This window comes from Variovorax paradoxus, assembly GCF_030811855.1.
Classification (GTDB): domain Bacteria; phylum Pseudomonadota; class Gammaproteobacteria; order Burkholderiales; family Burkholderiaceae_C; genus Variovorax; species Variovorax paradoxus_L.
The window spans coordinates 54,690-110,980 of the sequence record NZ_JAUSRN010000013.1 but is presented as its reverse complement, the minus strand read 5'-3'; the positions used below and the strand labels follow the sequence as shown (position 1 = coordinate 110,980).

At 65.1% G+C, this 56,291-nt stretch carries 52 protein-coding genes and 1 tRNA gene (2 of these 53 cut by a window edge); 22 read left to right on the top strand and 31 right to left on the bottom strand.

Annotated elements, in window-relative coordinates; all coding sequences use genetic code 11:
- Window positions 1–4, top strand: partial view of an MFS transporter gene (locus J2X92_RS22425; protein WP_307578864.1) — the 3' end only. It extends 1,436 nt beyond the left edge of the window; 4 of the gene's 1,440 nt are visible here — the last part of the coding sequence; its start codon lies off the left edge, out of view; its stop codon occupies window positions 2–4.
- A 16-nt stretch (window positions 5–20) separates the two neighbouring features.
- On the opposite strand, the gene J2X92_RS22420 is transcribed toward J2X92_RS22425, so the two are convergent.
- Entirely contained in the window at window positions 21–1,295 is a 1,275-nt protein-coding gene (locus J2X92_RS22420) for an SUMF1/EgtB/PvdO family nonheme iron enzyme (RefSeq protein WP_307578860.1), read from the bottom strand.
- Window positions 1,296–1,430: 135 nt separating this feature from the next.
- Here J2X92_RS22420 and J2X92_RS22415 point away from each other — a divergent pair, with 135 nt between their 5' ends.
- From J2X92_RS22415 to J2X92_RS22405, 3 genes are all read left to right on the top strand, one after another.
- Window positions 1,431–1,970 carry a TRAP transporter small permease subunit gene (locus J2X92_RS22415; RefSeq protein WP_307578858.1) on the top strand — a complete coding sequence of 180 codons (540 nt, stop codon included), beginning with the start codon at window positions 1,431–1,433 and terminating at the stop codon, window positions 1,968–1,970.
- A gap of 172 nt (window positions 1,971–2,142) precedes the next feature.
- On the top strand, window positions 2,143–3,675 hold the full coding sequence (locus tag J2X92_RS22410) for a TRAP transporter large permease (RefSeq protein WP_307578856.1): 1,533 nt from the start codon (window positions 2,143–2,145) through the stop codon (window positions 3,673–3,675).
- 5 nt (window positions 3,676–3,680) lie between these two features.
- Window positions 3,681–4,151 (top strand): hypothetical protein, encoded by a 471-nt coding sequence (locus tag J2X92_RS22405; RefSeq protein WP_307578853.1) that lies wholly within the window; start codon window positions 3,681–3,683, stop codon window positions 4,149–4,151.
- 83 nt (window positions 4,152–4,234) lie between these two features.
- On the opposite strand, the gene J2X92_RS22400 is transcribed toward J2X92_RS22405, so the two are convergent.
- The 4 genes from J2X92_RS22400 to J2X92_RS22385 all read right to left on the bottom strand — a co-directional run bounded on the left by J2X92_RS22400 (window position 4,235) and on the right by J2X92_RS22385 (window position 8,586).
- The gene (locus J2X92_RS22400; RefSeq protein ID WP_307578851.1) at window positions 4,235–5,317 is read right to left on the bottom strand and encodes a TRAP transporter substrate-binding protein; all 1,083 of its coding nucleotides are present in this window, start codon (window positions 5,315–5,317) and stop codon (window positions 4,235–4,237) included.
- A gap of 112 nt (window positions 5,318–5,429) precedes the next feature.
- On the bottom strand, window positions 5,430–7,286 hold the full coding sequence (gene dxs, locus J2X92_RS22395; RefSeq protein WP_307578849.1) for a 1-deoxy-D-xylulose-5-phosphate synthase: 1,857 nt from the start codon (window positions 7,284–7,286) through the stop codon (window positions 5,430–5,432).
- 38 nt (window positions 7,287–7,324) lie between these two features.
- Window positions 7,325–8,239 (bottom strand): polyprenyl synthetase family protein, encoded by a 915-nt coding sequence (locus J2X92_RS22390; protein WP_307578847.1) that lies wholly within the window; start codon window positions 8,237–8,239, stop codon window positions 7,325–7,327.
- Window positions 8,240–8,319: 80 nt separating this feature from the next.
- Window positions 8,320–8,586: an exodeoxyribonuclease VII small subunit gene (locus tag J2X92_RS22385; RefSeq protein ID WP_307578845.1), complete on the bottom strand. Its 267-nt coding sequence runs from the start codon at window positions 8,584–8,586 to the stop codon at window positions 8,320–8,322.
- 290 nt (window positions 8,587–8,876) lie between these two features.
- On the opposite strand from J2X92_RS22385, the gene J2X92_RS22380 reads away from it, so the two are divergent.
- The 8 genes from J2X92_RS22380 (at window position 8,877) to J2X92_RS22345 (ending at window position 17,279) form a co-directional block, all read left to right on the top strand.
- The gene (locus J2X92_RS22380) at window positions 8,877–10,016 is read left to right on the top strand and encodes an aromatic ring-hydroxylating oxygenase subunit alpha (protein ID WP_307578843.1); all 1,140 of its coding nucleotides are present in this window, start codon (window positions 8,877–8,879) and stop codon (window positions 10,014–10,016) included.
- 22 nt (window positions 10,017–10,038) lie between these two features.
- Window positions 10,039–10,956, top strand: coding sequence for a DMT family transporter (locus J2X92_RS22375; RefSeq protein ID WP_307578992.1), 918 nt, complete (start codon window positions 10,039–10,041; stop codon window positions 10,954–10,956).
- 37 nt (window positions 10,957–10,993) lie between these two features.
- Entirely contained in the window at window positions 10,994–11,902 is a 909-nt protein-coding gene (locus J2X92_RS22370) for a sulfurtransferase (RefSeq protein ID WP_307578841.1), read from the top strand.
- Window positions 11,899–12,483: a DUF2796 domain-containing protein gene (locus J2X92_RS22365; RefSeq protein WP_307578840.1), complete on the top strand. Its 585-nt coding sequence runs from the start codon at window positions 11,899–11,901 to the stop codon at window positions 12,481–12,483. Before J2X92_RS22370 ends, J2X92_RS22365 begins: the two co-directional genes overlap by 4 nt.
- A gap of 4 nt (window positions 12,484–12,487) precedes the next feature.
- Window positions 12,488–13,234: an ABC transporter ATP-binding protein gene (locus J2X92_RS22360; protein WP_307578838.1), complete on the top strand. Its 747-nt coding sequence runs from the start codon at window positions 12,488–12,490 to the stop codon at window positions 13,232–13,234.
- A 10-nt stretch (window positions 13,235–13,244) separates the two neighbouring features.
- Entirely contained in the window at window positions 13,245–14,507 is a 1,263-nt protein-coding gene (locus J2X92_RS22355; protein WP_307578836.1) for an ABC transporter permease, read from the top strand.
- 4 nt (window positions 14,508–14,511) lie between these two features.
- Complete coding sequence (locus tag J2X92_RS22350; protein ID WP_093018484.1) at window positions 14,512–15,150, top strand: DUF3299 domain-containing protein; 639 nt, start codon at window positions 14,512–14,514, stop codon at window positions 15,148–15,150.
- A gap of 143 nt (window positions 15,151–15,293) precedes the next feature.
- A complete protein-coding gene (locus J2X92_RS22345; protein ID WP_307578834.1) occupies window positions 15,294–17,279 on the top strand; it encodes a DUF3300 domain-containing protein in 1,986 nt (661 codons plus the stop codon).
- Between the two features lie 19 nt (window positions 17,280–17,298).
- Here J2X92_RS22345 and J2X92_RS22340 read toward each other — a convergent pair whose 3' ends face one another.
- A complete protein-coding gene (locus tag J2X92_RS22340) occupies window positions 17,299–18,045 on the bottom strand; it encodes a helix-turn-helix domain-containing protein (RefSeq protein ID WP_373424870.1) in 747 nt (248 codons plus the stop codon).
- A gap of 201 nt (window positions 18,046–18,246) precedes the next feature.
- Between J2X92_RS22340 and J2X92_RS22335 the strand changes: the two genes are divergently transcribed.
- Window positions 18,247–19,413: an NAD(P)/FAD-dependent oxidoreductase gene (locus J2X92_RS22335; RefSeq protein ID WP_307578832.1), complete on the top strand. Its 1,167-nt coding sequence runs from the start codon at window positions 18,247–18,249 to the stop codon at window positions 19,411–19,413.
- A 12-nt stretch (window positions 19,414–19,425) separates the two neighbouring features.
- Here J2X92_RS22335 and J2X92_RS22330 read toward each other — a convergent pair whose 3' ends face one another.
- The 5 genes from J2X92_RS22330 to J2X92_RS22310 all read right to left on the bottom strand — a co-directional run bounded on the left by J2X92_RS22330 (window position 19,426) and on the right by J2X92_RS22310 (window position 23,483).
- Window positions 19,426–19,782: a hypothetical protein gene (locus tag J2X92_RS22330; RefSeq protein WP_307578831.1), complete on the bottom strand. Its 357-nt coding sequence runs from the start codon at window positions 19,780–19,782 to the stop codon at window positions 19,426–19,428.
- Window positions 19,782–20,723 carry a ZIP family metal transporter gene (locus tag J2X92_RS22325; protein WP_307578829.1) on the bottom strand — a complete coding sequence of 314 codons (942 nt, stop codon included), beginning with the start codon at window positions 20,721–20,723 and terminating at the stop codon, window positions 19,782–19,784. Before J2X92_RS22325 ends, J2X92_RS22330 begins: the two co-directional genes overlap by 1 nt.
- A gap of 99 nt (window positions 20,724–20,822) precedes the next feature.
- Window positions 20,823–21,722, bottom strand: a complete 900-nt coding sequence (locus J2X92_RS22320; protein ID WP_307578827.1) for a dienelactone hydrolase family protein — start codon at window positions 21,720–21,722, stop codon at window positions 20,823–20,825.
- Between the two features lie 122 nt (window positions 21,723–21,844).
- The gene (locus tag J2X92_RS22315; RefSeq protein WP_307578825.1) at window positions 21,845–22,582 is read right to left on the bottom strand and encodes an aspartate/glutamate racemase family protein; all 738 of its coding nucleotides are present in this window, start codon (window positions 22,580–22,582) and stop codon (window positions 21,845–21,847) included.
- A 13-nt stretch (window positions 22,583–22,595) separates the two neighbouring features.
- The gene (locus J2X92_RS22310; RefSeq protein ID WP_307578823.1) at window positions 22,596–23,483 is read right to left on the bottom strand and encodes a transporter substrate-binding domain-containing protein; all 888 of its coding nucleotides are present in this window, start codon (window positions 23,481–23,483) and stop codon (window positions 22,596–22,598) included.
- Between the two features lie 214 nt (window positions 23,484–23,697).
- Between J2X92_RS22310 and J2X92_RS22305 the strand changes: the two genes are divergently transcribed.
- Window positions 23,698–24,918 carry a D-amino acid dehydrogenase gene (locus J2X92_RS22305; protein WP_307578821.1) on the top strand — a complete coding sequence of 407 codons (1,221 nt, stop codon included), beginning with the start codon at window positions 23,698–23,700 and terminating at the stop codon, window positions 24,916–24,918.
- Window positions 24,919–24,932: 14 nt separating this feature from the next.
- On the opposite strand, the gene J2X92_RS22300 is transcribed toward J2X92_RS22305, so the two are convergent.
- The 3 genes from J2X92_RS22300 to polA are packed head-to-tail and all read right to left on the bottom strand — an operon-like array spanning window position 24,933 to window position 29,985.
- Window positions 24,933–25,835, bottom strand: coding sequence for a LysR family transcriptional regulator (locus J2X92_RS22300; RefSeq protein WP_307578819.1), 903 nt, complete (start codon window positions 25,833–25,835; stop codon window positions 24,933–24,935).
- A gap of 7 nt (window positions 25,836–25,842) precedes the next feature.
- Complete coding sequence (locus tag J2X92_RS22295; protein WP_307578817.1) at window positions 25,843–27,129, bottom strand: M20/M25/M40 family metallo-hydrolase; 1,287 nt, start codon at window positions 27,127–27,129, stop codon at window positions 25,843–25,845.
- A 33-nt stretch (window positions 27,130–27,162) separates the two neighbouring features.
- Entirely contained in the window at window positions 27,163–29,985 is a 2,823-nt protein-coding gene (gene polA, locus J2X92_RS22290) for a DNA polymerase I (RefSeq protein WP_307578814.1), read from the bottom strand.
- A 98-nt stretch (window positions 29,986–30,083) separates the two neighbouring features.
- Here polA and J2X92_RS22285 point away from each other — a divergent pair, with 98 nt between their 5' ends.
- The 3 genes from J2X92_RS22285 to J2X92_RS22275 are packed head-to-tail and all read left to right on the top strand — an operon-like array spanning window position 30,084 to window position 32,382.
- Window positions 30,084–30,452, top strand: coding sequence for a hypothetical protein (locus tag J2X92_RS22285; protein WP_055799377.1), 369 nt, complete (start codon window positions 30,084–30,086; stop codon window positions 30,450–30,452).
- Window positions 30,453–30,495: 43 nt separating this feature from the next.
- Window positions 30,496–31,542: a homoserine kinase gene (locus tag J2X92_RS22280; protein WP_307578811.1), complete on the top strand. Its 1,047-nt coding sequence runs from the start codon at window positions 30,496–30,498 to the stop codon at window positions 31,540–31,542.
- A gap of 9 nt (window positions 31,543–31,551) precedes the next feature.
- The gene (locus J2X92_RS22275) at window positions 31,552–32,382 is read left to right on the top strand and encodes a BPSS1780 family membrane protein (RefSeq protein WP_307578809.1); all 831 of its coding nucleotides are present in this window, start codon (window positions 31,552–31,554) and stop codon (window positions 32,380–32,382) included.
- 18 nt (window positions 32,383–32,400) lie between these two features.
- On the opposite strand, the gene J2X92_RS22270 is transcribed toward J2X92_RS22275, so the two are convergent.
- The 3 genes from J2X92_RS22270 to J2X92_RS22260 all read right to left on the bottom strand — a co-directional run bounded on the left by J2X92_RS22270 (window position 32,401) and on the right by J2X92_RS22260 (window position 40,272).
- Window positions 32,401–33,933 (bottom strand): DUF3999 domain-containing protein, encoded by a 1,533-nt coding sequence (locus J2X92_RS22270; RefSeq protein WP_307578806.1) that lies wholly within the window; start codon window positions 33,931–33,933, stop codon window positions 32,401–32,403.
- Window positions 33,930–37,730 (bottom strand): DUF2339 domain-containing protein, encoded by a 3,801-nt coding sequence (locus tag J2X92_RS22265; protein ID WP_307578804.1) that lies wholly within the window; start codon window positions 37,728–37,730, stop codon window positions 33,930–33,932. The genes J2X92_RS22270 and J2X92_RS22265 overlap by 4 nt, the downstream gene beginning before the upstream one ends.
- Before the next feature lie 133 nt (window positions 37,731–37,863).
- Window positions 37,864–40,272: a UvrD-helicase domain-containing protein gene (locus tag J2X92_RS22260; protein ID WP_307578802.1), complete on the bottom strand. Its 2,409-nt coding sequence runs from the start codon at window positions 40,270–40,272 to the stop codon at window positions 37,864–37,866.
- Window positions 40,273–40,477: 205 nt separating this feature from the next.
- Between J2X92_RS22260 and J2X92_RS22255 the strand changes: the two genes are divergently transcribed.
- Complete coding sequence (locus J2X92_RS22255; protein WP_055799393.1) at window positions 40,478–41,455, top strand: GMP reductase; 978 nt, start codon at window positions 40,478–40,480, stop codon at window positions 41,453–41,455.
- Window positions 41,456–41,483: 28 nt separating this feature from the next.
- Here the strand turns inward: J2X92_RS22255 and J2X92_RS22250 are convergent, their stop codons facing one another.
- Window positions 41,484–42,350, bottom strand: a complete 867-nt coding sequence (locus J2X92_RS22250) for an alpha/beta hydrolase (protein WP_307578800.1) — start codon at window positions 42,348–42,350, stop codon at window positions 41,484–41,486.
- An 89-nt stretch (window positions 42,351–42,439) separates the two neighbouring features.
- On the opposite strand from J2X92_RS22250, the gene J2X92_RS22245 reads away from it, so the two are divergent.
- The 4 genes from J2X92_RS22245 (at window position 42,440) to J2X92_RS22230 (ending at window position 45,603) form a co-directional block, all read left to right on the top strand.
- Window positions 42,440–42,515, top strand: a tRNA-Ala gene (locus tag J2X92_RS22245).
- Between the two features lie 320 nt (window positions 42,516–42,835).
- Window positions 42,836–44,527 (top strand): sensor histidine kinase, encoded by a 1,692-nt coding sequence (locus tag J2X92_RS22240; RefSeq protein WP_307578799.1) that lies wholly within the window; start codon window positions 42,836–42,838, stop codon window positions 44,525–44,527.
- Between the two features lie 20 nt (window positions 44,528–44,547).
- Window positions 44,548–45,240 carry a response regulator gene (locus J2X92_RS22235; RefSeq protein ID WP_307578797.1) on the top strand — a complete coding sequence of 231 codons (693 nt, stop codon included), beginning with the start codon at window positions 44,548–44,550 and terminating at the stop codon, window positions 45,238–45,240.
- Window positions 45,241–45,369: 129 nt separating this feature from the next.
- On the top strand, window positions 45,370–45,603 hold the full coding sequence (locus J2X92_RS22230) for a response regulator transcription factor (RefSeq protein ID WP_307578795.1): 234 nt from the start codon (window positions 45,370–45,372) through the stop codon (window positions 45,601–45,603).
- A gap of 45 nt (window positions 45,604–45,648) precedes the next feature.
- On the opposite strand, the gene J2X92_RS22225 is transcribed toward J2X92_RS22230, so the two are convergent.
- From J2X92_RS22225 to J2X92_RS22165, 13 genes are all read right to left on the bottom strand, one after another.
- The gene (locus tag J2X92_RS22225) at window positions 45,649–46,554 is read right to left on the bottom strand and encodes a type II secretion system F family protein (RefSeq protein ID WP_307578793.1); all 906 of its coding nucleotides are present in this window, start codon (window positions 46,552–46,554) and stop codon (window positions 45,649–45,651) included.
- Window positions 46,555–46,566: 12 nt separating this feature from the next.
- The gene (locus J2X92_RS22220) at window positions 46,567–47,559 is read right to left on the bottom strand and encodes a type II secretion system F family protein (RefSeq protein WP_307578791.1); all 993 of its coding nucleotides are present in this window, start codon (window positions 47,557–47,559) and stop codon (window positions 46,567–46,569) included.
- Between the two features lie 9 nt (window positions 47,560–47,568).
- Complete coding sequence (locus tag J2X92_RS22215) at window positions 47,569–48,942, bottom strand: CpaF family protein (protein WP_307578789.1); 1,374 nt, start codon at window positions 48,940–48,942, stop codon at window positions 47,569–47,571.
- Window positions 48,943–49,010: 68 nt separating this feature from the next.
- The gene (locus J2X92_RS22210; RefSeq protein ID WP_307578787.1) at window positions 49,011–50,162 is read right to left on the bottom strand and encodes an AAA family ATPase; all 1,152 of its coding nucleotides are present in this window, start codon (window positions 50,160–50,162) and stop codon (window positions 49,011–49,013) included.
- A 22-nt stretch (window positions 50,163–50,184) separates the two neighbouring features.
- Window positions 50,185–50,613 (bottom strand): TadE/TadG family type IV pilus assembly protein, encoded by a 429-nt coding sequence (locus tag J2X92_RS22205; protein ID WP_307578786.1) that lies wholly within the window; start codon window positions 50,611–50,613, stop codon window positions 50,185–50,187.
- On the bottom strand, window positions 50,610–51,071 hold the full coding sequence (locus J2X92_RS22200) for a TadE/TadG family type IV pilus assembly protein (protein ID WP_307578784.1): 462 nt from the start codon (window positions 51,069–51,071) through the stop codon (window positions 50,610–50,612). Before J2X92_RS22200 ends, J2X92_RS22205 begins: the two co-directional genes overlap by 4 nt.
- A gap of 5 nt (window positions 51,072–51,076) precedes the next feature.
- The gene (locus J2X92_RS22195) at window positions 51,077–52,345 is read right to left on the bottom strand and encodes a pilus assembly protein TadG-related protein (RefSeq protein WP_307578782.1); all 1,269 of its coding nucleotides are present in this window, start codon (window positions 52,343–52,345) and stop codon (window positions 51,077–51,079) included.
- 46 nt (window positions 52,346–52,391) lie between these two features.
- Window positions 52,392–52,568, bottom strand: coding sequence for a Flp family type IVb pilin (locus tag J2X92_RS22190; protein WP_307578780.1), 177 nt, complete (start codon window positions 52,566–52,568; stop codon window positions 52,392–52,394).
- A 70-nt stretch (window positions 52,569–52,638) separates the two neighbouring features.
- Window positions 52,639–52,851, bottom strand: a complete 213-nt coding sequence (locus J2X92_RS22185; protein ID WP_307578778.1) for a Flp family type IVb pilin — start codon at window positions 52,849–52,851, stop codon at window positions 52,639–52,641.
- Between the two features lie 166 nt (window positions 52,852–53,017).
- Entirely contained in the window at window positions 53,018–53,296 is a 279-nt protein-coding gene (locus tag J2X92_RS22180) for a hypothetical protein (protein ID WP_307578776.1), read from the bottom strand.
- A gap of 11 nt (window positions 53,297–53,307) precedes the next feature.
- Window positions 53,308–54,819 carry a type II and III secretion system protein family protein gene (locus J2X92_RS22175; protein ID WP_307578775.1) on the bottom strand — a complete coding sequence of 504 codons (1,512 nt, stop codon included), beginning with the start codon at window positions 54,817–54,819 and terminating at the stop codon, window positions 53,308–53,310.
- 24 nt (window positions 54,820–54,843) lie between these two features.
- Entirely contained in the window at window positions 54,844–55,686 is an 843-nt protein-coding gene (gene cpaB, locus J2X92_RS22170) for a Flp pilus assembly protein CpaB (RefSeq protein ID WP_307578773.1), read from the bottom strand.
- A gap of 36 nt (window positions 55,687–55,722) precedes the next feature.
- Window positions 55,723–56,291, bottom strand: the 3' portion of a protein-coding gene (locus J2X92_RS22165; protein WP_307578771.1) for an A24 family peptidase. Its footprint extends 16 nt past the window's final position; the window shows 569 of its 585 coding nt (coding positions 17–585); its start codon lies off the right edge, out of view — the gene reads right to left on this strand; it ends in the stop codon at window positions 55,723–55,725.

Sequence of the window (56,291 nt, the reverse complement as noted above, 5' to 3'; positions counted from 1 at the left end):
CTAGCGACGCCGAGGGTGAGTCACAGGCTGCAGGTCCGGAAACCGAAGAAGCCCTCGTCGCGGCCCGGCAGCGCAAATCCGCGACGGTGCGCCGAACGCAGCCTGGCGCGGGTCGCGAAGGAGGCGCCGCGCAGCACGCGCGCCTTGCCGAACGCGGCGGCAGGATCGAACTCGCCGCCCGCGCTCCAGGGATCTGCGCGAAAGCCCGGCCAGGGGCGCAGCGTGTTGGCCGTCCATTCGTGCACGTCGGCCCAGCGAAAGCCGCGCCGTGCCGCGGTCAGCGCAGCGATCTCCCACTCGACTTCGGTCGCGATGCGCCGGCCGGCCCACCTGGCCCAGGCATCGGCCTCCCACCAGCTCAGGTGCACCGCGCTGTGGTGGCCGGCCGCTCGCACCGTGGCGCCGAAACGCTGCTGCAGCACGGAGCCGCCGGTGCCATGGCGAGCGGCGCCGATCTGCTCGACGTGGCGCGGCCCGCGCCGCCCCTCGATCTGCGAAGCCAGCCAGCGCCAGCCCTCAGGCTGCCAGAGCTCCTCGCGGTCGTAGCCGCCTTCGTCGACAAACTCGATGTACTGGTTCCACGTGACGGGCTGGGCATCGATCTCGAACTCGGGCACATCGACACGGTGTGCGCCGCACTCCTGCGCAAAGGCAAAGCCGCATCCCTCGGGCAGGCCCATCTCCCATCGGGTGGCGGGCAGCAGCAGCGGCTCGCGCGTGACGGCGGCGGGCGCCGGCTCGATGCCCAGCGGCAGCCCCAGGGTCTGAGCCATCACGATGAACTGCTCGCCGCGCAGGTCCTCGTGGAACAAGGCAAGGCGATAGAAGTACAGCCCCGGATCGGTCTCGGCCGCATGCTCGAGCAGTTCGAGCGTGCTCTCCAGCGTTTCGAGCAGATAGGCCTTGGTTTGGCCGAGGTCCGGCAGGCCAGGCAACCAGAGCTGCGCACGCGACGCTTGAGTCGGGTTCCACCATTCGTCGGCATTGGGATCGATGGCAGCCAGCCGGGTCGGACGCACCGGACACTCGGCACCGAACGCCCGCTGCGTGTTGCGCCCGATCCACCATTCGGCGAACCAGCCGATGTGCCCCGCCAGCCAGATGGGCGGCACCACGCTGGCGTCGTCGCCGGGTGCCACGGAGAGCGCGGCCGAACCCAACGCCTGCTCGTAGAGCGACAAGAGGTGGAGTGTGTGGTTGCGCGCGTCGATGAGCGCCAGCGACAGCAGCTCGCGGCCCGCCCGCTGCATGTCGGGCGAATCGATCGAGTGCGATAGGGAAAGCGGCGCAGCCATTGCCTCATTATGGTGCTCAGGGAAACCCCCCGATGGCCATCAGCGGCCACTCAGCATAGCCGCGTTAACATCGCAGGCTTTGTGCCGCTCGCCCACAAGGCAGCACACTTTTTGTCATCTGGCCGGGAGACCCCCTTGTCCGCACTTCTCAAGTTTTCGTTCTGGATGGACTGGATCAGCAGCCAACTCGGCAAGGTTGCCGCGTTCACGGTGCTCTCCGCGGCGCTGATTTCCGCCGGCAACGCCTTCGTCCGCTTCGGCCTCAATACCAGCTCCAACGCCTGGCTCGAAATCCAGTGGTACCTGTTCGCCGCCACGGTCATGCTGGGCGCACCGGTGGTGCTCAAGCTCAACGAACATGTGCGCGTGGACATCATCTACGGCAAGCTGAAGGGCCATGGGCCGGTCTACGTGGATCTGTTCGGCCTGCTCTGCTTTTTGCTGCCGGTGATGGGCATCATCGCCTGGCTCAGCTGGCCGCTTTTCTACAGCATGCTGCTGTCCGGCGAAATGTCGAACAATTCGGGCGGACTGATCCGCTGGCCCGCCATGCTGCTGTTGCCGCTGGGCTTTGCCTTGATGTTCCTGCAGGGCGTGTCGGAGGTGATCAAGCGCGTGGCCTACCTGATGGGCCTGATCGAGATGGACACGCACTACGAGAAGCCGGTCCAGTGAACTGGACCCACCCCCGAAGCGGCTCACTTCGTGTAGCCGCCTCCCCCTCGAGGGGGCAACACCAGCGGCCCGGCAAAGCCGGCTCCGCGGTGTTTCCCGAACGGGCATCGCTTCGCTTGCCTGGCGTGACGGGTAGCGCAGTGAACAACTAGAACTACAGGACAGCACAGATATGCAGATGGAAAACTTTGCGCCGATCATGTTCGGCGGGCTGGTGCTGATCATGCTGATCGGCTTCCCGGTGGCGTTCTCGCTGGCCGCGCTGGGCATGGCGTCGGGCTTCTTCGCGATCCAGATGGGCTGGTTCCCGGCGGTGTTCATGGAGAACCTGCCGATCAACATCTTCGGCATTTTGTCGAACGACCTGTTACTGGCCATCCCGTTCTTCACCTTCATGGGCGCCATCCTCGAAAAGTGCGGGCTCGCCGAAGACATGCTCGACTCGATGGGCCAGCTGTTCGGCACCGTGAAGGGCGGCCTCGGCTACTCGGTGATCATCGTGGGCTTCATCCTCGGCGCCATCACCGGCACGGTGGCGGGCCAGGTGATTGCCATGGCGCTGATCTCGCTGCCGGTGATGATCCGCTACGGCTACAACATGCGCTATGCCACCGGCGTGCTCGCGGCGTCCGGCACCATCACGCAGCTGGTGCCGCCTTCGCTGGTGCTGATCGTCATGGCCGACCAGCTGGGCCGCTCGGTCGGCGACATGTACCGCGGCGCCTGGGGTCCTTCGATCCTTCAGGTGCTGATCTTCGCTGGCTACACCTTCATGCTCGGCGTGATCAAGCCGCATCACATTCCGGGCATTCCGAAGAGCGCCCGCACGCTGAGCGGCGCCAAGCTGTGGGCCAAGTGCCTGCGCGGCATCATCCCGTCGGCCATCCTGATTTTTGCGGTGCTGGGCTCGATGGGCGGCCTGCCGGGCATCGACACCGCCATTGCAACGCCTACCGAAGCGGGCGCCATGGGCGTGGTCGGCGCGCTGATCCTTGCGGCCATTCATAAGCGGCTGACACTGGCACTCATTTGGGAAGCCATGGTCGGCACCATGCGGCTCACCGCCATGGTGGTGTTCATCCTGATCGGCGCGCGCGTGTTCTCGCTGGTGTTCCAGGGCGTGGACGGCGCCAAGTGGGTCGAGCACCTGCTGACGGGCCTGCCGGGTGGACAGATCGGCTTTCTGATCGTCGTCAACCTGTTCATCTTCTTCCTGGCCTTCTTCCTCGACTTCTTCGAGATCGCCTTCATCATCCTGCCGATGCTGGGTCCGGTGGCGGCCAAGCTCGGCATCGATCTGGTGTGGTTCGGCGTGCTGCTGTGCGTGAACATGCAGACAAGCTTCATGCATCCGCCGTTCGGCTTTGCCCTCTTCTATTTGCGAGGCATTGCAGACACGCTGTTCAAGGAGAAACGAATCGCGAAGCCGGTGCTGTCGAACGACATCTACATGGGCGCGATTCCCTGGGTGCTGATGCAGCTGATCCTTGTCGCGATCGTGATCTTCGTGCCGCAGACGGTGACGATGTTCCTGCCCAAGGAAGAGAAGATCGATACCGACAAGGTGCAGATTGAAGTGCCTATCGACGACATGAACTCGAACTCCGGCACGGAGGGCGGCAGTGCTGGTGAAAATCCTTTTGGCGACGCGCCCAAGGAAGAGGCTCCGCCCGCACCGGGCGCCACCGAACCCGAGAAGAAGTAGCCGTTTTGGGTCCGGCACCGTTTCGTTTTGAGCCGTCGGGAGGCGACGTTGTCGAGGGCCCGGCGTTTTCGCTGCCATTCAAGCTGCTTGCAACCGTGATCGTGGGCGGCTGCGCCTTCTGGCTGGCGCAGCTCTGGTCGGTGGGTGCCTTGGGCACCGCCAAGACCGGCGGTCTCGGCTGGTTCCTTGCCGGCATTGCGCTGATGGGCTGGACCTGGTTCCACATCATGACCAGCCGCACCCGCATCGATCGGCTAGGCCTGTACCAGCGCTGGATCTGGGACAAGCAGATGGCGTTCGACGACCTCGCATTCGGCAAGTTGATCCGCGTGCGTGGGCTCGATTGGCTGATTGCGCCGCGGCTCTACGTGCGCACGCTGGTCGGCAAGTTCGCTGTCTTCTATGCGGCCACGCCGGAACTCATCGCCGAATTCGAGCGGCTGGTGGCCGAGCTCAAGCAGGCACGCAGGCTCTGAGTGCGCGGCCGTCCATACGCCGGCCACCAACTGCCCATAAAAAAACCGCGCATTGCGCGGTTTTTTTATGGCTGCCTTGAAGCTCAGAGCTTCATCGACTGCATGTAGTTGTCGAAGCGGCCTTCGGCAACGCGGAACCATGCCACCTGATCGCGCTGGAAGGCCACGAAGTCAGCATAGATCTTCTTCCATTCCGGGCTCTTGGCGCTGTTTTCTTCGTAGACCTGCAGCGAAGCTTTGTACGACGCGTCCAGAATTTCCTTGCTGAACGGCAGCAGCTTGGTCTTGGCGCCGATCAGTTGCTTGAGCGCGGTGGGGTTGCGGGCATCGTACTTTGCCAGCATGTCCTGCGCGGCCATGGCGGAAGCTGCCGCAATGATGGCCTTGTTCTCGGGCGACAGGGCATCGAAAGCCTTCTTGTTGATGAAGAAGTCGACCTCCGGGCCGCCTTCCCACCAGCCGGGGTAGTAGTAGTTCGGGGCCACCTTGTTGAAGCCGAGCTTCTGGTCGTCGTACGGGCCCACCCATTCGGCGGCGTCGATCGTGCCCTTTTCCAGCGCCTGGTAGATCTCACCGCCCGGAATGCTTTGCGGCACCACGCCGAGCTTGGTCATCACGTCGCCCACCAGGCCGCCGCCCAGGCGCATCTTCAGGCCCTTGAGGTCGGCCGGGGTCTTGATTTCCTTGCGGAACCAACCGCCCATCTGGGTGCCGGTGTTGCCGCCGTTGAAGCTCACCATGCCGTAGGTGCCGTAGAACTCGTCCATCAGCTTGCGGCCGTTGCCGTGCATCATCCACGCATTCATCTGGCGCGCGTTCATGCCGAAGGGAATGGCCGAACCGAGCGCGAAGGCGGGATTCTTGCCGTAGAAGTAGTAAGGCACCGTGTGGCAGGCTTCGACCGAACCCTGCTGCACGCCGTCGACCACGCCGAAAGCCGGCATCAGTTCGCCAGCCGCATGCACCGAGATCTCGAACTTGCCGCCCGACATGGCCTTGACCGCGTTGGAGAAAACTTCGGCGCCGCCGTAGATCGTGTCGAGCGGCTTGGGAAAGCTCGACGCGAGGCGCCAGCGGACTGCGGCTTGCGCATGGACTGCGGGCGCAATGCCGGCGGCCAGAACGCCGGCGATGCCTGCGTTTTTGATGAGGGAACGACGATCCATTGAATTCACTCCGAGTGCATTGGAAAAAACGAAACGCGGCTTGTGGCCGCGTCGACGACTTTTGTGAGTCGCAACGATTGTAAAAACGCGCTTACAGGCGATCCGCCGGGGTTTACCCTGCGACAGCGCCGAAGCGACGCGCGATCGAAGCTTGGATGCCCGCGGCATCCAGACCGATGGATGCCAGCAGCTTGCCCGGATCGCCGTGTTCAATGAAGCGGTCGGGCAGACCCAGCTGCAGCACCGGCTTCATCACATCGGCAGCCTGCAGCGCCTCGAGCACCGCACTGCCCGCGCCGCCCATGACGGAGCCTTCTTCGATCGTGACGATGGCGTCGTGCGTGCCTGCCACCTGCAGCAGCAGGTCGACGTCGAGCGGCTTGGCCCATCGCATGTTGACCACCGTGGCGTCGAGAGATTCGGCGGCGGTGAGCGCCGGGTACAGCAAGCTGCCGAACGCGAGGATGGCGATGCGCTTGCCTTCGCGGCGCACCTCGCCCTTGCCGAAGGGCAACGCGTCGAGTGCGAGATGCGGCGTCACACCGGCGCCCGCGCCACGCGGATAGCGCACGGCCACTGGGTGGTTCTGCTCGTAGGCGCTCGACAACAGCTGGCGGCATTCGCGCTCGTCGGCGGGGCAGGCAATGCTCATGTTGGGAATGCAGCGCAAAAACGAGATGTCGTACGCGCCCGCGTGCGTGGCGCCGTCGGCCCCCACAAGGCCCGCGCGGTCGAGTGCGAACACCACCGGCAGGTTCTGGATCGCGACGTCGTGGATGAGCTGGTCATACGCGCGCTGCAGAAAGGTCGAGTAGATCGCCACCACGGGCTTCAGGCCCTCGCAGGCCAGGCCGGCCGCGAACGTGACCGCGTGCTGCTCGGCTATTCCGACGTCGTAATAGCGATCCGGGAATCGCTTCTCGAATTCGACCAGGCCCGAGCCTTCGCGCATGGCGGGCGTGATGCCCACCAGCCGGCCGTCGTGCGCCGCCATGTCGCACAGCCACTGGCCGAAGACCTGCGTAAAGGTCTGCTTCGCGACGGCGGCGGACTTGACCAGCCCAATCTGCGGATCGAACTTGCCAGGGCCGTGATAGGCCACCGGATCGGCCTCGGCAAGCTTGTAGCCCTGCCCCTTCTTGGTGACCACGTGCAGGAACTGCGGACCGTCGAGATGCTTGAGGTTCTCGAGCGTGGGCACCAGAGAATCGAGGTCGTGGCCGTCGATAGGCCCGACGTAGTTGAAGCCGAACTGCTCGAACAGCGTGGCCGGCACGACCATGCCCTTGGCATGCTGCTCGAAGCGCTTGGCCAGCTCGAACAGCGGCGGGGCCGCGCGCAGCACGGTCTTGCCGACGTTCTTGGCGGCGGCGTAGAAATTGCCGCTCATCAACTGCGCGAGATAGCGGTTGAGCGCGCCCACCGGCGGGCTGATCGACATGTCGTTGTCGTTCAGGATCACCAGCAGCTTGCAGTCGCACACGCCAGCGTTGTTGAGCGCCTCGAAGGCCATGCCGGCCGTGAGCGCGCCGTCGCCGATGATGGCGACTGTGTGGCGGTCTTCGCCCTTCTGCTTGGCCGCCATGGCCATGCCGAGCGCGGCCGAGATGCTGGTCGACGAATGCGCGGTGCCGAAGGTGTCGTATTCGCTCTCGCTGCGCTGCGGAAAGCCCGAGATGCCGCCGATCTGCCGCAGCGTGGGCATGCGTTCGCGCCGGCCGGTGAGTATCTTGTGCGGATAGGTCTGGTGGCCCACGTCCCACACCAGCCGGTCGTGCGGCGTGTTGAACACATGGTGCAGCGCGACCGTGAGCTCGACCGTGCCGAGGTTGGAGCTCAGGTGGCCGCCGGTGCGGGAGACGTTGTCGAGCACGCAGGCGCGCACCTCGTCGGACAGCTGCCTGAGCTGGGCGCGGTCGTAGTGGCGGATCGGCGACGGATCGTGAAGCGTGGGAAGCAGCGGTGCCATGGAATCGTCGTGGTTCTTCTTATCCATCTGTGAACAGTTCATCGGTCGCGGTCGACGACCATGTGGGCCAGCGCGCGCAGTGCCGCGGTGTCCGCAAGGCCGCTACGGCCGAGCGCCGCAAGCGCTTCGTCAAGCAGCTGCCGTGCCTGCGAACGCGCACCATCGAGACCCCAGAGCGAAACGTAGGTGGGCTTGTCGGCGGCCGCATCCTTGCCGGCCGTCTTCCCCAGAGTTTGCGAATCGGCCGTGACGTCGAGGATGTCGTCGACCACCTGGAACGCCAGGCCAATGGCGGCACCGTAGTCGCGCAGCGCATCCAGTGCCGCGGGTGCGATGGCGCCAGCGCAGGCCGCTCCCATCTCGACGCTGCCCTGCAGCAGCGCGCCGGTCTTGAGGCGGTGCATTTCGCGCAGCTGCGCTTCGCTGAGCGCCATGCCGACGCTGGCAAGGTCGATGGCCTGGCCGCCCGCCATGCCCTGGCTGCCCGCGGCGCGCGCGAGCAAGCGGCACAGCGTGGCCTGGATCGACGCGGGAATTTCGTCGCCGTCGGGCGTGAGCAGTTCGAAGGCCAGGGCCTGCAACGCGTCACCAGCCAATAGCGCATCGGCCTCGCCGAACTTGACGTGCACCGTCGGCTTGCCTCGGCGCAGCACGTCGTTGTCCATGCTCGGCAAATCGTCATGCACCAGCGAGTAGGCGTGAATCAGTTCCGTTGCGCAGGCTGCGCGCAGGGCCGCGGCCGCATTGCCGCCGACCGCTTCGCTTGCAGCCAGCACCAGAAGCGGACGCAGCCGCTTGCCGCCGTCGAGCACCGCATAGCGCATGGCATCGCCGAGCAGCACCGGCGCATCGACACCGACCCAGCGCGAAAGCGCCGCCTCGACACGCGCAAGGTGCGGCTCGCTCCAGTTGGCCAGCCGCGCGGCGTCCCACTCCATTGTTGCGGCGCTCATTGTTGCCCCCACGCTCGTCAATGCGTGTACTTCGCTGCCCCCCAAGGGGGCGCTCGCGCCTTCGGACGGCCGTGCGGCGCTCATTCCGCAGTCCAGGGCTTGAGACTCCCCGCGTCGAGCACCTTGATCTGGTCTTCGACCGCCTGGAGCTTTTCGCGACAGAAGGCGAGCAGTGCGGCGCCGCGCTGATAGCTGACGAGCAGCTGGTCGAGCGGCAGTTGTCCGGACTCGAGTTCTGCAACCAATTGTTCCAACTCCTGGAGCCCGGCTTCGTAGCTGGCCGGCAGCGGCCCCGTGTCGGGCATTGCGGCCGGGCTGGACGTGGCGGAAGAAGGAACCTTGGGCATGCGGGCGAACGAATGTGAAATCAAGCATTTTAGGTCGGGGAACCAAAGGGGCGCCGGCCGACCCGAAGCATGTGACGGATGCTGGTCAACGGGACCATGGCACCGGCCATGGCCAATCGGCGAGGGCATGTAAAAAGCCATCGGCGCTGCGGTGCCCCCTTGGGTACAATGCCAGCTTCCCTTGCCGGCCGCCCCGGCACAACTCTTCGGGCCGTCGCCCTTTCGGACTCCAGTCGGCGCCTTCCGTTTTTTTCTTTTTTCTCCCTGTGGGGAGCTTGGTCAGGTCCTCCATGTCTGATTTAAGTCTTCAACTGCAGCAGGCCGCGAGCCAACTTCCAGTTTCCGCGTACTTCGACGAGTCGCTCTACGCGCGCGAAATGCAAACGCTGTTCGCGCAAGGGCCGCGCTACGTGGGCCACCGGCTCGCGGTGCCCGAGCTCGGCAACTACCACACCCTGCCGCAAGAGCACCAGGGCCGCGCGCTCGTGCACACGCCCAAGGGTGTCGAACTCATTTCGAACGTGTGCCGCCACCGGCAGGCGCTGATCCTGCAGGGCCGCGGCCAGCTCGACAACCAGACCGGCGGCAACATCGTCTGCCCGCTGCACCGCTGGACCTATGCGGCCGCCGATCCGCGCGCCACGGGCACGCTCATTGGTGCGCCGCATTTCGACCAGGACCCCTGCCTCAACCTGCACAACTATCCGCTCACCGAGTGGAACGGCCTGCTGTTCGAAGGTGGCCCGAACGGCGTGGGCCGCGACGTGGCGGCCGACATGGCCGAACTCGGCCCGCGCGCCGACCTGGACTTCACGGGCTATGCGCTCGACCGGGTGGAGCTGCACGAGTGCAACTACAACTGGAAGACCTTCATCGAGGTCTATCTCGAGGACTACCACGTCGGTCCGTTCCACCCCGGCCTTGGCAGCTTCGTCACCTGCGACGACCTGCGTTGGGAGTTCAACCGCAACTTCTCGGTGCAGACGGTGGGCGTGGCCAACCGGCTGGGCCGCGCGGGCAGCCCCATCTACCAGAAGTGGCAGGAGCAGCTGCTCAAGTACCGCGAGGGCAAGCCGCCCAAGTACGGCGCCATCTGGCTCACCTATTACCCGCACGTGATGGTCGAGTGGTATCCGCACGTGCTCACGGTGTCGACGCTGCATCCGGTGAGCCCCACCAAAACGCTCAACATGGTCGAGTTCTTCTACCCCGAGGAAATCGTCGCCTTCGAGCGCGAGTTCGTCGAAGCCCAGCAGGCGGCCTACATGGAAACCTGCGTGGAAGACGACGAGATCGCCGAGCGCATGGACGCCGGCCGCCGCGCGCTCATGCTGCGCGGCGACGACGAGAGCGGCCCCTACCAAAGCCCGATGGAAGACGGCATGCAGCAGTTCCACGAGTGGTACCGCAGCGCAATGCAGAACGCCTGAACACATAGTGCAAGCACTCTGGATGGTGCTGGGCGCCTTCTTGTTCGCCACCATGAGCGTGGTCGTCAAGGTGGCATCGGCCTGGTTCAACAGCGGCGAAATGGTGCTCGGACGCGGCCTGATCGGCATCGTGTTCTTGTGGCTTCTGTCGCGCAACCGCGGTGTCTCGCTGGCCACCCGCTACCCCGGCATGCACGCCTGGCGCAGCACCATTGGCGTGGTGTCGCTCGGCGCATGGTTCTACGCCATTGCCCACATGCCGCTGGCCACGGCCGTCACGCTCAACTACATGAGCAGCGTCTGGATCGCGGCCTTCCTGGTCGGCGGCGCGCTGCTCGCGTGGGTGCCGGTGCCCGGCCGCGACGGCCGCGTGCAGCGCCCACCGCTGCAGGGGCCCCTGGTGCTGACGGTGCTCGCGGGCTTCATCGGCGTGGTGCTGATGCTCAAGCCCTCGGTCAACGCCAACGAAGGTTTCGCGGGCCTGCTAGGCCTGCTCTCGGGGCTCACGGCGGCGTTTGCCTACATGCAGGTGGTGGCGCTGTCGCGCATCGGCGAACCCGAACTGCGCACCGTCTTCTATTTTGCGGTGGGCTCGGCTGTGGCGGGCGCTTTTGCGACCGCCGCAACCGGGTTTTCGGGCGGGGATTCGTGGACGTGGCAGCATGCGCTATGGCTACTGCCGATCGGCCTTTTGGCGGCTCTCGGCCAGCTTTGCATGACGCGTGCCTATGCGACGGCCAAGACCCAGGCGGGTACGCTGGTGGTAGCCAATCTGCAGTATTCCGGTATCGTCTTTGCAGCGTTCTACAGTGTGGTGCTGTTCGACGACCGCATCGACGCCGCCGGCTGGGCCGGCATGGCGCTCATCATCGTGAGCGGCATCGCAGCCACCGTGCTGCGCCAGCGCGCGGTACCGAAGGCGCCAGCCGAAGAACACTGAACCGCATCGTATTCATCGACAACGAAGGAGCCGCACCATGTACACCACCCTCGTCAGCGTCGAACAACTCCGGCAGCTGCAGGCCGCCAAAGCGCCCCTCATGGTCTTCGACTGCAGCTTCGACCTCATGAAGCCCGAGGCAGGCGCACAGCAATATGCGGCCACGCACATCCCCGGCGCCGTGTATGCGAACCTCGACTCCGACCTCAGCGCGAAGCACGGCATGCCGGGTGCGCAGGGCGACGTGGTGGTTGCACAGGAGGACGGCGTGCCGGCCTCGGGCGGTCGCCATCCGCTGCCGAGCCGCGAGAAGTTCGCGGCCTGGTTGTCAAGCGTCGGCTTTTCCAACGACATGCAGGCTGTGGTGTACGACCGCAATGGCACCAATTACTGCGGCCGGCTCTGGTGGATGCTCAAGTGGATGGGCCACGATGCAGTGGCCGTGCTCGACGGGGGCCTGCAGGCATGGCAAGCGGCGGGCGGCGAAGTCACGAACCGCGAAGAGCCGACGCACTTCCAGTCGAACTTCGTGCCGGGCGAGCCGCTGGCCAAGCTCGTGACCACCGACGCCGTAGTGCGCCGGCTCGGCCAGTCTGACCAGAACCTGATCGACGCGCGAGCCGCCGCACGATATCGCGGAGAGGTGGAACCTCTGGACCCGATTGCGGGTCACATCCCCGGGGCTCTCAATCGGCCCTTCGCCGAAAACCTCGGCCCCGACGGCAAGTTCAAGCCGGCATCGCAATTGCGTGCCGAGTTCGAAGCGCTGCTCGCGGGACGCGATCCGGCGACGGTCGTCCACCAATGCGGCAGCGGCGTGAGCGCTGTGCCCAACCTGCTTGCAATGCAGATCGCGGGACTGGGGACCACCGCGCTCTATGCCGGCAGCTGGAGCGAGTGGAGCAACACGCCGGGGCTGCCGACCCGGCAAGGCGCAGAACCATGAACCAGACCCGACTTCGACGACGCATCTCGTCCGGCTTCGCAATTGCCGCGGCCTTGTTGGCGGCAGCCCCCTTTCTTTCGGCACAGGCGCAGCAGCAGCATGCCCACGTGCACGGCCAGATCAAGCTCGACGTGGCCATCGACGGCCCCACTGTCGTGATCAACATGGAATCGCCGCTCGACAACATCGTGGGCTTCGAGCGCGCACCCAAGACCGATGCCGAGAAGAAGACCGCCGAAGACGCCATTGCCCAGCTGCGCGCGGCGGACAAGCTCTTTGCCATCGACCCGGCGGCCAACTGCAAGCTCGGTCCGGTCGACCTGCGCTCCAGCGCCCTTGGCCTCGGCAAGCCGGATGCGAGCGAGCCCGAGGGGCATGCGGATCTCGACGCGACCTTCTCTTTCAACTGCACCAGTGCGGCCTCGGCAAAGTTCATCGACGTGAATCTTTTTGCCGCCTTCAAGGGCACGCGCCAGATCGATTCGCAGATCGCTTCGGCGCAAGGCCAGTTCAAGCGCCAGCTCAAGCGCCCCGCCGGTGCTCAGGCCGCACAGCCGGTGCGCTTGAGTTGGGGCAAGTAAGGCCGTGAGCACCGCCCCACAGGGCGAGTCGTCGGCACTGCGCGTGGTGCTCGCCGTCGAAGCGCTGCGCTTCGCGTGGCCCGGCATGAAGGCGCCGTGCATCGACATCGAGGCCTTTCGCATCACGGCCGGCGAATCTGTCTTTCTGCACGGACCGAGCGGCTGCGGCAAGAGCACGCTGCTGTCCCTGCTGGCCGGCGTGCTGGTGGCCGACGAAGGCCGCGTCACGCTGCTGGGGCATGACTGGTCGCAGCTCTCCGGTGCCGCGCGCGACCGCAGCCGCGTGGCACACGTGGGTTATATCTTTCAGCAGTTCAACCTGCTGCCGTACCTGAGCGTGCTCGACAACGTGCTGCTGCCCTGCCGCTTCTCGCAGCGGCGCGAGTCGCAGGCCGCGCGCGGTGGCAGCTCGCGTGAACAAGCGGAACACCTGCTCGACCAGATGGGACTCGACCCACATCTATGGAAACGACAGGCGATGCAGCTGTCGGTGGGCCAGCAGCAGCGCGTGGCCGCGGCACGCGCGCTCATTGGCCAACCCGAAGTGGTGATTGCCGACGAACCCACCTCCGCGCTCGATGAAGACCGGCGCGAAGCCTTTCTCGACGTGCTGCTGACGGCCTGCGCCGTGAACCACAGCGCGCTCGTTTTCGTGAGCCACGACCAGCGCATTGCGCAGCGCTTTGCACGGCATGTGCTGCTGCCCGAAATCAACCGGGCCGCTTCGGTCTCGATGGCGGTGGACGCGTGAAGGCCTGCCGATGAGAGCACTTTTTTCGATCGCTTGGCACAGCGCCTGGAACCGGCGCTTCACGCTGGCGCTCACGGTGTTCTCGATCGCACTGTCGACCTTTCTGCTGCTCGGCGTCGAACGCATTCGCACCGAGCTGCGCGAGAACTTCGCATCGTCGGTCTCGGGCACCGACCTGATCGTGGGCGCTCGCACGGGCTCCACGCAACTGCTGCTGTATTCGGTGTTCCGCATCGGCGCGGCCACCAACAACATCTCGTGGAAGAGCGTGCAAGCGCTGGCTGCGCACCAGGGCGTCGACTGGGTGGTGCCGCTTTCGCTGGGCGACTCGCATCGCGGCTTCGCGGTGCTTGCTACTTCGCCCGAATACTTCACCCGTTTTCGCTATGGCGACCGCCAGCAGCTGAAGCTGCGCGAAGGCAAGCCCTTCAGCGAGCTGTTCGACGCGGTGGTGGGGGCCGAAGTGGCGGACAAGCTCGGCTATCACGTCGGCCGAAAGATCACGCTCGCGCACGGCAGCGGCGAGCTCAACACGGCCGAACATGCCGACAAGCCCTTCACGGTGGTCGGCGTGCTCGCGCGCACCGGCACGCCGGTCGATCGCACGGTGCACATCGGGCTCGAAGCAATGGAAGCCATCCACCTCGAATGGGTGGGCGGCGCGCCGATGCCGGGCGTAAAGATTCCGGCCGAGCAGGTGCGCAAGTTCGACCTCACGCCGAAGAACGTGACGGCCGCTCTCGTTGGTTTGAAAAATCGCTCCGCGGTGTTCGGCGTGCAGCGCTGGATTTCGACTTACACCGGCGAACCGCTGATGGCCATCCTGCCGGGCGTGGCGCTGGACGAACTGTGGAGCGTGATCGGCATCGGCGAAAACGCACTGCTGTTGATGTCGGCGCTGGTTGCGCTCGTAAGTCTCGCGGGCCTTGTCTCCGTGGTGATGGCAGGCTTGAATGAAAGGCGGCGCGAACTGGCCGTGCTGCGCGCCGTGGGCGCCAGCCTGCGCCATGTGCTGGCACTGCTTGCGCTCGAAGGCGCCATGGTCACCGTGCTGGGGGTGGCCTTTGGCGTGGTGATGGCCGTGCTCGGCATCGCCCTGCTCGCGCCATGGCTGCAGTCGCAGTTCGGACTGACATTGAGCCTTTCAGAACCTACACTGAACGAATGGCTGCTGATGGGAAGCCTTCTGGTGGCGGGTTGGTTTGCAAGCCTTCTGCCCGGCATCCGTGCCTACCGGCTCTCATTGGCCGACGGCCTCTCACCGAGGATTTGAAACCATGCGCATCGCAAAGAAGACACCTACGCTCCGAGCTTTTTCCCGGCTTTCGATGCTGCTCGCCGGCGCCGGCCTCGCTGCCGCCACATGGGCCGCCGAACCCGCGCCCAAGGACACGACCGCATCGAACCCGCTTGGCGGCAAGGCTGCACCGCCCGCCGCAGCCAAGGCCGCGCCGGGCCAGCCGCGCCAGATTACCTGGGAAGAGCTGGTGCCCAAGGACTGGGATCCGGCCAAGGAATTCAAGGGCATGGACCTGAGCGCGCTCAACGACGGCGACCCGCGCGCCAACGAGCTGCTCATGAAGATGCAGGAGGTGTCGAACAACGCGCCGACCAATCCGGCCATGAACGGCGCGGACATCAAGATCCCGGGATTCATCGTGCCGCTCGAAGAGGCCAAGGGCGAGGTGACCGAGTTTCTGCTCGTACCCTATTTCGGCGCCTGCATCCACACGCCGCCGCCGCCGGCCAACCAGATCCTGCACGTGGTCACGCCAAAGGGCGCCAAGTTCCGCGCCATGGACACCGTGTGGGTCACCGGCAAGCTGCAAACCCTACGCAACGATTCGATGATGGGCGTGAGCGGCTATCACGTGAATGCGACCAGCGTCACCAAGTACGCGGGCGGCGCCAAGTAACCTGTGGCTCTGCGCCGACAAGGCGGGCGGCGCAGCACCGACACAGACCGTTGCATCGTCGATGCAAGCTGGCGTCGTCGCCACCGGTGGCGCGCCGTTGAAGAGTTTCGAGGGCGTGACCTCTACGCCCACAGGAACTTTAGATGACAACATCATTTCGCCGCACGCCCGCCACGCGGCTCTTGACGATCACGCTGTGCATCGGCGCGCTCGCCATCGCCGGCTGCAACAAGACCAACACCGCGCCCGCTGTTCAGGCACCTACCTCTCCAGCGGCCGTTGCACCCGCGCCTGCACCTGCACCCCCGCCGGTCGCTCCAGCGCCTGCAGCCTTCACGCCACCGTCGGCCGAGCAGCTCTATCAGCTCGTCGCGCCCATCGCGCTGTATCCCGACAAGCTGGTGGCGCAGGTATTGGCCGGCTCAACTTATCCCGACCAGATCACTGCCGCGCATGGCTGGCTCGCGCAGAACGCAGCGCTCAGGGGCGGACCGCTCGCTGACGCAGCCAACCAGCAGCCTTGGGATCCGAGCGTCAAGTCGCTCACCGCATTCCGCCCGGTGCTGGACCAGATGGCTGGCAACATCGCGTGGACCGAGGCGCTCGGCCGGGCCTACTACAACGATCCGGCCGACGTGATGAACGCCATCCAGGTCATGCGCCAGCGCGCATCGGCGGCGGGCCGACTGAAGAACAATAACAAGCTGCGCGTTGCGAGCGCATCGGCGCCGCCTCATTACACGCCGGCGCCCGACATGCAGCCGGTTTATGCCGGCCCAGCCGTGATCGAGCCTCCACCGCAGTTCATCACCATCGAGCCCGCGCAGCCCGACGTGGTGTACGTGCCGAGCTACGACCCAGAGCGGATCTACGGCGAGCCGGTGCCCGTGTACCCCGGCTATGCCTATGCCCGGCCCGTCGAGGCCGCGCCCGGCTACAGCCGTGGCCAAGTGGCGGCGGCCGGTGCGTTCACCTTCGGACTCGGCGTGGTCGTGGGGGCCGCGCTCGAACGCCACGACTGGGGCTGGCGTTCATGGGACGTGAACTGGGGCGCGCCGCGCTACCGCGACAGCGACCGGAACCGCGCAGTGCAACCGGCCTACGCCCGGCCCGCCGTGGTCTACAACAACAGCACGTACATCTCGCGTTCGACGACGGTGGTCAACAACGTGCGGAACGTCTACAACACCAACAACAACGCGCCGCGAGGCGTGCCGCCTGGCGCCCCCGCCGCCAATTTCGCGGGCGCTCCGGGCCTGGCGCAGCAACGAAACGCGCAGCTGGTGCAGCAGGAGCAACAACAACAGCAAGCACGTCAGCAGCAGCAGCAGGCCTTCATGCGCCAGCAGCAGGAGCAGCAACAAGCCGGGCAACAGGCGCAGCAGTTGCAGGCACGCCAACGCCAGCAAGAACAACAGGAGCGACAGACTCGTCTGCAGCAGCAACAGCAACAAGACCGGATGCAGCGCCAGCAAGCGCAACAGACGCAACAGGCGCAGCAACAGGCGCAGCAACAGGCGCAGCAGCAAGCACAGCAACAGGAGCGGCAGGCAAGGCAGCAGGCGCGCAATGCCCCTCAGCAAGCACCGCAAGCCCGGCTTCAACAACAGCAGCAGGACCAGGCGCGGCAACAACAGGCCCAGCAGCAACAGGCGCGCGTTGCCAGCCAGCAGGCTCAACGGCAACAGCAGCAACAGGCCATGCAGGCGCGCCAGCAACAAAGGCAGTCGGCGCAACAGGAGCAAGCACGACGACAGCAGATGCAGCAGCAACAGCAAGCCCAGCAGCAGGCCCGCATGGTCCAGCAACAGCAGGTTCAACAACAGCGCGCTCAACAGCAGCAGGCTCGACAGCAGCAGATGCAGCGGCAACAGGAGCAGCAGCAGGCCCGACAACAGCAGCAGCAAGAGCAGATGCAGCGGCAGCAGCAACAGGCGCAAGCGGCGCGACAACAACAGCAACAGCAACAGCATCAACAGCGCCAACAGCAGCAGCAGGCGCAGCAGGCGCAGCAGCAGCAGATCCGCCAGCAACAGCAACAGGCCCAGCAGCACGCGGCCACTGCCGCGGCGGCAGCCCATCGACGCCCGCCCGGCCGACCGGGCGAACCGCAGAAGGATCAGCCCTGAGGGGCGGGGCCGCGAAACCTCAGCCTGCGCGGCCGCGCGCGATTTTCTTCGTTGTGGCTGCCGGCCTGGATTTCGGCTTGGGCTGGGGCCGCGCCTTGCCTGCAAGCCGGGACGCGGGCGCCTCGCGCGCCGATGTCATGTGCCCGCTCTCCGTGGTGGTCATGCCAACGATCTTCGCGAGCTGGCGGCTCACGCTCACGTAGGCGTGGCCGATGCGGCTGTCGAAATACAGCGAGTCGCCGCGCGCAAGGCGCACGACCTTGCCATTGTCGAAGTGCACCTCGATCTCGCCGGACAGCACGTAGGCGAATTCTTCGCCGGAGTGCCGCACGAAATCTTCCGGGCCATGGATGCGGCGCGCATGCACGGTGCCCACGATGGGACTCATCTGCTTGCCGGCCGCCGTGGTGCCGAGAAATTCATAGGCAATCGACAGCCCGCGGTACACCACGCCCTTTCCAGCGCGCGTGACGACCGGCCCGCCCAGTTGTTCGGGTTTGACGCCGGCGCCCGCGAACATGGCGTTCATGTCCATCTCCAACGCGCGGCCCAGCGCGGTGAAGTTCTCGTAGCCCAGCGCCAGCTGGCCGCGCTCGGCGCGGGAGATGGTGGTGATCGACACGCCCGAGCGCTCCGCCAGCTGTGCCAGTGTCCAGCCGAAACGCTTGCGCGCCGTGCGCAGGCGATGGCCGAAGGTGGTGCGGTCCAGCGTGGGCGCCTCGTCCTTCGGCTTTGTCCCCGGCTTGGTCCCAGTGTGTGGATTCACGCTTGGCTTTCTCTTGTAGTGCATTGCGATTCTGCCAGCCCGTTGCCGGTCCATCAGCGCAGACATGACCGACGAAGGCCCTGAATTTGCGTATAAGCAATTTGCGTTAACGCAAATTCCGCAATGCTGTTTTGCAGGCCTTCTATTGGCATCTTGTGGGGAATTTTGCGTATCCGCAAATTTTCACCTACACTTTCGCTGATGACTGCAAACTCTTCAGCGCCCACGGTGGCCGACTACCTCGTGATCGGCGGCGGCATTGCCGGGGCTTCCGTGGCCCATTGGCTCGCGCCTCACGCCCGCGTGATCCTGCTCGAACGCGAAGCCCAGCCGGGCTATCACTCCACGGGGCGCTCGGCCGCACTCTTCATGGAAAGCTATGGCACTGCGCAAGTGCGCGCCCTCACCATGGCAAGCCGCGCCTTTCTCGAGCATCCGCCCGAAGGCTTTTCCGAGCATCCGCTGCTCACGCCGCGCGGCGCGATGATGGTCGCGGGCAAGGAGCATCTGCCGGAGCTCGAAGCCCACTGGAACGTGCTGCGCGCCATGGACAGGGGCGCCGAGCGTCTCAGCGGTGAAGAAGCGATCAACAGGGTGCCCGTGCTGCGGCCCGACCAGGTGGCAGGCGCCGTCTACGAGCCAGACGCCGCCGACATGGACGTGCATGCCATCCACCAGGGCTATCTGCGCGGCATGCGGCAGGCCGGCGGCAAGCTGGTGTGCGATGCCGGTGTGACGGCCATCGAGCGCGTTGGCGATCACTGGCGCGTGACGGCTGGCGGCGCGGTCTATGAAGCGCCGGTGGTGCTCAACGCCGCGGGTGCCTGGGTGGACACCATCGCGCAGATGGCCGGCGTGCACCCCATCGGCATCGAGCCGCGCCGGCGCTCGGCTTTCATCTTCGCGCCACCCGAAGGCAGCAGCGTCGCGCACTGGCCCATGGTGTTCAGTGCCGACGAAGGCTGGTACATCAAGCCCGACGCGGGCATGCTGCTGGGCTCACCGGCCAATGCCGATCCGGTCGAACCGCAGGACGTGCAGCCCGAAGAGCTCGACATCGCCTTCGCAATCCACCGCATCGAAGAGGCGACCACCCTCGCGATCCGCCGGCCGACGCGCACCTGGGCGGGCCTGCGTTCCTTCGTGGCCGATGGCGACCTGGTGGGCGGCTTCGACCCGGACGCGCCGGGCTTCTTCTGGGTGGCGGCGCAGGGCGGCTACGGCATCCAGACGTCGGCGGCCATGGGCGAGGCCTGCGCAGCGTTGGCACGCGGACTGCCGCTGCCGGAGCGCATCGCGGGCTTCGGCCTTACGGCAGAAATGCTCGGCCCGCAGCGTCTGCGCGCAGCGGCTGCGGCCCAGGGCTGATCAAGAATCGGCTCAATCGGGCGCGTTCATCACCCGGTCGAATTCTTCGTCCGCGGGAACGTTGTCCGCGTCGAGTTCGCTGGCATCCGTCAGGTCGATGCCGGTTTCGTCCGACAGGTCGTCGGTGGCTTCGGATTCCGATTCGGACTCTTCGAAATCATCGACAGGCGAGTCGTCGTCATCCTCTGTCGATGGCGGAGCAGAACGCTTCTTGGCGTCGACGTTGTTCATGATCGGTTCCTCGGCGATGGCATGGGCGAGACATTCGTCATACCCCCAATGGTGCACCTCTTTCGGGTGCCGTGCGCCATTCCCCGGGCAGGTGTGGGTTTCGGAAAGTATCCATCCGGTGCCGGTCAGTCGGCCCATCAGTCCTTGTGCGCCGTGGCGCCTTCTTCGTGCGCATGGCCATGCTCTGCGTGGCCGTGTTCCGCATGGCCATGGTCGTGCTCGCCGTGGGCGAGCCGGCTCACCAGCGTGACGAGCGCAATGCCGACGATCAGCCATGCGATCTGCGCCGCGGTCTGCCGCGCGGGCAGTCGTTTCTGCAACTGGGGAATCAGGTCGGCCAGCGCCACGTAGACGAAGCTGCTGGCGGCCAGCACCAGGAAGTACGGCAACAGGCCGTGCAGCCGATCGACCAGCCACCACCCCACGATGCCGCCGAGCATGGTCATGGTGCCGGCCAGCGATACCTTGACCAGCGCCACACGCTGGTTGGCCGAACTCTGGCGCAGCACCACCAGGTCGCCGATGTGGTGAGGGATTTCGTGCGCAAGCACAGCAACGGCCGCGACCAGCCCGAGACGGATGTCCGCGATGAAGGCCGACGCGATCAGGATGCCATCGCCGAAGCAGTGCACGCTGTCGCCGGTGAGCACCGCCCAGCCGCCGCCCGCACGGGGTGCGTGGCCGTGGCTGTGATCGCCGTGATCGTGATGCGCATGGCCGTGGTCGTGATCATGCGCGCGCCCGGCCTCCTGCTGCCCCACCGGTCCCGGCAAAGCGTCGCCATGGTGATGCTCGTGTCCGTGGTGCCAAAGCTCAGCCTTGTCGAGCAAAAAGAAGAACACCAGGCCGAACAGCAGCACGCCGAACAGCATCGCGGGTTCGATGCGGCTCTCGAAGGCTTCGGGCAGCAGGTGCATGAAGGCCGTGGCGAGAAGCGCTCCCGCGGCCAGGCTGAGCAGGTGCTGCGAGTTCACGCCACCCGATCCGCTGCGCACGCCCACGCGCAGGAGCAAGGCGGCCAGCCACACGCTTCCGATGCCGGCGACCAGGGTGGCCAGGATGATCACTATCAAATTCATAGCTGCAATGTCGATGGGCATGGATGCCCGATACCGTTCATGAAAACAGAAAGGCCGTCACTGGGACGGCCTTCGGCGGTGGGTGGCTACAGGTCGTCGTCAGACGACGCCATTGGCTTTGAACCAGGCGGTGGCGCGCTGCCAGCCGTCTTCGGCCGCGCTCTTTACATAGCTCGGGCGGTAGTCGGCATGGAACGCGTGGCCTGCTTCGGGATACACGACGAAGCTCGAAGCCTTGGCAGCCGGGGTCCCATTTGCCAATGCAGCTTTCATCTTATCAATCGTGTCAAGGGGGATGCCCTGGTCTTTGCCGCCGTAAAGGCCGAGCACGGGCGCCTGCAGGTTGGCCGCAACGTCGACCGGGTGCCGCGGCGTGAGTTCGCTGGGCTGGCCCACCAGCCGGCCGTACCATGCCACTCCGGCCTTGACCTTGCCGGTGGCGGCATAGAGCCACACGAAGCGGCCGCCCCAGCAGAAGCCGGTGATGCCGGCCTTGGCCACGTTGCCGCCGTTGGCCGATGCATACGAAAGTGCGCCATCAAGGTCGGCAAGCACCTGCGCATCGGGCACCTTGCTCACGATGTCTGCCTGCAGCTTCGGGATGTCGGTGTAGCCGCGCGGATCGCCTTGCCGCGCATAGAGCTCCGGCGCAATGGCCAGATAGCCGAGCTGCGCGAAGCGGCGGCACGTGTCGGCGATGTATTCATGTACGCCAAAGATTTCCTGGATCACCAGGATCACCGGCAGACCCGTCTTGCCCGCGGGCGCGGCCGCATAGGCCGGCACCTCGAAACCGTTGACGGTGTACTTGATCGGCCCGGCCTTCAGGCCTTCGGCCGTGGTGCTCATCGCGGTCTGCGCCATGACCGGCATGACGGCGGCCGCATAGCCCACGCCGATGGCGGCCTTGAGTGCGGTGCGCCGCGTGGCGCCCTGTTCTGTGCTCTCGCCGGGGCGAAGCGAATCGAAATCGGAACGGCTGTCGTCGCGAAGGGACATAAGTAGGGGCTCCAGTTGAATCGTCGAACAAAGGGGCATGCGATGCGCCGAAACGCACGCCGCAATGTAGGCGAAATCGGCACGGCCTGTTCATGCGCAAGGCCGATGCCCTGCAAGCCGCGCTAGGCCAGATAAGCGCGCCGGGCCAACGCGGTGGCCAGCACCTGCGCCGGGTCGACGAGGCTCAGCCCGGCCACCGCGGCTGAACCCTGCAGCCCGAGCGGCACCTCGGTGCATCCCATGATGATGGTGACGGGCCCGTGGCGTTCGGCGAGCCGCAGCGCCACATCGGAAAAACATTCTTCGGCAAGCCGCATGTTGCCCGCCTTCACACCATCGAAGATGCCGCGCGTGATGATGCGGCGTTCGTCCGCCAGCGGCACATGGCAGTCCAGCCCCGCCTCAGCCAGCGCCTGCTCGTAGAGCCGGACCCGGTAGGTGCCTTCGGTAGCCATCAGCGCCACGTTGCCCGCACCCTGCGCCGCAAGATGCTGCGCCACCTCGCGCGCCATGTGCAGCAGCTCGACCTGCGGAAAACGTTCCTGCAGCCGGTCGTGCCAGGCATGCGCGGTGTTGCAGGCAATGGCCACCGCCCGGCTCCCCAATGCGGCAAGACGCCCCAGCGCTTGCAGCATCGGCTCGAGCGGCTGGTGCGCGCCGTTCTCGGCCGAGCCCAGTGCGTCGGTGCGATCAGGCACCGGCACCTGCGCCAGCCAGTGCTCGGGAAAAGACTGGTCCCGCACCGGCTCCCCGCGGGAGCGCATCTGCTGGGCGCAGGCCTGCACGAAGAGCCGGACGAAGTCGGCCCCCGCCGCAGGGCCCATGCCGCCCAGAATGCCGACTACGTTCGTGGAAACCATTGCGTATTGCGGGTCAGGTCGCGGGTTTGTCCGAAGGCGTCTTGATGTTGTCCTTGAGCTGCTGGCTCATAGGCAGATTCAGCGGCACGTTCTTCGGCGGGATGGGGGACATGAACCATTTGGTGTAGAGCTTCTCGAACTCGCCGCTCTTCATCATGCCGATGAAGGTGTCGTCTACCAGCTTTTTGAAGGCCGGATCGTCCTTGGGCAGCATGCAGGCATAGGGCTCGACCTGAAGTGCTTCGCCCACCACCTCGTAGTCGGCCGGGTTCTTTGCGTTGGCGATCAGGCCATACAGCAGAATGTCGTCCATGGCAAAGGCCACGGCGCGGTCGCTTTCCACGAGCAGGAAAGCATCGGCGTGGTCCTTGCCGAGCACGATGTCCATGTCGAGGTTCTTCTCGGTGTTGTACTTGCGCATGACCAGCGCATTGGTGGTGCCGGTGGTGCTGGCCACCGTCTTCTTGGCCAGGTCGGCGTAGTCCTTGATCTTGGAAGACTTCTTCACTAGCAGGCGCGTGCCTGTGTAGAAATGGTTGATGGCAAAGGCCACGTCCTTGCCGCGCGCACTGTTGTTGGTGGTGGAGCCGCACTCCAGGTCCACGGTGCCGTTGGTGATCAACGGAATGCGGTTCTGCGAGGTGACGGGCATCAGCTGCACCTGCAGGTTGGGCTTGTTGAGCTTCTTCTTCACCGCCTCGACCACGGCGTTGGAGAGTTCGACCGAGAAGCCGATCGGCTTGTTGGGGCCGTCCAGGTAGCTGAAGGGCACCGACGACTCGCGGTAGGCGAGCGTGATCTTGCCGGACTCGGCAATCTTGGCCAGCGTGTCGGCGGCCTGTACGCTGGTGGCGGAGAGCAGCACCACCGCGGCGGCGGCCATCAATGCGGAGAGTTTCATGCGAGCCTTCTTCAGAGGGGTTGAACAGAACGGCCAGTGTAAGAAGGAGTGACACAGGCCGACAATTCCAATTGAACCCTAGGTCATACCCAAAGGTTATGGGCTGCAGGGCATGCGGTTTGGCTATGGGCCACGGCGCTTTTGGCATTTCCGGCCGGCGCGGCGCGCCCCTACAGTCGACGCTGTCCCTTCTTCACCCCCGGAAAGTTGCCTCATGCATGTGTGTGTGCTCGGTGCCGGCATCGTGGGCCTGGCCACCGCCTGGCAACTCGAACGCCTGGGCCATCAGGTCACGGTGATCGACCGCGCGGCCCCCGGTGCGGGCGCGAGCGGCGGCAACGGCGCACAGCTGAGCTACTCGTACGTGCAGCCCCTGGCCGATCCGTCGATCTGGCGCCAGCTGCCCAAGCTGCTGCTCTCGCCCTCCTCGCCGCTCAAGCTGCGGCCCCAGCTCGATCCGCTGCAGTGGCGATGGGGCCTGGCCTTCCTGGCGGCGTGCAATGCACGGACCTCCCGCAACACCACGGCGCAGCTGCTCGACCTGGCCGCGCTGAGCCGCACCGTATTCGAAACGATGCAGGCCGACGTCGCGCCCGACTGCGATTTTTCCGCCACCGGCAAGCTGGTGCTCTATTCGAGCGCAGCATCGCTCGAAGGCGCCCGCGCGCAGCTGGAGCTCCAGCGCACCATGGGGAGCGAGCAGCGCATCGTGTCGCCCGACGAGTGCGTCGCCATCGAACCCGCGCTCGCCGACTATCGCAGCCAGATGGCCGGCGCGGTCTACACGCCGAGCGAGTGCGCGGCCGACTGTCTCAAGGTTTGCGCCGAATTGATGCGCGTGCTCAGCGGACGCGGCGTGCGCTTTCTGCTTGGTGCCGACGTGCACGGCTTTGCCCGCGGTGAAGGCAAGGTAGCTGCCGTGAAAACGAGCATTGGAGACGTCGAGGCCGATGCCTTCGTCATGGCATTGGGATCGGCGTCGCACAAGCTCGGACGCGCCGTGGGCGCCTATCTGCCGGTGTATCCGCTCAAGGGCTACAGCATCACGGTGGACGTCGATCCTTCTCCGGGCGCCGCCCCCCGCGTGAACGTGACGGACAGCGCGCGCAAGGTGGTGTTCGCGCGCATCGGCTCGCGGCTTCGCGTGGCCGGCATGGCGGAACTGGTGGGGCACGACGCAAGCATTCCGGCCACCCGCATCGAGACGCTGGCCGCTGCCACGCGCGCCCTCTTTCCGCATGCGAGCCGCCTAGAAGAATTGCACCCGTGGACCGGCATGCGACCGGCCACCCCCAAGGGCCTGCCGATCATCGGACGCCTGCCGCGAGCCCCGTCGAACATGCTGTTCAACACCGGCCATGGCGCACTGGGCTTCACGCTGGCCTTTGGCTCCGCGCGGCGCATTGCCGAGGCGCTGGAATCCGCAAGCTCCTGAGCGACAGCTCAGCGTCAGGCCGCCTGCTCTATCGCCTCGCGCATGCAGCGCGTGATGCCGCGCACCGCCACTGAGTCAGGCTTGCCCGCAAACCGCAGCGCGCGCACCGGCACCGGAATGTGCGGCTCCAGCGCCAGCACGTCGACCTTGCTGCTGTCCGCTGAACGGGCCGTGCAGCCATCGACCAGCGCCACGCCCAGCCCGTGGTGCGCCATCGACAGCGCCGCGTGATAGGTCTGCACCGTGACCACCGCCTGTTGGAAACCCACGCCCGCCTGACGGCAGGCTTGGCTCAGGCTGGTGCCCACCGGGTCGCGGCTGTCGAGCCCGATGACCGGCCGGTCGACCAGGTCATGCAGCGCCACCGATCCGTTGCGCACCAGCGCGCGCGGCAGCATTCCCTTGGGCGCGATACACACCATCCGCGTGTCGGCCAACGTTTCCTGCGTGAGCGAGGGATGCACCGCGGGGCTGAAGACAAAGCCCACGTCGGCCTCCTGCAGCAGCAGCGCCGACATGATCTGCGGCGAGTGCAGAGATTCGACGGTGATCGCATAGCCCGGATGCTTTTCGCGGAAGGCCTTGAGCGCGCGCGGCAGCACCTCGTAGCTCAGCGCCAGCACGCTCAGGATGCGCAGCTCGCCGGTGTCGCTGCCCGCGCGCAGGTTGGCGGCAAGGCGCTGCACCTCGTCGAGCTGCGCAAACAGCCGCTCGATGTGCGGATACAGCGTGAGCGCCTCGGTGGTCGGCGTGAGCCGGCCCTTGGCACGCTGGAACAGCGGAAAGCCCAACTGCAGCTCGGCATGCTGCAAGGTGCGGCTCACCGCCGGCTGCGTGATGTTGATGAGCCGCGCCGCCGCGCTCACGCTGCCCGTGAGCATGATGGCGTTGAAGACCTCGATGTGGCGCAGGCGCATGGCCGGGTCAGTTGCCAGGGAGCTTGTTGCGGGAGAGATCCATCACCATGCGGGTTGCAAGATAGAGCCTCGGCTCGATGGAGTCGACCAGCACGTATTCGGCGTCGGCCGAATGCGCGCCAAAGCCCTGCAGGCCAAAGCGCTCGACCACCGGCGCCTTGGTCTTGAGCGCGGCAAAGGCGGCATCGGTGCCGCCGCCGGCCACCGCGTCGTCCGCGCCCAGCGGCTTGCCGAGCTCGTCCTTGTAGATTTGCTGCGCGTGCTTGGCCAGCGCGCGCGAGGCATCGGTGGCCTCGAGCGGCGGACGGCGGCGCTCGAACTTCATCTCGACCTTGGCCTCCGGAATCAGCTGCTTCTTCACGCGCTCCTGCACCTGCTGCTCGATGCGGTCGTAGTCGCTCACCTTGAGCACGCGCACGTCGGCGCCCGCGGCGGCGCTGGCTGGAATCACGTTGCGGTTGCTGCCCGACTTCGAAATGGTCCAGTTCATCTTGAGCCCCGTGGCCGGGTCGGACAGGTCGCGCATCTGCAGGATCTGGTGCGAGAGCTCGTAGAGCGCGTTCACGCCCTGCTCCGGTGCCGAACCCGCATGCGAGGCCTTGCCCGTGACGTTCAGCGTGACCGAGGCAATGCCCGCAGTGGCGAGCGAGAGCTTGTCTTCCTTGACCGATGAGCCCTCGAACGACAGCACCGCGTCGTGCTCTCCGCCCAGCCGCGTGATGAGCGTGCGCGAACCCGGCGAGCTGATTTCCTCGTCGCCGTTGATCAGCACGGTGAGCGTGCCGTAATCCTTGAACTTGAGTGCCTGCAGCATCGCGACCGTGTGCGTGATGACCGCGACGCCCTGCTTGTCGTCGGCAATGCCCAGGCCGTAGGCCTTGTCGCCTTCGACGCGGAACGGCTGCTTGTTGAGCATGCCCACGGTGTAGACCGTGTCCATGTGCGCGATGAGCATGATCTTCTTCTTGCCCGTGCCCTTGAAGGTGGCGCGCACGACACGGCCGATCTTCTCGGGGGTGTCTTCCATGCGGTAGGCATCGGCGCTCGGATCGATGAGCTCGACCTCGCCTCCCATGGCCTTGAACTTGGCGGCAATGAGGTCGGAGATTTTCTCCAGGCCTTCAAGATCGCGGCTGCCGGATTCGATCGAGACCAGCTCCTTCAGCGTTTCGAGAAGCGCGGGCTTTTCCTTGGCGGCGAGCGTGGCGATGCGCGCATCGGGCGCGGCAAAAGCGCTGCCGAGCCATGCGGCGCAGACGGCGGCGAGCAGGAAGTTGCGAGGCTGGATATTCATGGGCTTGTTCTTCCTTCTTGGTCGGACGGGGGGTCAGTGCGCCTTGTCCCAGTTGGGACCGATACCGATCTCGGCCAAGAGCGGCACCTTGAGTTCGGCCACGCTGGCCATCAGGCGCGGAATTTCGGTGCGCACCCACTCGACCTCGGCCTCGGGCACTTCGAACACAAGTTCGTCGTGCACCTGCATGATCATCTTGGTGGCGCGATTCTCGTCGTCAAGCACGTTCTGTACCTTGATCATGCTCAGCTTGATCAGGTCGGCTGCCGTGCCTTGCATCGGAGCATTGATGGCCGCGCGCTCGGCACCGCCGCGGCGCGGACCGTTCGGTGAGTTGATCTCGGGCAGGTACAGGCGCCGTCCGAACACGGTCTCGACATAGCCCTTTTCTTTTGCGAGCGCCTTGGTCTCGTCCATGTACGCCTTTACGCCCGGGTAGCGCGCGAAGTAGCGCTCGATGTAGGAGGCAGCGGCCTTGGTCTCGATGCCCAGGTTGCGCGCGAGGCCGAAGCTGCTCATGCCGTAGATGAGCCCGAAGTTGATCACCTTCGCATAGCGGCGCTGCTCGCTCGACACCTGGTCGGGCGTGGAGCCGAACACTTCGGCCGCGGTGGCGCGGTGCACGTCGATGCCTTCGCGGAAGGCACGCAGCAGCGACTCGTCGCCGCTGATGTGCGCCATGATGCGCAGCTCGATCTGCGAGTAGTCGGCGCTCGCAATCACGCTGCCGGGCGGCGCAATGAAGGCTTCGCGCACACGGCGCCCCTCGGGCGTGCGGATCGGAATGTTCTGCAGGTTGGGGTCGTTGCTCGACAGACGGCCCGTGACCGCCACCGCCTGCGCATAGTGCGTGTGGACGCGGCCGGTGCGCGGATTGGCCAGCTGGCCGAGCTTGTCGGTGTAGGTGCCCTTGAGCTTGGACAGGCCGCGGTGCTCCAGGATCTTGGCCGGCAGCGGGAAATCCTCCGCCAGTTTTTCGAGCACTTCTTCGTCCGTGCTCGGTGCGCCGCTCGGCGTCTTCTTGACCACCGGCAGGCCCAGTTTGGTGAAGAACACCTCGCCGATCTGCTTGGGCGACCCCAGGTTGAACGGCTGGCCGGCCAGCTCGTAGGCCTCCTGCTCGAGCGCCATGATGCGCGTGCCGAGTTCGTGGCTTTGCGCCGCGAGCGTGGGCGCGTCGATCATCACGCCGTTGCGTTCGACGCGATAGAGCGCCTCGCTCGAATCCATCTCGAGCTGGTAGATGAAGCGCAGCTTCTCGTCGCGCTCGATCTGCGGCCACAGCGCCAGGTGGACGTCGAGCGTCTGGTCGCTGTCCTCGCACGAATACTCGGCTGCCTTGGCGATCTCGACCTGGCTGAACGGGATCTGGTGCGCGCCCTTGCCGCACAGGTCTTCGTACGAGATGCCGCTGCGGCCCAGGTGCCGTTCGGCCAGGCTTGCCAGGCCGTGCGGCCGGTGCGCCTCGAGCACGTAGCTCTGCAGCATGGTGTCGTGCGCATAGCCCTGCACCTCGATGCCGTGGTTGGCAAACACGTGGCGGTCGTACTTGATGTGTTGGCCGAGCTTTTTCTTCTCGGGGTTTTCGAGCCAGGGCTTGAGCTTGGCCAGCACTTCGTCGATGGGCAGCTGGGCGGGCGCGTCGGCGTAGTTGTGCGCAAGCGGAATGTAAGCCGCTGCGCCGGGCTCGACGCTGAAGCTCAGGCCGACGATCTGCGCGACCATTTCATCGAGCGAAGTGGTCTCGGTGTCGATGGCGGCCAGCTCGGCGGCCTCGATCTTCGCGAGCCAGGCGTCGAACTGCTCCCAGGTCGTGAGGGTCTCGTATTCCAGGTTGCTCGCGGGAGATGCTGCCTCGATCGCGCCGAGATTGGTCGAGTCGTCGAACAAGCCCGCCTGGTCGCTGCTCGCCGCGCCGCCGCGGGCCAGCTGCTTCTTGATGTTTTCCTCGATCAGCTCGGGCGGCACTTCCATGGCTTCGAGCGACTTGACCAGGCTCTTGAAGCCGAACTTCTCGTAGAAGGGCTTGAGCTCGGCGGTGTTCGGCGCACCGACCGGCAGGCCTTCGAGCGAGGGCAGGCCGGTGACGTGTTCGGCCAGATTGCAGTCGGTGCGGATAGTGACGAGATTCTTGCTCAAGGGCAGCTTGTCGAGTGCCTTGCGCAGGTTCTCGCCAGCCTGGCCTTTCACCTCGGCGGCGCGTTCGATCAGCGCGTCGAGCGAACCGTATTCGAGCAGCCATTTGGCTGCTGTCTTCGGGCCGACCTTCTCGACGCCGGGCACATTGTCGACCGCATCGCCAACCAGCGTCTGGTAGTCAATCATCAAATTGGGCGGCACGCCGAATTCAGCCGTCACCCCCGCCACGTCGCGCCGCTTGCCGTTCATGGTGTCGATGATCGTGATGTGCTCGTCCACCAGCTGACTCAGGTCCTTGTCGCCACTGGAGACGATGACCTCGACGCCCTGCTGCGCCGCCGTTCTGGCCAGCGTGCCGATCACGTCGTCGGCCTCGACGTCGGGCACGCAGAGTACCGGCCAACCCATCAGCTTCACCACCTCGAGGATGGGTTCGATCTGGCTGCGCAGATCGTCGGGCATGGGCGAGCGGTTGGCCTTGTATTCGGGGTACAGGTCGTCGCGGAAGGTCTTGCCCGGCGCGTCGAAGATGCAGGCCGCGTAGTCGGCGCGGACCTCGCGGCGCAGCGCGGTCATCATGTTGATCATTCCGCGGATGGCGCCTGTCGCGGGGCTTTTCGGATCGCCGGGCACGGCCCGAAGGTCGGGCATGGCATGGAAGGCGCGGTAAAGATAGCTCGAGCCATCGACGAGCAGCAGCGTTTTCTTGTCGGTCATCGGGCCCATTTTGCCGTGCCCGGACCGAGCTCCCGAACCACGCCGGCAAGCGCCGCCCGCCGACACGCCAGAGGCGGGCCGGAGCCTACAATCCTTGCATGCCTAGCCCCACACTCCTGGTCGCCCGCCGCATCCTGCTGGCGCTGGCCTTTGCCGCCCCTTTTGCCGCCGTCCAGGCGCAACCCGCGCCCGCCGGAGCCTCTGCGCCGCCCGCACCGCTACAAAATCAGGAGCAGCAGGCCGAAGGACGCCGCAACCAGAAGGTCGAGCACATCCACACGGAAGACAGCGGCGCCTCGGTCGACGAGGTGCGCTACGGTGGCCGCACGCAGAGCATCAACGTGAAGCCCAAGGCCAACGTGCCGGGCTACGAAGTGCGGCCGAACGATCCAGGCGCGCGAACGGGTTCCGGCGAGGCCAACTCGAACGGCAACGGCGCCCGGGTCTGGAACGTGATGAAGTTCTGACCGTGCCGCGCATTCAATCCGCAGCGACACGCTGAGCACCGCCATGGCAGTTTTTACCGAAGTCGATTTCGGCGAGGCCGACGCGCTCGTGCAGCGCCTGGGCTTGGGTCCCCTTCGCGAGCTTCGCGGCATCGAAGGTGGCATCGAGAACACGAATTACTTCGCGACCACCGAGAGCGGCGAGTTCGTGCTGACGCTGTTCGAGCGCCTGGGCGCCGAGCAGCTTCCCTACTACCTTTGTCTCATGAAGTACCTGGCGGGCCGCGGCCTGCCGGTGCCGGAGCCCGTTGCCGATCCGGCCATCCAGCCGCCTTCGGGCCATGCACTGACCGTTCCCGCCAATGCCCCGTGCGAACTGCTGCTCAAGGTGGCAGGCAAGCCGGCCGCGCTGGTGCAGCGGCTCTCGGGCCGAAGCGAGCTCGCACCGGGCGCCGCCCATTGCACCGAGCTGGGCGCCCTGCTGGCGCGCATGCACATCGCTGCGCGTGACTTTCCGCGCATCCAGCCCAACCTGCGCGGGCTGGCGTGGTGGAACGACACCGTGACGGTGGTGCTGCCCTACGTGGACGAATCGCAGGCCGGGCTGCTGCGCGCCGAACTGGCCTACCAGAACCACGTGGCCGAGTCGTCAGCTTATGCGGCGCTGCCGCGCGGGCCGGTGCATGCCGACATGTTCCGCGACAACGTGATGTTCGCCACCGGCGAAAACGCCGGCGCGGCACCCCGCCTGACCGGCGTGTTCGACTTCTACTTTGCGGGCACCGACACCTGGCTGTTCGATCTGGCCGTGTGCCTGAACGACTGGGCCATCGACCTTGCGACCGGACAGCACGACGCTGAACGCGCCGACGCGCTGCTGTCGGCCTACGAAAACGTGCGCCCGCTGAACGCCGCCGAGCGCGCCCTGCTGCCCGCCATGCTGCGCGCCGCGGCGCTGCGCTTCTGGATTTCGCGCCTCTGGGACTTCCACCTGCCGCGCGAAGCCAGCATGCTGAAGCCGCACGACCCGGCGCACTTCGAGCGCGTGCTGCGCGAGCGCGCCGCCCATCCGCACGCCATGGCGCAGTCGCTCGAACCGCTGGCCGCCTGACCTCAAAAAATGAAACTCCACCTCGTGCCGGCGCGAACCGGCGCTGAATGGGTCCGCCTCGGGCTCAAGACTTTCTGGCGGCAGCCGCTCGCCTTCATCTCGCTCTTCTTCCTGCTGATGGCGCTGATCTCGACGGTGTCGCTGCTGCCGCTCGTCGGCAGCGTGCTGGCGCCGGTGCTGCTGCCCTTCATGACGCTGGGCCTGATGGTGGCCACGTCGGTGGCGTACACCGACAACGCCGAAGGCATTGGCACCGAAGGGCACGCCCAGCGCCCAACGGGCTCTGCCATGTTCGTTGCCGTGGCCGGCGCCATGCGCGCCGAGTGGCGCTCGCTGGTCAAACTCGGCGTGATCTCCGCGCTGTATTTCGTGGTGGCCGTGCTGCTGACCACGTTCGTCGACGGCGGCCAGCTTGCCAAGGCCTACCTGCTCGACGAGGCGCTGACGCCCGAGGTGATGGCGAGTAGCGACTTCCAGGTGGCACGCATGCTCCTGATGTGCCTGAATCTGCCGCTCTCGCTCGCCATGTGGCATGCGCCTGCGCTGGTGCACTGGCACCGCGTGGAGCCGGTGAAGAGCGTGTTCTTCAGCGTGGTCGCGCTGTTTCGCAACTTTGGCGCCTATGCGCTGTTCGGCCTGGCGTGGCTCGGCGTGTTCCTCATCGCCGGCATCGGCATCGGCCTGATCGCCACCGTGGTGATCGGTTTTGGCGCGGTGGGCGGCGGTGCCGGCGCGGCGGCCATCGGCAATGTGCTGATCGTCGGCATGGCGCTGGTGCTCGCGGCCATGTCGATGAGCTCGACCTGGTTCACCTTCCGCGACAGCTTCGATCCGAACTGAAGGCGCCGCGGCCGACGGTCAATCGGCCAGCGCCCGGTCCTTGCGCAGGCTCGCGAAAAGCGACCAAGCCATGCCGGCCAGCAGCAGCAGGCCCACAAACAGCGCGCCCCACAGCCACCATTTTCGGAAGGGGTCGGGCTGCACTGGAACGGGCAATTGCGCGGCTGCAGCCACCACCGCTTCGACGGCGGCCACCGGCGCCGGTGGCAGGGTGACGGAGGCTTCTCCGGCCGCCACGGGCTTGCTGGGCGAATAGCCCGGCAACAGCGTGGCCAGCGGCAGCGCGGCCCCCGGAGAACTGCCTTGAACCACATTGTTTTCGGGCGCCGCATTCCAGGTCAGTGAGAACGGCGCGGCACCCTGCGCCAGGAAAACCAGCGTGCGCGGCGTGGCGCCCACCGTAATCGTCGGCGGCGTGGGGCCCAGCACGCTTACCGGGCCTGCCGTGCGCAGCCGCAGGTGCGAATAGCTCCTGCCGTCGAGCGCCAGCAACGGCGAACGCGCTTCGCCGGCCCCTTGCGCAAGGCGGTACACCACCGTGTCGAGCAGCGGCACTTCACCGGGGCTGCTTGCAGCAGGCGCCGGCCGGCGTTGCTGGTGCCGCAGTGCATACAGCGGATTGCGTGGAACGTATGCGGGCTCGGCTGCCGCCGGCGTGGCCACAAGCAGGCCCGAGATGCCGACCTGCGCCAGCGTGTTGACGTCGGCCAGGTCGACACGAAGGCTTTCCACCGGAAGGCCGCGCGGCAGCGCGTAGTCGCAATGGTCGGTGCCGCAACGCTCGGGCTTGAGCGCGCCCGTCCATTGGAGCGGTGCCACGGGCTCGACCTCTTGGACGCTGTCGATGGCAACACCGGTCAGCGGCGCGCCGTTTTGCGGGTCGCTCCAGCGCAGGCGCAGGAAGCGCGCATGCACACCGCCCAGGTCGATCGCGAGGCGCTCGATAGTCTGGCCGGCGTGCGCCAGCCGCACCAGCTGCTCTTCGCCGCCGACCGGCCGCCAATGCCGCAGGTCGTCGCTGGCTTCGAGCCTGAAGGCGAACAGGCCGCGCGCTGCCGGCGCCACGTCGAAGCGCGCCTGCAGCAGGCCGCCTTTAAGCTGACTCGCATCGATCAGCCACTGCGCCGCTTCGCCCGGCTTGCGCGCCGGCTTGCCGGCCAGGGCCAGCGAACCGTCGGGCCGCACCTTGAAGCCCAGCGATGCATCCTCGGCCGAGTCGGCGGTGCCCGGAGCAATCGCCGGCAACGCGAAGATCGGCACCTCCTTGGACGTGAAATGCGGCGCGGCGGCCTCGTTGCGCAGCCACGCATAGGGGACGGGGTTGCCGGCGGAATTGCGCACACGCAGATCCCGCAGATCGCCGTATGCAGCATGGGCGTAGACGCCGAGCGGCAGCGCGAGCCGGTAGTAGGGGCCGTTGCCTTGCAAGGCGATGGGCGCCGTCGCGGTGGTCGGGGGCTGCGCCCCGGCCAGACCGAGCCAACCCACGGCCACAATCGCGGCCAGACGAACGCACACCGTGCGGCGCAATGCCTTCACACCCTGCTTCACGCGACACCTCCTTCGGGCAACACATCTTTCTCCATTTCCTTGCGCGTTGGCGGCACCGGGGCGAAATAGCCCACCAGCAGCAGCAATGCACCCACCGCAATGAACGACACGATGCGGAACAACCCGCCTCGGTCTGCCAATTCGACGAAGAACAATTTCAGCACCACAACGCCGAGCAGCGCGGCACCGCCGACCCAGAGCGTGCGCACCCCGCGTCCGTGGCCCAGCACCATTGCGACCACGCCGCAGACCGCCCAGGTGATGGAGAGCGCCGCCTGCGTGAGCCACGAGGCGTAGAGCGCGTCGAAGCGCCACTCGACGCCCGCATAGTGGTGGCAGCTTCGCAGCACCATGCCGGTCAGCAGCGCGAGGCCGGTTAGGCCGAGCACGCCCTTCGCAACCATGGGCTGCACCCGCGCGAACGATGCCTCTGGCAAGGCACGCCACCAGAGCACCAGCGCGAAGAGCACCAGCCATTGCGCAAGCTCCAGCGGATTCAGCAGCGGCACGTAGGGTAGCGGCGACGCATTGCCGGGACTGGTGGCATTGGTGACCCAGACCCATGCAAGCAGGTAGGCCGCCACCGGCATGGCCGCGACTTCGAGGTACGTGGTGCGGTACTCGGAAACCGGCCAACGCTGCAGCAACGCGCGCGAACGCAGCATCCACAGCGCAACCGCCGGCACGATGGCCCAGCCCAGCAGTTGCCAGCTCGACCATTCCGCGCCCACGCGCCCGAGCTGCCATTGGCATTCGCGCGCTGCCAGCAGCACGAAGAACCAGAAGCCCGCCACATGCAAGGGCGCCAGTGCCGACGGTGCCAGCCAGCGCTTCTGCGCATGCAGGAGCCGCAGGTGCCAAAGCAGCGCGAGCGGCCAGGCGATCCAGCCCAGCGCGCTCGATGGAACGTACACCCCCGGCGCCGCCAACGCAGAGCCATGGGCGGCAATCAGCACCATGCCCGGCAAGGTGGCCAGGGTGGCACGCCCCAGCTGCGGCCAGCCGCGCCGGTGCGCGACGACCGCCGAGAGGACAGAGGTCACGAGCACGATCGCCATGGCAGCCGCGGCCACATGGCCGGCCAGCCCGTTGCGGCGCAGCACCTCGCCGGATTCATCCAGCCAGGCGAAAAGCCACCAGGCCAAGCCCCAGATCACGGGCGCCCACAGCACGACCGGAGTGGCGCACCAGTCATTGATCCAGCGCATGCGCTTGGCCGTGGTGGTGCCTTCGGTGGCGCGCCGCCATGCCTCGCCGCTGATCCAGGCGCCGGCCAGCAAGGCCGCGAGCCCCAGCACCACCGGCGTCCAGAAACCCAAGTGCGCAAATGCCGGCGGCGGATTGTTGCCGTAATAGATCCAGATCTGGCGAAAGGCATAGAGCAACGCCGAAATGACCTGCAGTACGCCCGCCAGCCCCGCGAGCGGCTTGTGCGCCATGCGCAGCGCCACCCAGAGCACGACCGTGGCCGTGAGCGGCCACAGCAACGCAGCTTGCGCAAGGCTCACCTGGAACAGCATCGCGAGATGCAGCAGGCTCACACCGGCGATCACTGCGACGGCATTGCCCGCTGACCACACCGGCTGGATGCCGCGTGCCAATGCGGCGCGGTGCGCCTGCAGCATCGACCAGGCGGCGCTGCCGAGCAGGCTGAGCGCGATCAGGCTCGCCGCCACTGCGCCCTGCCAGCCGGCTGCAAGCACCTCGTTGTTGGCACGGACATCGGCGACGCGATGCAGCGTGGTGATGAAACCAGCGACCGACAGCGCCTGCATTCCATATGTCACGAAGGTCAGCAGCCGCAGCTTGAAGCGCACCGCGACGGCAAAGGTGGCAGAGGCCAGCACCGCGGTTGCAGCCGACGCCCACGGCGGCGTGAACCACTGCCACAACAGCAGCGTGAGCGCGCCCATGCCGAGCCACGGCAACGCCGTGCCCACCAGCGCTTCCCAGCCGTTGCCCTCGTCCAGCTTCGCGCGGCGGTGAATGGTCCACATCGCAAAGGCGCTCACCGCCACCAGCAGCGGGCCGATCACCGAGCCCTGCAGCAGCGGATGTCCCGCGGCGGCGTCGAGCTCTGTGGCTTCGAGCAGCTTCCACACCGCGCCGGCAAACACCAGGAAAGAGAAGGCACGCGCATACACGCGCCCCTGCCGCGCACCCAGCCAGTACATGCCAGCCGCTTCAACGGCCCAGGCCGCACCCGTCCATCGGCCTTCGAAGCCGAGCGGAATGGCGAGCGTGCCGAAGATCACGCCAACGATCGCGTAGGCCTCCGCCAGGAGCGCCAGGCCCTTCGGCTGCGTGGCAAAAACCAGCCGGCCCAGCGCCAGGTAGAAGGCCGCGAGCGCCATCGCCGAGAAAGCGGCGCCGTATTCCCACGGCTGCATCAGCAGCACCTGCATGCCGAACGCGACCATGGGCGTGCCGAATACCAGCGAGCTGTCGACTCGGCCGGCGCGGCGCAAGGTGTCGAGTGCCCGTGCGGCCAGTGGCTGTGCGGGCTGCACGGGCGCATCGAACAACGTACGGCGCGCAAACAGCAGGCCGATGGTCACGAACAGCAGGAAGAACACCAGGAGGAAGGGCTGCACGATGCCGTATTGGTCATCGGTGTAGTACTTGTGCGCCCAGCCCGCGGCCAGCGTGAAAGTGCCGACGAAGCCGATCAGGTTCAGCACACGCCATGCCTTGAACCAGGCGACCAGCACGATGCCGACGTCGAGCACCAGCAGATAGGTGAAGAGCCCCACCGGCCGGTTCTGGCCCGTGGACGCAAGTACCGGCGCCGCAAATCCCTCGAGCACCGCCACGATGGCCAGTGCTGGCGCGTTCTGCAGCACCGCCAACACCGCGCTCAACGCGGCCACGCCGAACAGGAAAACGAAGCCCGCGGTCGGCGGGAGCAGTTCGTGCACCTTCATGGCAGCCAGCGTCGTCAGGTAGAAGACGCCGATGCCGGCGCCCTGCAGGATCAGCGCGTAGCCGGTGCGCTTGCGGCGCAGAAACCAGCCCAGCGCCAGCAGTCCCGCGCCCACGAGCGCGACCGCCGCATAGCGCAGCTCGACCGGCACGGTGACGCGCTCGGCCGTATAGCGCAGCAGGAAGGCAAGCCCGAGGAACAGGATCAGCACACCGAGCTTCACCAGCATGTTGCCGCCGAAGATCAGGTTGGCGATCGGCGCCGGCAGGCGGTCGCGGAGCGGAATCGCTGGGGGTGGTGGCGGAGGCGGCGGGCGCCGGGGCGGCGCGGGCACTGCCATGGGTGGCTTGGCGGCCACGGGTGCGGCGGGCTCGGGAAGAGTCTTCGAGGCTGCGGGGCTTCCGGCCGGCAAAGGAACGTGCGCTGCAGCCGCAGCAGCCGCTGCCGCAGCAGCCGCTGCCGCCGGACGCGCGATGGGCGTGGGTACAGGTAAAGGTACCGGTATAGGTAGAGGCTGCGCGGCCTGAACCTCTGGCCTGGCCGGCGCAGGCACAGGTACAGCCAAAGGCATGGGTTCGTTCGCAGTACCGGCCGCGCCTTGCCCCAGCCGCTGTTCGAGCAAGCTCACGCGCTGTTCGAGTTCGGCGACGCGCTGCTGCAGCTTCAGCATGCCACCGGCCGGGGCATTGGTGGGAGCGTTGGTGGAAGACGGCGCCGCGCTTTCAGCCTCGGTGCGTGCAGGCTGGGCCGGGGCTTTCTTGCCTACGATCTTCGGCAAGGCAAATGCGCCGACCACCGCCAGGATCAGCGCTGCCGGAAGCGACTCTGCCAGGGCCCCTATGAAGAGCCCGGCAATCATTCCAAGGAACCACATCCCAACTCCCCTTATTTTTGGCGAGCAAGGAGTGTACGGGCGATTGCCTCTCCAAGAAGCGTCTGAAACGCCCGTGGTTATTACGGCCTAAGCTATTTGTTTAATAGCAAAATTGCCCACGGCATGGCAGCGCTCACACGGGTGTGAGCTTGGCGACCGACAGCGCGAGCCACTTCACGCCGTGCCGCGCGAACTTGACTTGCGCGCGCGCATCGTCTCCCGCGCCCTCCAGCGACAGAACCGTGCCTTCGCCGAACTTGTTGTGGAACACCTGCATGCCCGAGCGCAGGCCGTGCGATGGCGCGGTTTTCTGCGGCGGCACCGGCGGGCTCGCAAAGGTGTCCTTGTTGCCGCCGTAGCTGCTGCCGCCGCCGCTGTAGCCGCCACCGCCGCCGCGCGTGCTCGCATAGCCGCCGCCATAGCCGAAAGCCGAGGGCGTGAAGGCCTGGTTTTTCGGCGTGAGCCACTTGAGCGCGCCTTCGGGCAGTTCTTCGAAGAAGCGGCTCTTCACGTTGTAGCGGGTCTGGCCGTGCAGCATGCGGGTTTGCGAATGGCTCAGGTACAGGCGCTTGCGCGCCCGCGTGATTGCCACATACATCAGGCGGCGCTCTTCCTCGAGGCTTTCGAAATCGCTCATCGAGTTCTCGTGCGGGAACAGGCCCTCTTCCATGCCGGTGATGAACACGCAGTCGAACTCCAGGCCCTTGGCGGCGTGAACGGTCATCAACTGCACCGCGTCCTGCCCGGCCTGCGCCTGGTTGTCGCCCGACTCGAGTGCGGCATGCGTGAGAAAGGCGGCCAGCGGGCTCAGTGTTTCGCCTGTCTCGGCATCGGGCGCGAGCGGCTCGTCCATCAGCGGACGGTTCGGGTCGATGCCTTGGCTCGCAAGCGACTGGCGCAGTTCGTCGATGGGCAGCGCCACCGCATCGCGGCCGAAGCCTTCCTGCGTGACGAAGCTCTCGGCCGCGTTCACCAGTTCTTCCAGATTCTCGATCCGGTCGGCGCCTTCGCGGTCGGCCTTGTAGTGCTCGACGAGGCCGCTGTGGTCGAGCACCAGCTCGATGATCTCGCGCAGGCTCACGCCCTGCGTCTGCTCGCGCAGTACGTCGATCTTGGCAACGAAGCCCGTGAGGTTGGCACCGGCCTTGCCGCCGACGACGCTCACCGCATCGTGCAGCGAGCGCCCCGCCGCGCGCGCCGCGTCCTGAAGTTGCTCCAGCGTGCGCGCGCCAATGCCTCGCGGCGGAAAATTGACTACGCGCAGAAAGCTGGTGTCGTCGTCCTTGTTCTCGAGCAGGCGCAAATAGGCCAGCGCGTGCTTGATTTCGGCACGCTCGAAGAAGCGCAGCCCGCCGTACACGCGGTAGGGTACCGAGGCATTGAAGAGTGCCGTTTCGATCACCCGGCTCTGCGCATTGCTGCGGTAGAGCACGGCCATTTCCTTGCGGTCGAAGCCGTCGCGCACGAGCTGGCGCATTTCCTCGACCATCCACTGCGCCTCAGCCAGGTCGGTGGGCGATTCATACACACGCACCGGCTCGCCCGGGCCCTGGTCGGTGCGCAGGTTCTTGCCCAGCCGCTTCTTGTTATGGCTGATGAGCTCGTTGGCGGAGTCGAGGATGTTGCTGTAACTGCGGTAGTTCTGCTCCAGCTTGATCTGGTGCTGCACGTCGAACTCGCGCACGAAGTCAGCCATGTTGCCCACGCGCGCGCCGCGAAAGGCGTAGATGCTCTGGTCGTCGTCGCCCACGGCAATCACGCTGCTCTGGCCTGGCGTGAACTGGCCGGCCGCGGTGACCCCCGAGAGCATCTTGATCCATGCGTACTGCAGGCGGTTGGTGTCCTGGAACTCGTCGATCAGGATGTGGCGGAAGCGCCGCTGGTAGTGCTCGCGCACCGGGTCGTTGTCGCGCAGCAGTTCGTAGCTGCGCAGCATGAGCTCGCCAAAATCGACCACGCCTTCACGCTGGCACTGCTCCTCGTAGAGCTGGTACAGCTCGACCTTCTTGCGGTCGTCCTCGGTGCGGATCTCCACGTCTTTGGGGCGCAGGCCGTCTTCCTTGGCGCCGGCAATGAACCACTGCGTCTGCTTGGCCGGAAAGCGTTCGTCGTCAACGTTGAACTGCTTCATGAGCCGCTTGATGGCCGAGAGCTGGTCTTGCGTGTCGAGAATCTGGAAGGTGGAAGGCAGGTTGGCCAGCTTCCAGTGCGCGCGCAAAAGGCGGTTGCACAGGCCGTGGAAGGTGCCGATCCACATGCCGCGCACGTTGACGGGCAGCATCGCCGTCAGCCGAGTCATCATTTCCTTGGCGGCCTTGTTGGTGAAGGTCACTGCCAAAATGCCCCCGGCGGAGACCTGGCCGGTCTGCAGCAGCCAGGCGATGCGGGTGGTCAGCACGCGCGTCTTGCCCGAGCCGGCACCGGCCAGGATGAGTGCATTGCCCGCAGGCAGGGTGACCGCGGCGCGCTGCTCCGGGTTCAGGTTCTGCAGCAGAGGCAGTTCCGAGGGGGTGGCATCAGCCGCAGGTTCGTTAAACAACATCCGTCGATTGTAGAAACCAACCCGTATGCGGGTTATACGAAGAACCGGAAGACCCGCCCCGGGCAGACTGCGTAAAATCAATCACCGGGCCCAAGTTTCTTGCGTCCGGTTTTTTGTGCCCGTTTCATTTCTGAAAACGGCGCGGGAACCGGCCGGACCAAGCGCTCATTCGTTTTCCTCAACGATTCCTTCCAGGAGCCTGGTCATGCAGATTTTCGATTACGACAACATCCTTTTGCTGCCGCGCAAGTGCCGCGTGGAGAGCCGATCGGAGTGCGACGCCAGCGTGACGCTGGGCGCACGCAGCTTCCGCCTGCCGGTGGTGCCGGCCAACATGAAAACGGTGGTCGACGAGCCGATCTGCCTCTGGCTGGCGCAGAACGGCTATTTCTACGTGATGCACCGCTTCGATCTGGACAACGTGAAGTTCGTCAGGGAGATGCACGGCAAGGGCGTGTTCGCCTCGATTTCGCTGGGCGTGAAGAAGCCCGATTACGACACCGTCGACCAGCTGGCGGCCGAGGGCCTGGTGCCCGAATACATCACCATCGACATTGCGCACGGCCACGCCGACAGCGTGAAGAACATGATCGGCTACCTGAAGCAGAAGCTGCCGGCTTCCTTCGTGATTGCCGGCAACGTGGGCACGCCCGAAGCGGTGATCGATCTGGAAAACTGGGGCGCGGACGCCACCAAGGTCGGCATTGGCCCGGGCAAGGTCTGCATCACCAAGCTCAAGACCGGCTTCGGCACCGGCGGCTGGCAGCTCAGTGCGCTCAAGTGGTGTGCACGCGTGGCCACCAAGCCGATCATTGCCGACGGCGGTATTCGCGACCATGGCGACATTGCCAAGAGCGTGCGCTTCGGCGCCTCGATGGTGATGATCGGCTCGCTCTTCGCGGGGCACGAGGAGTCGCCGGGCCGCACGGTCGAAGTCGACGGCACGCTCTTCAAGGAGTACTACGGCTCCGCCAGCGACTTCAACAAGGGCGAATACAAGCACGTCGAGGGCAAGCGCATCCTGGAGCCGATCAAGGGCAAGCTGGCCGACACGCTGGTCGAGATGGAGCAGGACGTGCAGAGCTCCATCAGCTACGCGGGCGGCCGCACGCTGATGGACATCCGCAAGGTCAACTACGTCACGCTGGGCGGCGACAACGCGGGCGAACACTTGCTGATGTAGGCGGCCCTTCGGCCGGCGCAGGGTGAAATCAGGCTTCGAGCAGCTGGACCGCCTGCCGGTGCAGCCTGTGGGCGGGGTCGGCCAACGCATCGACGACGCTGAAGTGGTTCAGGCCGTCCAGAGTCTCGCACACGGGCACGGCGTTGCGGCCCCAGGCCTCGCGGATCAAGGTGTTCTGGCGGATGAATTCGTCGCTCTCGTCGCCCCCCACCACAGCATGCAGCTGGCCCCGCGCAGGTGCCGGCCACAGCGCCGGACTTGCGCGCAATGCGTCCGCATCGGTGAGCTTCAGCGCGGACTCCAGGAACGGCGTGCGCTGCAGCGGCCGGAGGTCGTAGAGGCCGGAGATCGACAGCGCATTGCGCACCAGCTGCGCCGGCAGGTCGGGCGACACTACTTTCCAGGCGCAGGCGAGCAATGCCGCCGCCATGTGGCCGCCGGCCGAGTGCCCTGCCACGGTGATGCGCGTGGGGTCGGCACCAAAGCTCGCGGCATTCCGCCAGGTCCATTCGAGCGCGCGCACCATCTGCATGACGATGTCTGGCACGGTCACGGGCTGCTCCGCCGTTCCGGGACACAGGGCGTAGTTGGGCACCACCACGCACACGCCGCGGTCGTTGAACGCGGGCGCAATGAAGGAATGGTCTCGCTTGTCGAAGGCGCGCCAGTAGCCACCGTGAATGAACACCAGCACCGGCGCGCCGGGCACGGGTGCGGGAAAGATGTCGAGCGTTTCGTTCACGCCCTGGCCGTAGGGCACATCGATCCGGCCGGAAAGCGTCTCGCGCGCCGCTGCCGAATCGCCGGCCCAGCGGGCGAAGTACGCGGGATGGTCCTTCACCCGCGCAAGATTGTTGTACATGCCTTCCAGCCAGGCGGGTTCGTACGAGGCCATGCAGTTTCTGCTCCTTCCTTTTGAAGGCGCGAATCTTGTCACGCCCCCTGCGCCGGGAAGCATGTTCTGGTTAAAATTCGACCTGTGTTGGGGGGGTAGCTCAGCTGGGAGAGCGCCGCGTTCGCAATGCGGAGGTCGTGAGTTCGATCCTCATCCTCTCCACCATCACCCATTCAAGGGCTCGGATTCATCCGAGCCCTTTTTTCTTGCCCTTTTTCGGCCGCATTCCCGGGTAGATACATCTACCGGGCGACTCTCGCACTTCGCATCAATTGGTAACAAAAGTACACACTGACCTAGGGTTTTAACAAAAAGTATTGCTTTCGACTACAAAAGTAGTAATGTGAATTCCTCACAATATTAATTTTGGCGCAAAAGTGAACCAAGGTGTTACGCCCCGCAGATCCCTTCCCAGGGGTATGGGCGTCTCGTTCCTCTTGACATCCGGTGAGGTATGAGCCTCAGCGTGCACCGGAAAAACTGCGATGCCTGCCACCTCCATCGACCCGGATTGCGGGACCGACTCCACCCTGACCGCCGATGCGCTCATGGTGGCGCGCATGCGGTTGGTGCTGTCGGTTTCTGCGCTGCTGGCGGTCGGGGTTGACGCAGGCGAGTTAGAGCAGGAGGACATCGGCAGGACTGTCTGGTTCGTCTTCTCGGGCTTCCTGGCTTACAGCCTCGGTGTTTACATCTGCACGCGAACGGGCCAGCCCTATTTTCAGGGCAAGGCCATCCACTGGCTAGACATCTTGTGGTTCACGTTGATGGTCTTGGTGACCGGCGGCGGCAGCAGCCTCTACTTTCTCTTCTACTTCTTCGCCATCCTCACTTCGTCGTTCCGGTGGGGCTACGAAGAAGGTGCCCGCATGACCATGGCTTCGGTGGTTTCATTTGCCGTCTGCGGGTTGGGAACTGGCACCGGGACTGATACGCCGCAACTGCTCATGCGCACGACGTTCCTCCTGGCGCTTGGACACATGATCGGCCACTGGGGCGGCTCGAAAGTCGAATTGCGCCGGCGCCTTGCGCTGCTGAGCCAGGTGAGCCGGCTGTCGAACCCGCGGTTCGGCGTCAACCGCACGATTGCCAGCACGATGGAGAAATCGCTGGCCTTCTTCGATGCAAGCCACTGCATCCTGCTGATGCGCGACACCGATACCAGCAACTGGGTGCTGCGCTCGCTCGGGAAAAGCGACACGGGGGAATCCGTCAATGTCGAGACGATCGAAAACGTTTCGGAGTCGCCGCTGATGGCGCTGGGTACCGAGGAAGTAGTGCTAAGCAGCCGCCTGCCCTGGCTGATGAGCCTGGTGCGTGTCCACGGACATGCCTGCGATCCTCGTACGCACCGCTGGAATCCTCAGGACGAGCAGGGCTTGCGGCGCAGCGCCGCCGTGGCCGCCATGCTGGAGGCTCGCAGCTTCATGACCGCACCGCTGCCAATGCGCCAGGGAGAGGGTCGGATCTACGTGTCTTCCCACGACGGACTGTTCCGCAAGTCGGACGCGCTGTTTCTGGACCACCTCATGAGCCAGGTCTTTCCGGTCATCGAGACCATCAAGGTGCTCGACGGCATGGCCTCTGAGGCTGCCTCAAAAGAGCGCCTGAAGCTTTCGCTGGATCTGCACGACACCGCGATCCAGCCTTACATCGGACTCAAGCTCGGGCTGTGCGCGCTTCGCAAGAAGGCAGCCGCCGACAACCCGCTCATCGACGACCTGGACAGGTTGGCCGCCATGGCCGAGAGCGTGGTAGCAGACCTGCGGCACTTTGCCGGTACCGTGAAGCACGGCGCCGACAGCCGCTGCGAATTCATTCTTCCGCACCTGCACCGCCAGGCCGCTCGCATCAAGACGCTCTATGGCATCGACATTCAGATCGTCGTCGATGGCGACGTTCACCTTGACGACCGGATGACAGCCGAAGTGCTGCAACTGGTGCGCGAAGGACTCAACAACATCTGCAAGCACACCCATGCCCATCGCGGCCGCATCCGCATTGGCTGCACGGACGGCAAGCTGCAGATCCGGATCGAGAACGAGGCCTGCGGCACGAGTTTCTCGAACTTCCGCCCGCGCTCGATCAGCGAACGCGCGGCAGCACTCGGGGGAAGCGCGGAGGTTACCCAAGGCATGGGTGGCGCCACCGCGGTCCTGGTCGAAATTCCTATCTGAACAAGATAAAAGGGGCAGACATGCAACCCATCACTGCGGATCATCCCATCGGTGTCATGCTGGTCGACGACCACCAGACCATGTTGTGGGGGTTGTCGAGGCTGATCGATGGAGAGCAGCCACGCATGAAGGTGGTCGCCACCGCGAGCTGCTTCGAGCAGGCGCTGGAACACACCGAGCATTACGTGCCCGACGTCATCGTGCTCGACCTCGACTTGGCTGGGCAGTGCTCGCTCGACATCCTGCCTAAGCTGCTGTCCAACGACATCTCGCGCGCCCTGGTTCTCACCGCAGAGCGCCGGCAGCAAACGCTGGACCTCGCCGTGCTGCGCGGTGCCAGGGGCGTGCTGGGCAAGGACGCTTCGGCGGAACAGGTCCTGGATGCGATTCAACGCGTCCATAAGGGCGAGCTGTGCATCGACGCACAGGCCATGGGCCGCGTGTTCTCCGAACTGACCGCACCCAAGAAGCCCGTGAAGGCGAATCCCGAAGAAGCCAAGCTGGCCAGCCTGACGCAAAAGGAACGGCACGTCATTCGTGCCGTGGTCGAGGGCAGCGGTGCTCCGAACAAGACGCTTGCGTCGCGGCTGTTTGTGACCGAGCACACGTTCCGCAATCACCTTACTTCGATCTACCAGAAGCTGGGTGTGGCGAATCGGCTTGAGCTGTATATCTACGCGATCAAGCACCAGCTGGACGTGGTGCCGCACTGAAAGGTGACGCGGCCGGGCTGACTGCCCGGCTCAGGTCGAAGATCGCCCGAGAACAGACGCTGCGATTCACCAATGCTGGGTATGGGCCGCGTATTCTCCGAGCTGACCTCACCCTAGAAGCCTGCGAAGGTGAATTCCGAGGAAGCCAAGCTGGCCAGCCTGAGGCAAAAGGAATGGCACGTGATTCGTGCCGTGGTCGAGGCCAGCATTGCTCCGAACAAGACGCTCGCGTCACGTCTGTTCGTGACCGAGCACACCTTCCGCAATCACCTCACTTCGATCTACCAGAAGCTGGGTGTCACTAAGCGGCTCGAGCTGTATATCTACGCGATCTGGTACCAGCTAGACGTGGTGCCGGAGTGAACGAAAGGGGGCGGCACTGCCGCCCCCTTTTGCAAGTTGTTGCGGCTATTGGCCTGCGAGCATCGGCATGATGATACGCACCACGCGAATTGCCGCCGGCGTGAGAATGACAAGGGAGATGCAAGGGAAGATGCACAGCACCAGCGGCAGCAGCATCTTGGTGGGCACCTTCGCGGCCAGCTCTTCCGCACGCATCTGCCGCTTGTGGCGAAGATCGTCGGAAAACACCCGCAGCGATTCGCCGATGCTGGTTCCGAACCGGTCCGCCTGAGTCAGCATGGTCGCGAAGGTCCCAATCTCTTCCACCCCGGTGCGAAGGGCCAGGTTGCGCAGCGACATCTCGCGCGTGGCGCCCGCACGCATCTCAAGGTTGGTCCAGTGCAGCTCCTGCGCCAGGGCCACGCTCTTGACACGAATCTCCTCAGTCACCTTCACTAAGCCGGCGTCCAGACCAAGGCCTGCCTCGACGCACACCAGCATCAGGTCGGCCGCGTCCGGAAAGTTCTCGAATATCTCGCGTTGCCGGTTTCTGATCATCAAGCGCAACACGAAATTCGGCAGGTAGCAGCCGGCCAGCGCCGCGACCGACAACCACAATAAAGTTGTCAGCCCGTCGTCCGCCCCCGCCGCGCGTATCGCCATGAATGTCAACCCAGCCAAACCCAAAGGCAACAGCGTCTTCAGCCCGAAGTAGAAGAGGCTCGCATCCGGGTGGCGGACGCCGGCATTCAGGAAGCGCAGGCGCAGCGGCGACGTCTCGCCGTCGCCCGTAGGCGAAGACAACTGGGCGAACGGGCCGACGACCTTGACGGCCGTTTCGACCCAGGCTGATTTGCCTGCTGAAGGGGCCACTGCCCTCAGGCGCTGCTCGGTGCGCGTGGGCAGCACCCAGACCACGAAGCCCCCAATTGCGAGGGAGACGGTAATGAACACGAGTACGGGAAACAGCATGGTATTTCTCCTTCAGACACGGATCTTCACGATCTTGCGCAGCATTACCACGCCAATCGCCATCAGTCCCGTCATGTACTTGATGACGGTGATGCCAATGGGATCAGTCCACAGGGGGGACATAAATTCCGGATTGAACGTGTTCATGAGCACGACCAATGCAAACGGCATCAGCCCCAGGATCCAGGCAGAAAGGCGCCCTTCGGCCGACAGCACCCGCACCCGTGCCAAAAGTTTGAGGCGTTCGCGGATGAGCCGGCTGAGGTTGCCGAGCACCTCTGTCAGGTTGCCACCTGAATCGCGCTGGATCAGTACCGACACCACGAAGTAACGCAGATCAGTGAGCGGGACGCGTTCGCTCAAGTTCGTCAGCGCCTGCTGCAGCGAAACCCCGAAGTTGACCTCATCGGCAACCATGCGGAACTCGCCGGCAATAGGCTCCGACATTTCGTCGCCAATCATCTGCACGCTGCTTGCGAACGAATGGCCTGCGCGCAGAGCGCGTGTCACCAGGTCCAGGGCGTCTGGCAACTGCCTTTCGAATTGAGCCAAGCGGCGGCCGCGCCGGTAACTTAGGTAGAGCAGCGGTACGGCGGCGCCGGCGGCCCCGCTCAAGGCTGCAATCCAAACGGGCTGATTTGCCAGAGACACCATTGCAAGGAAAACGAGCACGCTCGACAGCGCGCAGGCAAGCAGGACGTGCGACACCGTCCACTCCAGCCCTGCTTGCAGGATGAAGCGATCCAGGAGATGCATCCGCGGTAACCTGAGCAGAACGCCTTGCATCCATGGCGTATCGCTCAGCATGCGGTCTCTGACGAGTCGCGCCTGCGCGCCGTGATCGCCGCCCGCCGAGAGTGCCTGAAGCCGCTTTTCGATCTTCTTGGCATCTGCCCCGCGGTAAGAGTTCCACAGCAAGTAGAGGCCTTCGAGCACCATCAGCACCGTGACGAAAACAAGCACGCTCAGGATGATGAAGGTGTCGCCAATCAGGTTGTCGAACATGATGGCCTCCTATTCGTAGTGCTTGTCGGGATCAAACATGGTGTCTGGCAACACCACACCAAAGGACTGCAGCCGTTCCACGAATTTCGGACGCACGCCCGTCGCATGAAAGTAGCCACGCAGCTGGCCATCGGGGCCCATGCCCGTCTGGCGATAGGCAAAGATCTCCTGCATCGTGACGACTTCCCCCTCCATGCCCGTGATCTCCTGGATGCTGGTGACCTTGCGCCGACCATCGATCATCCGCAGGACCTGGATCACCACGGTAATGGCCGACGCGATCTGCTGGCGCACGGTGCGATGCGGCAGGTTCAGGTTGGCCATGCCGATCATGTTCTCCAGCCGCGCCAGCGCATCCCTTGGCGTGTTGGCGTGAATGGTGGTCAGCGATCCTTCGTGGCCCGTGTTCATGGCTTGCAGCATGTCCACCGCCTCGGCGCCGCGCACCTCGCCAATGACGATGCGGTCGGGCCGCATGCGCAACGCGTTGCGCACCAGCGCACGCTGCGTGATCTCTCCTTTGCCCTCGACGTTCATCGGCCGCGTTTCCATTCGCGCCACGTGCGGCTGCTGGAGCTGGAGCTCGGCCGCGTCCTCGATGGTGATGATGCGCTCGGTCGCGGGGATGAAGCCCGAGAGGATGTTCAACAGCGTCGTCTTGCCCGCGCCAGTACCGCCGGAGATCAGCATGTTGACCTTTGCCTGGGAAAGCCCTTCAAGCATCTGCGCCATCTGCGGCGTGAGCGTCTTCAAGTCGTTCACCAGATTTTCCATCTTCAGCGGAATCTTCGCGAAGCGGCGAATCGACATCATCGGTCCGTCCAACGCCACCGGCGCAATCACCGCGTTGACGCGCGATCCGTCGGGCAGCCGGGCATCGACCATGGGGCTGGATTCGTCGATGCGCCGACCGACGAGCGATACGATCTTGTCAATGATGCGCAGCAGGTGCTTCTCGTCGGTGAAGCTCACGTCCGTCAGCTCAAGCCGGCCCTTGCGTTCGACGTAAATCTGTTCGTGCGAGTTGATCAAAATGTCGGAAACCGTCGGGTCCGCCATCAACAGTTCGATGGGGCCAAAGCCGAGCATCTCGTGCTGAATGTCGCGTATCAGCGTGCGCCGCTCGATGTCGTTCAGCGCTTCGGGTTCTTCCTGCAGCAACCGCGTGACCATGGTGGAGATCTCCTGCCGCAGCAGCTCCGGCTTCAGAGTTTCGAGTGCCGCCAAGTCGAAGCGGTCCAGCAGCTTCAAGTGCATTCGCTCTTTCAGGAGCTTGTAGGCGTCCGAAGCGAAGGATGAAAGCGCTCCAGTGGCCGAGGGCAGCCCCGATGGGCGCGCGACTGGCTCGGCTTCGATCGCATTGAGCTGTTCTCGAAATGACATGGGGAACCTGCCTTGCTATGGAAGAAGGGATCGGGAAGGAAAAAGATTCGCAGGGGAACGACCAGCGCTCAGGCCCGGCGGAAAAGCCGGCCGATAAAGCCAGCCGCCTCCTTGGGACGCGGACTAAGCGTGTGGGAAATTTCCGCAAGCCGCTTGCAGAGCGGGCTCCCCCGAGACATGTCGGCCAAGGGCACGCCGCGGTTGATCGAAGCGTCCACGTCCTTGCCGCCGTCTGGCACGCTGACCAGCGTGGCCCCGCCGAGCGAGCGGCGCATGTCGGACAGACCAATCTCTGTGCCTCCGGCGCTGCGGTTGACCAGCAGTTCGACCTTGCCGGCCGCATAGCCGAGTGACTTGAACACCTGCATGAGGCGGGTCACGTTGCGGATGTGCGGCAGGCTCGGTTGTAGTACTGGGAAGATGCGGTCCGCACGGTCCAGCACACGGATGGTGAGCGGATCCATGCGCAGGCCGAGGTCAAACAACACGAAGTCGTACTGCGTCGAGGCCACCTGAAGAATGGTGTCGATGTGCTCCGCCTTGACCTCCAGCGCGCGCGAAAGATCCTCGGGCGCGGCAAGGATGCTGAAGCCCGGCGCCACTTTCACCGCGCTTGCGGCAAGCAGCGATGCATCCAGCCGCCCGATGTCGCGGGCCACATCGGCCACCGTGGACGACGGACGCAGGTCGCTCACGTAGGAAAGCGCATCGCCGAACTGCAGGTTCAAGTCAATGAGAAGCACCGAGCGCCGCATCGACAGCTGGTGCCCGATATTGGTAGCAAGAAAAGTCGCGCCGCTGCCGCCCTTGCACGGCATGAATGCGACCACCTGCCCCGGCTCGCGTGCCAGGGTGCCGGCCATCTTGATGGCAATGCGCTCCACGGCGGCCTCGAGGGCCGCGGGCCCGGGTGGCGAAGGCAGCACCTCGCGCACGCCCGAGCGCATGGCGAGAATCAGGAACTCGGGCGTCTGCATGGCACACATCAGCACCACCGCAATGCCGGGGTGCCGCATGGTGAGCTGCTCCACCATTTCCAGTTCCTGGGGGTCGCAGCACATGCCGTCCACAAGCATCAGGTCGGGCGCCGATTTTTCGACAACCCATTGCATGCGGCTTTTGCCTCCTTCGAACACCGATACGGAGTGGGAGCGTGCCTCGAGCACCTTGCGCATTTCTTGCAAGTGGGCCGCGTTGGGCGAGATGATGGAGATCTTCATGGTAGGTTCCGTTTCGTCTCTACTACAAGCAGATGGTTGGGCTGTGAGGATCCTTCCGCATCACTTCGCGCGGCAGGAAGGTGGAAAAACTCGGCATCGGAATCAGTGGTGCCGCCGCTCCGACGATGGGCGAGATCCATTGGTAGTTGAGCCCGGTGATGCCGACCGTGACACCTTCGCAGGTGGCCGCCGTGCAGCTCGCCGGCGTCCAGGCCACGCTCACCGTGGTGATCTGCGGAAGCAAAGCCTGCATGCGCGCCAGCACCAACGCCTGCTGGGTGGTGTCGTCGCATACCACGGCATAGCGCGCGCCGGCGCGCGTGGCTTCGTTGGCCGCATTCCAGGTGAACAGCATGCGCGCGAAATCGATGATGCCTAGGAGCAGCATGAGAAAAATGAGCAGGCCCAGCGCAAACTCGACGGTGGTGGCACCAGCCATCTGGCGTTTCATGATGGAGCCCTCATGGTGGCGGTGATGTCGCTGAAGACGATGTCGCCGTTTGCGTCGGCAAAGACGATCCCCATCACCGACGGAAAGAGCGAATGGAAGGTGTAGCTGCTGATGCGCACGGTCACCGTGGCAATAAGCGGGTTGGCTCCTGCCGTTTGCCACGTGCAGCAACTGTTGGCGGGCACGTTCGACAGGCTCAGGCCGCGCGCCAGCGGCGTGCCCGTGCCGGCGGTGTTGCCATACACCATCAGGTTGCGTGCTTCAGAAATGTGCGTGCCCGGCGTCTGCACCGACAGGTAGCGAACGGCGTCGCGGGTCGCCTTGACGACGGTGTTGTACTCGTACATCGCGCGGCCGAACTCGGTCGTGATGAACGTCAGAAGCAGCAGGAAGGGCGTGATGAGCGCCAGCTCGATCAGCGCCGCGCCGCGCTGACTATGGCGGAATGTCTTTTTCATGTGCGTCACCTCACCAAGACTGGGACCAGCGGCCCGGCTGCCCCGCCGGCAAGCCCGCTCGTTGTGCAGGGGCTGTTGACCGCGCCCGCATTGCCGCGGAACTCCAGCCACGTGTCGGTCATCGGAATGCTCAGAGGCTGCAGCATCAGCATGCAGGCGTAGTCAACCACACGTCCGGCGCCGTCGATGACCGGCGCCGTGACGATGCGACGGTCGAGACCGTATTGCATGTGGCCGCCCGCGACGTTGCCTGGCGCTGCCAGTTTTTGGAAGCCATTGAGCGACAGCCCAGTAATCGCTTCGCAGCTGTTCGCACCGTTTACCTTCGTTCCTGTGTCGGCACATGAAGCAAAAGCCGCTCGCTTAGCCAGGTAGTTCTGGGCGCTCGCAGGCGATCCTGGAGCTGGACCGTCGTAGGCGTTGAACTTCGCGGGCCAGTTGAGCGCGGTATACGCATAGCCGGTGTAGTCAGGCCGCTGGGTGCTCGGATTTCCACTGTTCTTGTAGATGCCGAAGCGCTGATTCCAAACGTCGACGATTGAGGTCTGTACGCCGGGCGTGCCAAGCGTGTCGCCCACCTTCGTTCCGCAGTGATTGTTCATTTCCGCTTCGGTCTCCGAGGCGCTGTTGCTTCCGTCGAGATTGGCCCAGCCGATTTCGCCACCTGCGGCCCCGGCCTGCGCCTGGATCAGCTTCACCCACTCGCCGACAACGAAGCCGTAGTTGGGCGCCCCAGTACCCGGCTTGGGCTTTACACCGACCGGGATGGGGCAGGTCGACTGTGCGCTCGCGCGAGTCGCAACGGCGCTGGCGCCAACGTTGCCGGTGGCAGGATAGGCCGCGGCATCGCCCGAAAAAGCGCCCATGGCCTTCATGAGCCAGATTTGGATATTCGGCTGGGTGTGCACGCACTGTGCATAGGTCGCGACGAGAGGATCGGTCGTGGGTGCATAGGCCGCATCGCGAAAGCTGATGTCAGTTGCGACAATCTGGCCCTGCCCGCTCCATGTAGCCGATTGCATATTCACCCCGTTTGCGTTGCCTGCTGACTGTCCCGCGCTCTGGGCTCGGGCAATCGCGGTAGCTTGTTTGTCGAGTTCTCGTGCGGCGGCCAAGGCGCAACTGTCCACGGCGGTCTGAAGCTCCGTCCTAACGACGAACAGGTGGCCGAAGTCCAGCGCAATGCCCATGAACCCGAGAAGGAAAAACAGGACCAGCGCGGCTGTGATGATCATTGCGCCGCGTTGGCGCCGGCCGGGAGTGTGGACTTGCATGATCGGCATCCTGAGCGGTGATGGCGGTTTGAGAGAGCCGAGCGCTTCAATCGCAGTCCACACCGCCGAGGCAGGTGAAGACGCGATCGACGAGATCGCTGAGGCTGGTGCCCGTTGCCAGTGGCCGGAGCGCAATGATCAGCAGGATTGAGACTACGGCAATGATCAGCGCGTACTCCACCACCTGGGCGCCGCTTTCATCCCTCAGGAATGACGTGAACATGATGAGCACCTCGCTTGCTACTTGGACGGTGGGCGGTGGGTGGACGTGCCACCCACCGCCCTCTAGACGCTTATGCGCAGGGTCCCTTGCCTTGGAGGCAGTCGGTGACGTTCGTGATGAAGAGCCCAAAGCCGCCGCCGTTGGCGGTAAGTGCCTTCAGCGCAACTACCAGCGCGATCGAGACGACCGCAATGATCAGCGCGTACTCGATGACTTGGGCGCCTTCTTCATCACGCAGGAAGCTGCGGGTAAATTGGCTGACGGATTGGAGAATGTTGGACATGAGTCTTTCCTTTCAGGGTTCAAAATGAGAAAACAAGATTTGCTGAATGAGTGAACTGTGTTGCATAAGAGTGATGACTTTGGTCGTGACTCTCCTTTCGTACAAAGCTAGTTACTAAAAAAAAGGAACGATAGAAAGAAGCGACATCGGTCGATGGACCGGCGCACTACTTTTGGCCCCCTATCGCCCCGCCGATATTGATGACGTTCACCGCTGGCGGCGGCGTCTTGTAGGACTCCTGGTACTGCAGCATCGACTCGCGTGCTGCGCGGCCGTCCATGCCCACCACCGGATTTCCGTCTTTGCCGGCATCGGGATTGAGCGTCATCTTTCTCTTGGCGTCGCGCACGGCATCGCCAAAGCGCGCGTCGTAGTTGGGGGTGACGTGGGAGCAGCCGGTGCCTGCGAGCAGCGTCAGCGCGAGAATGGTCGACTTGAAGAACATGGTGGTGCTCCTTACTGGGTATCGCTGGCCGGTGCGACCGAGGCGGGGGTGCTGCTTTCGAGGCTCCCGTTCAGGTAGATCTCGGCGCGGCTTGGAACGACGTGGTTGTCGGTCGGAACGCGTGGCGATTCGCCCAGCGGCCGAACGAGACGCGGCGTGATCACGAACATCAGCTCGGTCTGGTCGTTCTGGAACTCGGTGCTGCGGAACAATGCCCCCATCACCGGAACCTCGCCAAGGCCGGGGTAGCGCTTCACGGTTTCGGTCGAGTTGCTCTTGATGAGCCCTGCGATGACAAAGCTTTGGCCATCGTTGAGCTGCACGGTGGTGTCTGCGCGGCGTACCGTTAGCGAGGGCAGCACTGCGGTCGCGCCACCCACGGTCGTGAAGGGCGAACCGGTCTGCGACAGATCCGACACTTCCGAGACCATCTTGAGATTGATCCGCCCGCCGTTGAGCACCGTGGGGGTGAACTTCACGCCGATGCCGAACTCTTTTTCTTCCAGCGTGATAGTCGAACCGGTACGGCCGTTGGAGGAGCTCTGCGCCACTGGGATAAAGATCTTTCCGCCTGACAGGAAACTGGCCTGTTGTCCGCTGATGGACATGATGTTGGGCTCGGCCAGGATGCGCACCAGGCCGTCGTCTTTCTGGCCATCGATGGCAATGGATGCACGGCCGATTCGGAACGCCTCGGCAAGGCCCGCGCCACCGCTCAAGAAGTTGGAGATCAGCGAATAGGTGTTAAGCCCACCACTGGCCGTGCGTTGCAGGCCGACGCGCGCACCCAGGCGGTCCAGCAATGTCTTGCTGACCTCTGCGATCTTCACCTCAAGCATCACTTGCTGCGGCGCCGTCACTCGCAGCAGGTTCACCACCTTCTTGCCATCCGCGCCATAGGCCATGGCCAGGCTCATCACGTCGTCGAGCTTGAGCGCGTCGCTGATCTCGCCGGTGAGCACGATCGATTTTTCGGCGCTGCGCACGCGAATGCGGCTTTCTTCCGGCATCAGCTCGGCGAGCTTCGACTGCAGCGCACCCGGATCGATGGTGACGATGACGTCCTTGATGTAGCAAGTGCCGTCGACGCTTTGCAGCACGACGTTCATCGAGCCCGCCTGGCGGCCGCGGAAGAACAGATCGGTCGGGCTCAGCAGCGTGACGTCGACATCGGCGATGCCGTCGCCCGCGTTTGCTGCCATGGCGGGGGCTGGTGCCGGCTGCCCGGCGGCTGCTGATGCGGCCGCGCGGCTTGGCGGCTGGCCGCTGACCACTATGCGTGCAACCCGTGCCTTGAGCGGAATGACCACCGACTTGCCGAGCACAGCGTAGGTCGGCTGGTCGTCCGGAATGATCGCAGTGCAGCGCCGGGTGGCAGGAGCGACCGGTGCTGCAGCCGAGGCTACAGCAGCAGCAGCCGCCGCCGGCGCCGCAGCCACTACGTCCGCGGCCATGGCGGGCGCCGCCAGCGTCATGAGTGCCGCCAGCAGCCAGGCGGGTGAAGAAGAAGAGAGATGTTGCACTTGTGGTTCCTCCTGCGGGGATGATCAGAAGCAGTTGAGCGAGCGGGCTGCGTGCTGGATAACTTCCACGCACTCGGATTGCCGCATTGCCACTGGGGCGGCACGCGGCGCTCGCGCGGCGGCCGGCCGCGCTGCCACAGTGGTGGAGATCGGCAGGATTTCCTTCTCGCCGAACAACTGGCCCTTGGTGATACCTGCGGTGGCCACCGTGGTCTTGTCCATCTGGTTGCGCAGCACCAGCGAGAGGGTTCCCACGCTACGTGCCAGATCGAGCTTTTCGGAGTCTTCGAGCGAGAGCTCCAGCGTCACTGCACTCACCACCTTGGGCTTGGTGTCGTCACGATTGGCCTCTTGCGCCACCGCCAGCACCAGCACCTTTTCAAGCACTGTCTTGCTGATCTGGCGCCCCTCCTCGCCACGGTTCTTGTCTTGCTGGGCGTTCACCATCACGTCGACGTAGTTGCCTGGCAGTGCGAAGCCCGCCACGCCCACCACGTCGTTCACCCGCACGGTCATGGCGCGCTTTCCGCTGGCAATGACCGCCGAGAGTCCGCCCTTGGTGCCGACGGGCGCAAGCTTGCCCTCCAGGATGGCTTCGCCGCGCAGCACACCGATCTTGACCACCCGGTCTTCGAGCGACTTGGCGTCTGTGAACGAACCCGCCGGCAAGGAGCCGCTCGGCCAGTCGACCAGCGACAGCATCTGCGGGTTGACCCGGCTGCCCAGCTCGATGTCGACTGCGGCGACGACCACCTTGTTGGAAGCGATGCCGCCCTGTCGCGAAACCCATCCCGCCGCGTAGACCGCGGCGGCCAGACCAGTGAGGAGGGCCAGCAGCAGCAGCCCGAGTGCCTTGATGTTTTTCATGCGAATCTCCGAGTGCGGTGAAATGAAAATGGCGGACTACACATAGCCCAGTTGATGCGCGAGGACCTCTGCGAAGGTCCCCACGCAAATGCAGATTCCGTAAGGCAGCTTTCCGATGGATTGCCGCGTGTCGATGGTTCCGTTGGGCCGCAGGCCCGCAATGCCTGACATCGCCATGCCGTTCACGGTGTCCTTCACGTTGGCCAGCATGTGGCCGAGGCGGCGCCGGTGCATGGCAACGATCAACGCCGCAGCGCCACCCGCAATGCACGTGAAGAGAATCGCCAACAGCGTTTGATAGGGGCCGAGAAAGGCGCCAACCATGGCCATCAGCTTGACGTCGCCGGCGCCCATGATTCCCAACGCATAGAACGGCAGCATGATCAGGAGGCCTGTTCCCAGCCCCCCCAGTGCCTGCGTCGCGCCCACCATCGGCGTGCGCGCCGCGAAGGTTCCGTAGATCACCGCGAAGACCGTGCCGCCGAAGGTCAGCCAGTTGGGAATGCGGTACGAGCGCCAGTCGCTGACCGCGGCCGTCACCAGCAGGACAAGGAGTCCAACGATGCGGAAATCCGTTGCCAGCATCACCAGCAGCTCGAGGAAGG

Bases quoted from the DNA above. Each gene is read 5' to 3' on its own strand.
- J2X92_RS22260 (WP_307578802.1), bottom strand. From the start codon at position 40,272: ATGTTGTTTAACGAACCTGCGGCTGATGCCACCCCCTCGGAACTGCCT.
- J2X92_RS22220 (WP_307578791.1), bottom strand. From the start codon at position 47,559: ATGTTCGACAACCTGATTGGCGACACCTTCATCATCCTGAGCGTGCTT.
- J2X92_RS22180 (WP_307578776.1), bottom strand. From the start codon at position 53,296: ATGTTCTTCAAGTCGACCATTCTCGCGCTGACGCTGCTCGCAGGCACC.
- J2X92_RS22325 (WP_307578829.1), bottom strand. From the start codon at position 20,723: ATGAATTTGATAGTGATCATCCTGGCCACCCTGGTCGCCGGCATCGGA.
- J2X92_RS22265 (WP_307578804.1), bottom strand. From the start codon at position 37,730: ATGTGGTTCCTTGGAATGATTGCCGGGCTCTTCATAGGGGCCCTGGCA.
- J2X92_RS22275 (WP_307578809.1), top strand. From the start codon at position 31,552: ATGAAACTCCACCTCGTGCCGGCGCGAACCGGCGCTGAATGGGTCCGC.
- J2X92_RS22215 (WP_307578789.1), bottom strand. From the start codon at position 48,942: ATGTCATTTCGAGAACAGCTCAATGCGATCGAAGCCGAGCCAGTCGCG.
- J2X92_RS22330 (WP_307578831.1), bottom strand. From the start codon at position 19,782: ATGGGCCGACTGACCGGCACCGGATGGATACTTTCCGAAACCCACACC.
- J2X92_RS22410 (WP_307578856.1), top strand. From the start codon at position 2,143: ATGCAGATGGAAAACTTTGCGCCGATCATGTTCGGCGGGCTGGTGCTG.
- J2X92_RS22335 (WP_307578832.1), top strand. From the start codon at position 18,247: ATGACTGCAAACTCTTCAGCGCCCACGGTGGCCGACTACCTCGTGATC.
- J2X92_RS22310 (WP_307578823.1), bottom strand. From the start codon at position 23,483: ATGAAACTCTCCGCATTGATGGCCGCCGCCGCGGTGGTGCTGCTCTCC.
- J2X92_RS22420 (WP_307578860.1), bottom strand. From the start codon at position 1,295: ATGGCTGCGCCGCTTTCCCTATCGCACTCGATCGATTCGCCCGACATG.
- J2X92_RS22345 (WP_307578834.1), top strand. From the start codon at position 15,294: ATGACAACATCATTTCGCCGCACGCCCGCCACGCGGCTCTTGACGATC.
- J2X92_RS22185 (WP_307578778.1), bottom strand. From the start codon at position 52,851: ATGTCCAACATTCTCCAATCCGTCAGCCAATTTACCCGCAGCTTCCTG.
- J2X92_RS22380 (WP_307578843.1), top strand. From the start codon at position 8,877: ATGTCTGATTTAAGTCTTCAACTGCAGCAGGCCGCGAGCCAACTTCCA.
- J2X92_RS22225 (WP_307578793.1), bottom strand. From the start codon at position 46,554: ATGCTGTTTCCCGTACTCGTGTTCATTACCGTCTCCCTCGCAATTGGG.
- J2X92_RS22200 (WP_307578784.1), bottom strand. From the start codon at position 51,071: ATGAAAAAGACATTCCGCCATAGTCAGCGCGGCGCGGCGCTGATCGAG.
- J2X92_RS22305 (WP_307578821.1), top strand. From the start codon at position 23,698: ATGCATGTGTGTGTGCTCGGTGCCGGCATCGTGGGCCTGGCCACCGCC.
- J2X92_RS22285 (WP_055799377.1), top strand. From the start codon at position 30,084: ATGCCTAGCCCCACACTCCTGGTCGCCCGCCGCATCCTGCTGGCGCTG.
- J2X92_RS22365 (WP_307578840.1), top strand. From the start codon at position 11,899: ATGAACCAGACCCGACTTCGACGACGCATCTCGTCCGGCTTCGCAATT.
- J2X92_RS22210 (WP_307578787.1), bottom strand. From the start codon at position 50,162: ATGAAGATCTCCATCATCTCGCCCAACGCGGCCCACTTGCAAGAAATG.
- J2X92_RS22235 (WP_307578797.1), top strand. From the start codon at position 44,548: ATGCAACCCATCACTGCGGATCATCCCATCGGTGTCATGCTGGTCGAC.
- J2X92_RS22255 (WP_055799393.1), top strand. From the start codon at position 40,478: ATGCAGATTTTCGATTACGACAACATCCTTTTGCTGCCGCGCAAGTGC.
- dxs (WP_307578849.1), bottom strand. From the start codon at position 7,286: ATGGCACCGCTGCTTCCCACGCTTCACGATCCGTCGCCGATCCGCCAC.
- cpaB (WP_307578773.1), bottom strand. From the start codon at position 55,686: ATGAAAAACATCAAGGCACTCGGGCTGCTGCTGCTGGCCCTCCTCACT.
- J2X92_RS22385 (WP_307578845.1), bottom strand. From the start codon at position 8,586: ATGCCCAAGGTTCCTTCTTCCGCCACGTCCAGCCCGGCCGCAATGCCC.
- J2X92_RS22390 (WP_307578847.1), bottom strand. From the start codon at position 8,239: ATGAGCGCCGCAACAATGGAGTGGGACGCCGCGCGGCTGGCCAACTGG.
- J2X92_RS22320 (WP_307578827.1), bottom strand. From the start codon at position 21,722: ATGTCCCTTCGCGACGACAGCCGTTCCGATTTCGATTCGCTTCGCCCC.
- J2X92_RS22195 (WP_307578782.1), bottom strand. From the start codon at position 52,345: ATGCAAGTCCACACTCCCGGCCGGCGCCAACGCGGCGCAATGATCATC.
- J2X92_RS22350 (WP_093018484.1), top strand. From the start codon at position 14,512: ATGCGCATCGCAAAGAAGACACCTACGCTCCGAGCTTTTTCCCGGCTT.
- J2X92_RS22280 (WP_307578811.1), top strand. From the start codon at position 30,496: ATGGCAGTTTTTACCGAAGTCGATTTCGGCGAGGCCGACGCGCTCGTG.
- J2X92_RS22370 (WP_307578841.1), top strand. From the start codon at position 10,994: ATGTACACCACCCTCGTCAGCGTCGAACAACTCCGGCAGCTGCAGGCC.
- J2X92_RS22315 (WP_307578825.1), bottom strand. From the start codon at position 22,582: ATGGTTTCCACGAACGTAGTCGGCATTCTGGGCGGCATGGGCCCTGCG.
- J2X92_RS22190 (WP_307578780.1), bottom strand. From the start codon at position 52,568: ATGTTCACGTCATTCCTGAGGGATGAAAGCGGCGCCCAGGTGGTGGAG.
- J2X92_RS22295 (WP_307578817.1), bottom strand. From the start codon at position 27,129: ATGAATATCCAGCCTCGCAACTTCCTGCTCGCCGCCGTCTGCGCCGCA.
- J2X92_RS22355 (WP_307578836.1), top strand. From the start codon at position 13,245: ATGAGAGCACTTTTTTCGATCGCTTGGCACAGCGCCTGGAACCGGCGC.
- J2X92_RS22300 (WP_307578819.1), bottom strand. From the start codon at position 25,835: ATGCGCCTGCGCCACATCGAGGTCTTCAACGCCATCATGCTCACGGGC.
- J2X92_RS22375 (WP_307578992.1), top strand. From the start codon at position 10,039: ATGGTGCTGGGCGCCTTCTTGTTCGCCACCATGAGCGTGGTCGTCAAG.
- J2X92_RS22250 (WP_307578800.1), bottom strand. From the start codon at position 42,350: ATGGCCTCGTACGAACCCGCCTGGCTGGAAGGCATGTACAACAATCTT.
- J2X92_RS22400 (WP_307578851.1), bottom strand. From the start codon at position 5,317: ATGGATCGTCGTTCCCTCATCAAAAACGCAGGCATCGCCGGCGTTCTG.
- J2X92_RS22240 (WP_307578799.1), top strand. From the start codon at position 42,836: ATGCCTGCCACCTCCATCGACCCGGATTGCGGGACCGACTCCACCCTG.
- J2X92_RS22205 (WP_307578786.1), bottom strand. From the start codon at position 50,613: ATGAAACGCCAGATGGCTGGTGCCACCACCGTCGAGTTTGCGCTGGGC.
- polA (WP_307578814.1), bottom strand. From the start codon at position 29,985: ATGACCGACAAGAAAACGCTGCTGCTCGTCGATGGCTCGAGCTATCTT.